Origin of the sequence: Planctellipticum variicoloris, assembly GCF_030622045.1 — a bacterium.
Classification (GTDB): domain Bacteria; phylum Planctomycetota; class Planctomycetia; order Planctomycetales; family Planctomycetaceae; genus Planctellipticum; species Planctellipticum variicoloris.
In genome coordinates this window covers 1-57,671 of record NZ_CP130886.1, presented here as the reverse complement: position 1 = coordinate 57,671, position 57,671 = coordinate 1, and the positions used below count along the sequence as shown (strand labels likewise).

46 protein-coding genes (1 of these 46 running past the window's edge) are annotated in these 57,671 nt (G+C 64.1%); 23 read left to right on the top strand and 23 right to left on the bottom strand.

The features are described from left to right. On the bottom strand, nucleotides 1-35 hold the start of the coding sequence (gene tyrS, locus SH412_RS00230; protein ID WP_336521488.1) for a tyrosine--tRNA ligase. The gene continues 1,189 nt to the left of window position 1, outside the view; only the first 35 of its 1,224 coding nucleotides appear in the window; it begins with the start codon at nucleotides 33-35; its stop codon lies beyond the left edge, outside the window. Between the two features lie 176 nt (nucleotides 36-211). Continuing rightward, nucleotides 212-1,396 (bottom strand): 3-keto-disaccharide hydrolase, encoded by a 1,185-nt coding sequence (locus tag SH412_RS00225; protein ID WP_336521487.1) that lies wholly within the window; start codon nucleotides 1,394-1,396, stop codon nucleotides 212-214. 204 nt (nucleotides 1,397-1,600) lie between these two features. Here SH412_RS00225 and SH412_RS00220 point away from each other — a divergent pair, with 204 nt between their 5' ends. Then, nucleotides 1,601-1,939: a hypothetical protein gene (locus SH412_RS00220; protein ID WP_336521486.1), complete on the top strand. Its 339-nt coding sequence runs from the start codon at nucleotides 1,601-1,603 to the stop codon at nucleotides 1,937-1,939. A gap of 26 nt (nucleotides 1,940-1,965) precedes the next feature. Here the strand turns inward: SH412_RS00220 and SH412_RS00215 are convergent, their stop codons facing one another. The 5 genes from SH412_RS00215 to SH412_RS00195 all read right to left on the bottom strand — a co-directional run bounded on the left by SH412_RS00215 (nucleotide 1,966) and on the right by SH412_RS00195 (nucleotide 7,763). After that, nucleotides 1,966-3,180, bottom strand: coding sequence for an AAA family ATPase (locus SH412_RS00215; protein ID WP_336521485.1), 1,215 nt, complete (start codon nucleotides 3,178-3,180; stop codon nucleotides 1,966-1,968). A gap of 96 nt (nucleotides 3,181-3,276) precedes the next feature. Further along, a complete protein-coding gene (locus tag SH412_RS00210) occupies nucleotides 3,277-5,055 on the bottom strand; it encodes a type II and III secretion system protein family protein (RefSeq protein ID WP_336521484.1) in 1,779 nt (592 codons plus the stop codon). 38 nt (nucleotides 5,056-5,093) lie between these two features. After that, a complete protein-coding gene (gene cpaB / locus SH412_RS00205; protein ID WP_336521483.1) occupies nucleotides 5,094-6,251 on the bottom strand; it encodes a Flp pilus assembly protein CpaB in 1,158 nt (385 codons plus the stop codon). A 300-nt stretch (nucleotides 6,252-6,551) separates the two neighbouring features. Beyond that, on the bottom strand, nucleotides 6,552-7,103 hold the full coding sequence (locus tag SH412_RS00200) for an A24 family peptidase (RefSeq protein WP_336521482.1): 552 nt from the start codon (nucleotides 7,101-7,103) through the stop codon (nucleotides 6,552-6,554). Nucleotides 7,104-7,562: 459 nt separating this feature from the next. Next, nucleotides 7,563-7,763: a Flp family type IVb pilin gene (locus tag SH412_RS00195; RefSeq protein ID WP_336521481.1), complete on the bottom strand. Its 201-nt coding sequence runs from the start codon at nucleotides 7,761-7,763 to the stop codon at nucleotides 7,563-7,565. A gap of 564 nt (nucleotides 7,764-8,327) precedes the next feature. Here SH412_RS00195 and SH412_RS00190 point away from each other — a divergent pair. From SH412_RS00190 to SH412_RS00180, 3 genes are all read left to right on the top strand, one after another. After that, entirely contained in the window at nucleotides 8,328-8,654 is a 327-nt protein-coding gene (locus SH412_RS00190) for an STAS domain-containing protein (RefSeq protein ID WP_336521480.1), read from the top strand. Between the two features lie 262 nt (nucleotides 8,655-8,916). Next, the gene (locus SH412_RS00185; protein WP_336521479.1) at nucleotides 8,917-10,047 is read left to right on the top strand and encodes a serine hydrolase domain-containing protein; all 1,131 of its coding nucleotides are present in this window, start codon (nucleotides 8,917-8,919) and stop codon (nucleotides 10,045-10,047) included. 4 nt (nucleotides 10,048-10,051) lie between these two features. Further along, nucleotides 10,052-11,305 (top strand): SGNH/GDSL hydrolase family protein, encoded by a 1,254-nt coding sequence (locus tag SH412_RS00180; RefSeq protein WP_336521478.1) that lies wholly within the window; start codon nucleotides 10,052-10,054, stop codon nucleotides 11,303-11,305. On the opposite strand, the gene SH412_RS00175 is transcribed toward SH412_RS00180, so the two are convergent. Further along, the gene (locus SH412_RS00175) at nucleotides 11,297-12,724 is read right to left on the bottom strand and encodes a TIGR01777 family oxidoreductase (protein ID WP_336521477.1); all 1,428 of its coding nucleotides are present in this window, start codon (nucleotides 12,722-12,724) and stop codon (nucleotides 11,297-11,299) included. The genes SH412_RS00180 and SH412_RS00175 overlap by 9 nt on opposite strands. A 48-nt stretch (nucleotides 12,725-12,772) precedes the next feature. Then, entirely contained in the window at nucleotides 12,773-13,762 is a 990-nt protein-coding gene (locus SH412_RS00170) for a sigma-70 family RNA polymerase sigma factor (RefSeq protein ID WP_336521476.1), read from the bottom strand. A 328-nt stretch (nucleotides 13,763-14,090) separates the two neighbouring features. Here SH412_RS00170 and SH412_RS00165 point away from each other — a divergent pair, with 328 nt between their 5' ends. The 5 genes from SH412_RS00165 to lepA all read left to right on the top strand — a co-directional run bounded on the left by SH412_RS00165 (nucleotide 14,091) and on the right by lepA (nucleotide 20,451). Continuing rightward, nucleotides 14,091-14,906: a ParA family protein gene (locus SH412_RS00165; protein WP_336521475.1), complete on the top strand. Its 816-nt coding sequence runs from the start codon at nucleotides 14,091-14,093 to the stop codon at nucleotides 14,904-14,906. A gap of 306 nt (nucleotides 14,907-15,212) precedes the next feature. Continuing rightward, nucleotides 15,213-15,374 carry a hypothetical protein gene (locus SH412_RS00160; protein ID WP_336521474.1) on the top strand — a complete coding sequence of 54 codons (162 nt, stop codon included), beginning with the start codon at nucleotides 15,213-15,215 and terminating at the stop codon, nucleotides 15,372-15,374. 41 nt (nucleotides 15,375-15,415) lie between these two features. Further along, nucleotides 15,416-17,182 (top strand): proteasome accessory factor PafA2 family protein, encoded by a 1,767-nt coding sequence (locus tag SH412_RS00155; RefSeq protein ID WP_336521473.1) that lies wholly within the window; start codon nucleotides 15,416-15,418, stop codon nucleotides 17,180-17,182. Nucleotides 17,183-17,256: 74 nt separating this feature from the next. Further along, the gene (locus SH412_RS00150; RefSeq protein WP_336521472.1) at nucleotides 17,257-18,429 is read left to right on the top strand and encodes a DUF763 domain-containing protein; all 1,173 of its coding nucleotides are present in this window, start codon (nucleotides 17,257-17,259) and stop codon (nucleotides 18,427-18,429) included. A gap of 216 nt (nucleotides 18,430-18,645) precedes the next feature. After that, nucleotides 18,646-20,451: a translation elongation factor 4 gene (gene lepA / locus SH412_RS00145; RefSeq protein WP_336521471.1), complete on the top strand. Its 1,806-nt coding sequence runs from the start codon at nucleotides 18,646-18,648 to the stop codon at nucleotides 20,449-20,451. 290 nt (nucleotides 20,452-20,741) lie between these two features. Here the strand turns inward: lepA and SH412_RS00140 are convergent, their stop codons facing one another. Further along, the gene (locus SH412_RS00140; protein ID WP_336521470.1) at nucleotides 20,742-21,902 is read right to left on the bottom strand and encodes an SMP-30/gluconolactonase/LRE family protein; all 1,161 of its coding nucleotides are present in this window, start codon (nucleotides 21,900-21,902) and stop codon (nucleotides 20,742-20,744) included. 252 nt (nucleotides 21,903-22,154) lie between these two features. Here SH412_RS00140 and SH412_RS00135 point away from each other — a divergent pair, with 252 nt between their 5' ends. After that, nucleotides 22,155-23,189, top strand: a complete 1,035-nt coding sequence (locus tag SH412_RS00135; protein ID WP_336521469.1) for an aldo/keto reductase — start codon at nucleotides 22,155-22,157, stop codon at nucleotides 23,187-23,189. 25 nt (nucleotides 23,190-23,214) lie between these two features. Here the strand turns inward: SH412_RS00135 and SH412_RS00130 are convergent, their stop codons facing one another. The 4 genes from SH412_RS00130 to SH412_RS00115 form a co-directional block, all read right to left on the bottom strand. Continuing rightward, on the bottom strand, nucleotides 23,215-24,483 hold the full coding sequence (locus tag SH412_RS00130) for a hypothetical protein (protein WP_336521468.1): 1,269 nt from the start codon (nucleotides 24,481-24,483) through the stop codon (nucleotides 23,215-23,217). 77 nt (nucleotides 24,484-24,560) lie between these two features. Then, nucleotides 24,561-26,051, bottom strand: a complete 1,491-nt coding sequence (locus SH412_RS00125) for a PQQ-like beta-propeller repeat protein (RefSeq protein ID WP_336521467.1) — start codon at nucleotides 26,049-26,051, stop codon at nucleotides 24,561-24,563. A gap of 265 nt (nucleotides 26,052-26,316) precedes the next feature. Next, a complete protein-coding gene (locus tag SH412_RS00120) occupies nucleotides 26,317-27,408 on the bottom strand; it encodes a DUF1559 domain-containing protein (RefSeq protein ID WP_336521466.1) in 1,092 nt (363 codons plus the stop codon). A gap of 307 nt (nucleotides 27,409-27,715) precedes the next feature. Further along, a complete protein-coding gene (locus SH412_RS00115) occupies nucleotides 27,716-28,348 on the bottom strand; it encodes a hypothetical protein (RefSeq protein WP_336521465.1) in 633 nt (210 codons plus the stop codon). Between the two features lie 278 nt (nucleotides 28,349-28,626). Here SH412_RS00115 and SH412_RS00110 point away from each other — a divergent pair, with 278 nt between their 5' ends. Next, a complete protein-coding gene (locus SH412_RS00110) occupies nucleotides 28,627-28,953 on the top strand; it encodes an ArsR/SmtB family transcription factor (protein WP_336521464.1) in 327 nt (108 codons plus the stop codon). A 52-nt stretch (nucleotides 28,954-29,005) separates the two neighbouring features. On the opposite strand, the gene SH412_RS00105 is transcribed toward SH412_RS00110, so the two are convergent. Together SH412_RS00105 and SH412_RS00100 are read right to left on the bottom strand one after the other, a co-directional pair. Next, on the bottom strand, nucleotides 29,006-30,184 hold the full coding sequence (locus SH412_RS00105) for a pilus assembly protein TadG-related protein (protein WP_336521463.1): 1,179 nt from the start codon (nucleotides 30,182-30,184) through the stop codon (nucleotides 29,006-29,008). Nucleotides 30,185-30,257: 73 nt separating this feature from the next. Next, nucleotides 30,258-30,974 carry a hypothetical protein gene (locus tag SH412_RS00100; protein WP_336521462.1) on the bottom strand — a complete coding sequence of 239 codons (717 nt, stop codon included), beginning with the start codon at nucleotides 30,972-30,974 and terminating at the stop codon, nucleotides 30,258-30,260. Nucleotides 30,975-31,527: 553 nt separating this feature from the next. Between SH412_RS00100 and SH412_RS00095 the strand changes: the two genes are divergently transcribed. Next, a complete protein-coding gene (locus SH412_RS00095; RefSeq protein ID WP_336521461.1) occupies nucleotides 31,528-31,992 on the top strand; it encodes a TadE/TadG family type IV pilus assembly protein in 465 nt (154 codons plus the stop codon). Nucleotides 31,993-32,393: 401 nt separating this feature from the next. Then, the gene (locus SH412_RS00090) at nucleotides 32,394-33,182 is read left to right on the top strand and encodes a PEP-CTERM sorting domain-containing protein (RefSeq protein ID WP_336521460.1); all 789 of its coding nucleotides are present in this window, start codon (nucleotides 32,394-32,396) and stop codon (nucleotides 33,180-33,182) included. A gap of 293 nt (nucleotides 33,183-33,475) precedes the next feature. Here the strand turns inward: SH412_RS00090 and SH412_RS00085 are convergent, their stop codons facing one another. The 3 genes from SH412_RS00085 to SH412_RS00075 form a co-directional block, all read right to left on the bottom strand. Beyond that, nucleotides 33,476-35,038 (bottom strand): S8 family serine peptidase, encoded by a 1,563-nt coding sequence (locus SH412_RS00085; protein WP_336521459.1) that lies wholly within the window; start codon nucleotides 35,036-35,038, stop codon nucleotides 33,476-33,478. 334 nt (nucleotides 35,039-35,372) lie between these two features. Beyond that, nucleotides 35,373-37,559, bottom strand: coding sequence for an ABC transporter permease subunit/CPBP intramembrane protease (locus SH412_RS00080; RefSeq protein ID WP_336521458.1), 2,187 nt, complete (start codon nucleotides 37,557-37,559; stop codon nucleotides 35,373-35,375). Next, entirely contained in the window at nucleotides 37,546-38,307 is a 762-nt protein-coding gene (locus tag SH412_RS00075; RefSeq protein ID WP_336521457.1) for an ABC transporter ATP-binding protein, read from the bottom strand. Before SH412_RS00075 ends, SH412_RS00080 begins: the two co-directional genes overlap by 14 nt. Before the next feature lie 307 nt (nucleotides 38,308-38,614). Here SH412_RS00075 and SH412_RS00070 point away from each other — a divergent pair, with 307 nt between their 5' ends. From SH412_RS00070 to SH412_RS00055, 4 genes are all read left to right on the top strand, one after another. Beyond that, nucleotides 38,615-38,986, top strand: coding sequence for a rhodanese-like domain-containing protein (locus SH412_RS00070; protein ID WP_336521456.1), 372 nt, complete (start codon nucleotides 38,615-38,617; stop codon nucleotides 38,984-38,986). Nucleotides 38,987-39,196: 210 nt separating this feature from the next. After that, nucleotides 39,197-41,713, top strand: a complete 2,517-nt coding sequence (gene hrpB / locus SH412_RS00065) for an ATP-dependent helicase HrpB (RefSeq protein WP_336521455.1) — start codon at nucleotides 39,197-39,199, stop codon at nucleotides 41,711-41,713. A gap of 385 nt (nucleotides 41,714-42,098) precedes the next feature. Beyond that, complete coding sequence (locus SH412_RS00060; protein WP_336521454.1) at nucleotides 42,099-42,839, top strand: metal-dependent hydrolase; 741 nt, start codon at nucleotides 42,099-42,101, stop codon at nucleotides 42,837-42,839. 49 nt (nucleotides 42,840-42,888) lie between these two features. Next, a complete protein-coding gene (locus SH412_RS00055) occupies nucleotides 42,889-43,776 on the top strand; it encodes a CvpA family protein (protein ID WP_336521453.1) in 888 nt (295 codons plus the stop codon). A gap of 898 nt (nucleotides 43,777-44,674) precedes the next feature. On the opposite strand, the gene SH412_RS00050 is transcribed toward SH412_RS00055, so the two are convergent. The 3 genes from SH412_RS00050 to SH412_RS00040 form a co-directional block, all read right to left on the bottom strand. Next, nucleotides 44,675-45,748, bottom strand: a complete 1,074-nt coding sequence (locus tag SH412_RS00050) for a Gfo/Idh/MocA family protein (RefSeq protein ID WP_336521452.1) — start codon at nucleotides 45,746-45,748, stop codon at nucleotides 44,675-44,677. Continuing rightward, nucleotides 45,745-46,608, bottom strand: a complete 864-nt coding sequence (gene lpxA, locus SH412_RS00045) for an acyl-ACP--UDP-N-acetylglucosamine O-acyltransferase (protein ID WP_336521451.1) — start codon at nucleotides 46,606-46,608, stop codon at nucleotides 45,745-45,747. Before lpxA ends, SH412_RS00050 begins: the two co-directional genes overlap by 4 nt. Before the next feature lie 334 nt (nucleotides 46,609-46,942). Next, the gene (locus SH412_RS00040; RefSeq protein WP_336521450.1) at nucleotides 46,943-47,440 is read right to left on the bottom strand and encodes a DUF4870 domain-containing protein; all 498 of its coding nucleotides are present in this window, start codon (nucleotides 47,438-47,440) and stop codon (nucleotides 46,943-46,945) included. 416 nt (nucleotides 47,441-47,856) lie between these two features. Between SH412_RS00040 and SH412_RS00035 the strand changes: the two genes are divergently transcribed. The 6 genes from SH412_RS00035 (at nucleotide 47,857) to SH412_RS00010 (ending at nucleotide 56,071) form a co-directional block, all read left to right on the top strand. Further along, nucleotides 47,857-48,714, top strand: a complete 858-nt coding sequence (locus tag SH412_RS00035; protein ID WP_336521449.1) for a TIGR03067 domain-containing protein — start codon at nucleotides 47,857-47,859, stop codon at nucleotides 48,712-48,714. 282 nt (nucleotides 48,715-48,996) lie between these two features. Next, nucleotides 48,997-50,031 (top strand): ligase-associated DNA damage response exonuclease, encoded by a 1,035-nt coding sequence (locus tag SH412_RS00030; protein ID WP_336521448.1) that lies wholly within the window; start codon nucleotides 48,997-48,999, stop codon nucleotides 50,029-50,031. A gap of 192 nt (nucleotides 50,032-50,223) precedes the next feature. Further along, entirely contained in the window at nucleotides 50,224-51,255 is a 1,032-nt protein-coding gene (locus SH412_RS00025; protein ID WP_336521447.1) for an ROK family protein, read from the top strand. A 7-nt stretch (nucleotides 51,256-51,262) separates the two neighbouring features. Further along, nucleotides 51,263-52,843, top strand: a complete 1,581-nt coding sequence (locus tag SH412_RS00020; protein WP_336521446.1) for a Ppx/GppA phosphatase family protein — start codon at nucleotides 51,263-51,265, stop codon at nucleotides 52,841-52,843. A gap of 147 nt (nucleotides 52,844-52,990) precedes the next feature. Next, nucleotides 52,991-55,105, top strand: a complete 2,115-nt coding sequence (gene ppk1, locus SH412_RS00015; protein ID WP_336521445.1) for a polyphosphate kinase 1 — start codon at nucleotides 52,991-52,993, stop codon at nucleotides 55,103-55,105. A 36-nt stretch (nucleotides 55,106-55,141) separates the two neighbouring features. After that, nucleotides 55,142-56,071 carry an alpha/beta hydrolase gene (locus tag SH412_RS00010; protein WP_336521444.1) on the top strand — a complete coding sequence of 310 codons (930 nt, stop codon included), beginning with the start codon at nucleotides 55,142-55,144 and terminating at the stop codon, nucleotides 56,069-56,071. An 88-nt stretch (nucleotides 56,072-56,159) separates the two neighbouring features. On the opposite strand, the gene dnaA is transcribed toward SH412_RS00010, so the two are convergent. Beyond that, nucleotides 56,160-57,671: a chromosomal replication initiator protein DnaA gene (gene dnaA, locus SH412_RS00005; RefSeq protein ID WP_336521443.1), complete on the bottom strand. Its 1,512-nt coding sequence runs from the start codon at nucleotides 57,669-57,671 to the stop codon at nucleotides 56,160-56,162.

The following is a 57,671-nucleotide window of genomic DNA, read 5'->3' as shown; positions in this document are numbered from 1 at the left end:
GCCAGTTGCTCGTCGACAGCCGCAAACGTACTCATCTCGGTCCTGTTCACAAACACTGCGGACTCCCCGCAGTCGATCGAACACCTGTCACGACTCGACCCAAGGCTCCCGGCAGCCTAGCGAAGGACCCGGTATTGCTCAACCGGGTCGCATCCAGGCGGCCGGAACGGTCGCCTGGCGAACAACCCCGCCCGTCAGAGGCGGTCGACGCCTATTTGGTCGGGACCGGGAACTCGGCGGCGGGGCCGATTCGCAGGTTGCGGAACCGGACGACCGTGCTGTGGTTCTGCAGCCCCAGAAAGCCGTCCGTCTTCCGCAGCTTGATCAGCGGATGATCGTTCTCCGTCAGGTTCACGACGGTCAGGCCGTTATGCACGATGCTGTAGTGCTGGCCGCGACAGTTGATCTCCATCGTGTTCCACGCGCCCGGCTGGCGTGAGACGCGCGGGCTCGCCCCGGCGATGTCGTAAACCGATGCCGAATACTGATAATCCTTGAGCTTCGCGTGCTTCTCGGCGAAGTCGTCGAGGACCTGGACCTCGACGCCGGCGGGCGGCAAGGTCTCGTTCTCGCGATGATGGTTGCCGTCTTCAGGAACCCGGACGTAGATGCCGCTGTTCCCCTCGGGCGAAAGCTGGTAGTCGAATCGCAGGTTGAAGTCGCCATAGGAGGCGTCGGAGCGGAGCCAGGGCCCCTTCTGGCCGTTGCAGACGATGCACCCGTCGACGACGCTCCAGCAGTCGGCGGCGGCCCCCCCCACTGCGGTCCAGCCTGCCAGATCCTGCCCGTTGCAGAGCGGTTTGTAGCTCAGTTCTTTGACGGTGATGTTGCGCAGGAGGAACTGCCCCCCCTTGGGAACTTCGATCTGAAAGCCGATGAAGCCGTCGGCCGCCTGCAGTCCGCCGACCGACCAGGCAGGCTGGCCATTGATCTTCAGGGCAACGCGGTCTCCCTCGACGTGAATGTCAAAGGCATTCCAGTCTCCCTTGCGAACCAAGCCAGCGGACTCCGCTCCCTTGAGCTGGGCAAGATTGCCTTCTTTTCCGTCGAGCAGGTTGATCTGGTAGGACGGCTTCGGAAACGGTTTGCCTTCGCCCGCCGAGCGGATGTAGATTCCCGCGTCGTAACCGGCCGGCTGAAGCGACTTCCATTCGACGTGCAGATCGAAGTCGCGGTATTTGTGATGGCTGCGGAGCCAGCCGTCGCCGGCCTTGAGCCGGAGGCAGCCATCGACGACATCGGCTTCGCAGCCGTTCTCGACGACCCAGCCGTCCAGCGAGCGGCCATCGAACAGCGACCGCGGCGCCGTTTCATCGGCCCGCAGAGCCACGGGGATCGCCAATGCGGCGACGATCAAAACAGAGGCAAGGCGCGCGGCACGCGGACACGTCTTCATACTGGCGATTCTCCCGAAAGACTCCCTGTGCGACTTCGTGAAAAACCGCGCAGGGCGGCAACTTCGCGCAGACGCTGTCGGCGAACGAAGCCACACTATAGCAGCGGACAGGACGCGGGACAGCGGCTGACTTGCCGCGACCAGTCTCATTTTGCCGCGCGGGGCCGAGGGCGACGGGTGGATTCGCAAGCCCGGAGAGCGAACATGAGTCAGATCGGCAGCAGCGTGAATCAGGTTCCGCTGGCCGCGCCGGCGGCAGCCATCAGCGGGCAGCTCCGCTCTGCGGAAAGCAATCAGCGCCAGGCCGAAGCCGGCGACCGGAGCTTCCAGATCGACCGGGACAAGCAGCTCGACCAGACGGTCAACGACGTGGGCGATCCCGGCCAGGCCGACGATCGCGACGCCGACGGGCGGATGGCCTGGTCCGGCTCAAGCGGCGGCGCGGGGGAGACGGCAACGGGCGACGAATCCGGCAGGACGCCGCGACCGCGCGCGCCGGACCCGCTGGAGGAACGAGGTCTGCAGCTCGACGTCGAAGCCTGACCGTCCGCACTTCAGCGGCGGGGGGCTTACTTGCTGCCGGCGCTCAAGAAGCCGAACAGCCCCTTGCGACCCTTTTTGGGGTCCGCCTTGGGATCCGACAGCAGCGACTCATCGAGCCGCCCGGCGAGTTGCTGGATGGCGCGCGTCAGCTTGGATCTGGGCGCCTGCATGACGACGGGAACGCCGCTGTTGCGCGACTCGACCATCGCCGAGTATTCGTTCGGGATCTGTGCGAAGATCTCGTGCCCCAGCGTCTCGAAAGCCTTTGTGACGCTGATCTGGTTCTCTTCGAGCCCCAGGCGGTTGATGACGATCCTGACCTTTTCCGTCATCCCCTCGAAACGATGAAAGAACTGCAGCAGCCGGACGGCGTTCCGCAGCGAGGGGAGGTCCAGTTGCGTCACGAGCAGAATCGTATTGGAGGACTCCAGAGCGGCGACGTCCAGATCTCCATAGCTCTTGCCGATGTCGATCACCAGGTGCGAGAACGTGGACTTCAGCAAAGCGATCACGCGCCGCAGCTCGTCGGCGGACATCGGCAGCCGGATGTCCATATCGGCAGGCCGCGGCAGCAGGTACGCGCCGCAATCGTGTTTCGTCAGCGATCGCTTCAGCAGCGAGTAGTCCAGACGGGTGATATTGTCCGCGACGTCCTGAATCGTGTAGTCGGGAATGATGTCGAGCCAGACGTCGGTGTCGCCCAGCGCCAGATCGAGATCGATGATCGAAACGCTGTTCGACGCCCGCTGCGCGAGACAGCATCCGAGATTGATCGCCAGCGAGGTGCAGCCGACCCCGCCGCTCGCCCCGGCCAGCGCAATCACCTGGCTCGCGCGAACCTGTCCGTCGACGCTGGTTTTCCCGGTCAGAAGATGACGCAGTCGGTCCAGGGCCGACAGAAAGTCGTCGATCTTGAGCGGGGCGGCGAGGAACTCTTTCGCCCCGTTCCGCATCGCCTGCAGAATCAGGCTCCCTTCCGTCGAGCTGCTGACGACCAGCACCGAACAGTCCGGGGCGTCGGCATGAATCCGGCCAATCAGCTCGAGCCCCTTGGCCGGATTCGAATCGAGCACGACCAGGGCCAGATCCGGCTGCGCCTGCGCGACGACATCCGGAAAAAACTCGAATCGCTGGCAGTCGGCGACGAGCCAGACGACGTCGAGACCGAGCAGCATCGTCTTCAGCTCGTTGCGGCTGAAGTCGACCGGGTCCACGATCGCAACTCGAATCACATTCGACATGGTCTGCGTCACCTCACCCACCTGGGCGATTCTCTGCGGTCAAGGTGTCCGCTGGCCGACGTCCTCGCCGACCAGCGGACGAATTCTGAGTGCCGCCTAGCGGGCGGCCCCCGTCTGCTGGATCGTACCGGAAAGAGCCCGGTCCGACTCGGTTTCGAACGCGGCCGTCGAGACCCGTCCCGATCGCGTCGAAGCCTGTCGCGGGTTCGTTGGACTCCGTGTGGCAACCGATCGTTCGGGCGCCACCGCGGTCCAGTCACCCGACGGTCGCTTCGACACGCCGCGCGACGACAGCGGAATGATCGGACCGTCGTCCGCGGCGGGAGGGAGCGACCGGTTCGCCTCGGCCGGGGGCACGGCGGCGGGTGCGGCGGCCGGCGCCGGCTGAACCGGAGGAGCTGGCGGCAGACTGAGCTCGGGGCTCGGCGTCGGAGCAAACTGATACTGGACGTCCGGAGCCGGACAGTATTCCATGCCGTCGCCGGAGATCGGCACTTCCATGAGTCCCTGGCCGATGAGCTCGCGATCGGTCGGCGTATCGGTGCTCATGCCCGGCCCGATTGGCGGAACCTGATCGGACGGCATGGCCGCCGTATATTCGGGAGTGATCATGACCAGCAGCTCGGTTTCGGCCTGGTCGTAGCTGACCCGGCGGAAGGCGGCGCCGATTCCAGGCAGCTCGCCGAGAAACGGCACCTTGCTGGTGGTCGACGTGTTCCGCATGTAAATCAGGCCGCCGATGACAAGCGTCTCGCCGAAGTTCATTTCGGCCTGAGTCTCGACGGTCCGCTTGGTCAAGCCGGGCACGGTCGTCCCGTTCATGGTCACCGCGGTCGACAGATCTCGTTCGCTGACTTCCGCGACAATCGTCTGTTTCAGACGCGTCGGGCTGATCACGACGGGAAGTGATTCCAGCGAGACGCCGAACTCCTTCCACGAGATCGTCACGGTTCCCAGGCTCTGCGGAACTGGAATCGGAAACTCGCCGCCGTTGATCAGTCGGGCCGGTTCGCCGCTGCGGGTGACCAGCGTCGTCTCAGCCTGAATTTTCAGCAGCCCCTCCTTCTTCAGCGCCTCCAATAGCCCCTGGAACGTCGCCGAGTTCCCGGCGATGCCGAGCGCCATCGTCGCGTTCCGGAAGCTGCCGCTGGCCAGGTCGGCGCCGACCGGGCCGCCGAACGGCACCGTGATCGCGCTGAGGGAAGCGATGTTGCCCGGCGTGCTGCCGAAGCCCGCCTGCTGCCCCGAGATCGCGAAGTTAAACCCGAACTGGCGGATCTTGGAGCGCTGGCATTCCATCACCTTGACGCGGAGCTGGACTTCCTGCGGCCCGCCGAGCTTCATCTGATTGAGGACGTTCGGATGGTACAGGCGGGCGATGTCCACAATCTGCTGGATCTGCTGCGGTTCGGTCACCCAGCCCCGGAGCAGGACCGCTTCCGGACCGATTTTGGTCACCGTGACGACGGTCTCGGGGAACGATCGCTTGAGAACCGCCTGCAGCAGCCGGGCGTCGCCGGTCACGAACGTCTCGACATTCGAAATCGAGCCGTTCTCATCGGTGACCGACAGGGACGTGACCCCCTGCGTGAGTGCGTGCACCCGAATCAGATTGGAGGACAGCGCCGTAACGGAAACGACCTCCGGATCGAATCCGTCGACGCGCTGAACTTTCGTCCTGAACTGCAGGACTTTCGATGACTTTTCGGGAATCTCGACGTTCATGCGCGACGTGAGAATGGGAATCGCTTCCCCTTCGGCGGTACGAACCGGCTCGAGCTGCTGCGCATGCAGCCGCCCGAGTCCGGGTCCGCAGAAGATTCCCAGCGACATCAGGGCCGCGGCGACGTGACAAAACCAACTGGAGCGGGGCATCCGTGCACCTCTACTGCTGTGACCTTGGGACCGGGAGGTCACTCCGCCCGGATCTTCAGTGGCCCGCCCTCCTGCCGCACGCCAACCATGGCCGGCGCAGGAGTCAACAGACCCTTCATGAAACTTCTTGCGGCTTCAACGCTGGCCGGATCGATCGACGCCTGGCGATCCTCTTTCGAGGCCCCCTCCGTCTCAATCACCGGCAGCTCCACCTCCTGCACCTTCAGATCCGGCCCGCTGTAGATCTCAATCTTCCACATCTTCTTCTGCACCGGCGGCAGCGGCTGGCTGGCAGCACGCATCGCTGCGGAGGCAAACCGGTCCGCCAGATACATCCCGAAACTCGGCTTCTTCGGCCCTTCCTTGCGCGGTTCGACCGGCTCCGACGGCGGAACCTCCTCGACCGGCTTCACCGGTTCCGCCGCAACCTCCGCAACGGCGGGGGCCGGCTCGGGCTCCGTCATCTCTTCCGGTTCGTCAAAAATCGCCTGCGTATTGTTCAGGACGGAATCGTCCGCATCGTGAATCGCCACGTCCGCGTCGTCCAGCTTGCTCCGCAACGCCAGATGCAGCGGCCCCTTGCTCTCCGCGAGCTTCAGCAGATTCGCCTGCTCGGGCGTCACAACCAGCGACACGTTCTTCGCAATCGATTCCGCCTTCTCAATCCTCTCCGAACCCGCCACCGTCCGATCCATCGAATACACTTCGATGTACTTGAGGAACGTCTTCGTCCTCGAAACGGTCCCGACCTTCGGCTTGCTCACCTTATATGTCACCAGCAGGTCCACGCGATCCCCGGCCTTCATCAGCCCGCTGTGCGTCATCGTCGCATTCACCGCAACGGTCACCACGCGCATCCCCACCGGAATGGTGATCGTCGACCCGTAAATTCCCTTCTCCCCGAGCTGCTGCAACGCAATCGGCTGCCCCGCAAACGCCCGCGACTTCAGCGCCCGATCGTCAAATTCCTCCTTGCTCGTCACCGCCCCCGGCGGCACGGCCTCCTTCGGCAGGTTCTGAAACGCGACATTCGATTCGTCCAACCGCACGCCCGGATCGATGTCCGTCCGTGCGACGAGGATGGCGACCTGCTCGCCGTTGTTCTGATTTCCCGAAAGCATGCGCTGCACGCCGAGCATGGCCACCAGGCCGCAGCCGGCTGCAACCGCAAGCAGAATGATTGACTTCGATTTCATGGCGGGACTCTCCGCTGACGCCTGATTTCTCGTGGAATGGTTTTCGCGATGCCAACCCGATTTCGGCGGTGTTCGGCGGTCGAGAATCCAGCCCCGATGAGATTCAGACGAAGCAGGAGACAATCCCGTTCGCAGTCCTCTTCATCGGCCGGAATCCCGTCGACCCTTCAGCCTTTAACGCCTTTGCCGTCAATGCAGGTTGGACTGACCGCACGAATTCGCCCGCCCGAAGGTCGATAAAACCTCGTTCGGACTCTGCTCTGACTCAAGATCCCGAAGACAAGAGACGCGGCCCGCCTCTCAGATCAGCCCGGCATACGCGAAGTACCCGATCGAACCGATGCAGATCGGAATCCCGTACGGCAGCAGAGCCATCCGCGGCTTCCGCTCCGCGGCAATTTCTGCCAGCTTGCGCGGGTTCCGGATCATGACCCACTCGTTCCAGATCATCAGGAACTGGCCGTAGTGATGTCGCCACCGCCCGCTGGCAGCCACCATCACCACCGCCATCACGGCTCCGACCACCACCGACACCACGAACGCGTGCCAGGTAATCGCCGCTCCCAGCCACGCCCCCATGCCGGCCATCAGTTTCACGTCGCCGGCTCCCATCCCCCCCACCGCGTACAGCGGCAGCAGGCAGAGCAGCCCGACGCACATCCCCCAGGCGCTGGCGGACAGCCCGGCCCATCCCCCCGTGGCGATTCCGTAGACCAGGCCCGAGAGAACCATGGGAAACGTAATCCAGTTCGGCACGCGAAGCTGGCGGCCGTCGATCCAGGCGGCGACGATCAGTACGACCGCGACAAACTTGACGTGCCAGTTTTCCAGCAGGAACTGCTGCCATTCCATCGAAGAGACCTTTCGTGACAGTGAGGGGGGACTGAAGGCTGCTCGCGACCGACGACGCCGGTCGCCGAAATCGACTCCACCCGCGGACTCCGCCGCCGATGAAGCCGTCTCCAATTCAAACGAGACGCACAAACCGCCGACTCCGAATCACTTGCGGAGACGGCGGTCGATGCGTCCCTCAAACCGGTGACCGAACTACCGGAGACCGCCGAACAGGTTGACCCCGCAGGCGCCGACCGCCGCCAGCACCCCGAGACATTGTTCGAGATCCATCAGCGACAGCTCGATCCAGAACGGAAACATGGACTTTCCCAATACGGTAAAGCGTCAGACCGGCAGAAAAGAGGGCCGTTCGAACCAGCCACGGAAGCTGACGCGAACGGCCCTGATCGCCGGGGCGCGGACCGCCTGCAGTCGACATCGATCGCCTGCCGCGGTCCGTCCCGTCAGCACTTCGCCTTAGGTGGCAGGAGCAGCGGCGCCGCCACCCTTCAGGGCGTCGTTGACTTCGCCGAACTTGGTGTTGGCGCTGGTGCCGATGTTGCCGATGGCGGTGAGGCAGACGATGATGATCAGGGCGAGCATCACGGCATACTCAACCGCCGTCGGGCCGTCTTCCGAAACCAGGAACTTCTTGACGCTGTTCACAAACTTGGTCATGACAAAACCTCTCTCTGCGTTTTGCACCGGCTAGAGCCTTGCGGGCCTCCAGCTATTTCTCGAGGCGTCAAACGGTCGTAACACTACAGGCCGCCTGCCTCTGCACCCCATAAGTCGTTGCCCCGGAACACGCTGCGTCGCTAGAACGGTGAACGCTCAGGACGGAACCGTTCCGAAGACACGCAAACCTAGGTCACAGCGAGACCGTGTCAAATTGCAGCGATCAGGAAATTTGAGAATTGTGCAGAGACTGCCATGATTTTCTCCCACGACGACGGTCCACGTGAACATCCGCGTCCGCCACTTCACGCGGATTTCCCGTCCGCCTCTGTCGAGAGACTGAAGGAAGTGTCAGAATGTGTCGTGCATGGCCCGGTAGCAGTCCGCCGATCCGTCCCGGACTCGATCGCTGGCGTTACAGACGCTGTATCCTGGTCAAAGCGCATCCTCCGCCGCTCCCTTGCCAAGGCCACGTTTCAGAAATCGACAGCGAGCGGCGAGACCCGCGCGACGTCTCTCTGGCTGCTCGCTATTCCCTGTTCGCTACTCCCTGAAGGGTCCGCCATGAGCGATTCCGCAATGCTCGAGGTCTATGAGGCCGGTGAAATCACCGTGATCGGCTTCGGCGGCCGCGAAATCCTCGACCACCTCAACCTCGCCGACTGCCGCGACCAGATCGTGGCGCTGGTCAAGCAGCACGACTCGCGCGTCATGGCCTTCGACCTGACCGGCGTCAAACTTGTCCCGAGCGGAATGCTCGGCCTGCTCGCCTCGGTCAGCAAACTGGGCGTCGAGGTCCACCTCTACAACGCCTCCAACGACATCCGCGAAATCCTGGAGATCACCCACCTCGATCAGGTGATGCAGATCCATGACGTGCCGGTGGGGTGAGTCGGGCTTCGGGTATCGGGTATCGGGTATCGCAGAGAAGACGGAAGGGCGGCAATCCCCGATTCCGCGGGACCACCGCCGCCGAGTCGACCATCGACGCCTGACCCGTCTCTAAGCCGGCAGCGCTGTGAGAATGCACCCGTCAATGTCTCTGGCGATTCGCGATCAGCGATCAGCGATCAGCCCTCTTCATCTGGCCATTCGCTATTCCCTGTTCGCTACTCGCTCCCCCCTCGCTCCCAGGTCCAGCACGGAGAATTCCATGCCCCCAATGACCATCTCCGATTCCGGCTGGCGCCGCGTCAGCGAGTTTGCGGATCGCCTGATTCTGGAAGATCGCGTTCCGTCGCTGGCCGTCGTCGCCGGCGGACGCCACCGTCCGTGGCGGTCGCATTTCGCCGGTTTGCCGACGGAAGCGGGGACCGCGTCCGTTGGTCCGGACACCATCTTCCTGGTCGCTTCGATCACCAAGCCGCTCGTCGCAATGGCGGCCATGCAGCAGATCGAACGCGGCCGGCTGACGCTCGGGGACCGGATCACTGACTACCTGCCCGAATTCGGCCGGCACGGAAAATACGGCGTCGAAATCCGCCACCTCCTGACTCACACGTCCGGCCTCCCCGACATGCTCCCCGACAACCAGGAATTGCGCCAGCAGAACGCCCCCCTCTCCCGCTTCCTGCAGGGAGTCTGCGAATGCGAGTTGTCCTTTGCCCCCGGTCGCGGCGTGCAGTACCAGAGCATGGGCTTCGTCGTGCTGGCGGAAATTGTCAGCCGCCTCGCCGGCGCACCCTTGCCGGAACTGCTCGCCGAAGAGTTTTTCATTCCGCTGGGCATGTCGGCGACGGCGCTGGGCGGACCGGACGCCTGGTGGACCGGGACGCCGCCAGTGGTCGACCGGATCGCAGAGGTCCGGCTGCCGGAAGCCCAGGTGCATGGCCCCGACTGGAACTGGAACAGCCGCTACTGGCGACAGCTCGGGGCTCCCTGGGGCGGGTTGCTGACCACGGCCGGCGACCTGGCGGCCTACGCCCGCATGCTGCTCAACGGAGGCGTGACTCCGTCCGGCCGACGTCTGCTGTCTCAGGCGTCGCTGGCGGCCGCCACGACGAATCAGCTTGCCTGCATGAAAGATGTCCCCGAAGACGAGCGGCGCTGCCGCCCGTGGGGCCTCGGCTGGCGGCTGCACTGGCCGGCCCACAGCGCCAATTTCGGCGACCTGCTGGGACCGCGAACCTTCGGTCACTGGGGGGCGACCGGGACCGTCCTGTGGATGGATCCCGACGCCGAAGCCTTTGCCGTGATCCTGTCGACGCAGCCTCAGGAACCCGCCGGCGGCCAACTGGCCCGGCTGTCCAACCTGATTGCCGCGTCGTGGCGGCAGGCGGATTGATCCCATGTCTGATCCCTCGCTGCCGTCGGGGAATCGGCGCAGACACTGGTGGCCGAGGGCCGCCAGTGGCGCCCCGCCGGCGAAGACACGATCGCCCGCTCGACGACGATGGTGGATTCCGGCGGTTGCGCTCGGACTTGGACTGCTGCTCGGGCTGTTTGTCGCGGAAATAGCGCTGCGGCTGTTCGGCCTCGACTATCGTTCGCCCTACGTGTTCGACGAACAGATCGGCGCCGGTCTGTTGCCGGGATTCCGGTACACGCAGATCCAGGAGGGCCGGGCGGCGATCCGGATCAACAGCGCCGGGTTCCGTGATCGCGAGCACACGCGGCAGAAACCCGCAGGCGTGTTCCGCATCGCAGTCCTGGGAGACTCCTTCGCCGAGGCGCTGCAGGTCGACGAATCCCGGACATTCTGGTCGGTTCTCGAACGGGAGTTGCAGCGATGCCCCGCATTCACCGGTCAGACGGTCGAAGTCCTGAACTTCGGCGTTTCAGGGCTCGGAACCACGCAGGAACTGGAACTGCTCCGAAACCGTGTCTGGGCATACCAGCCAGATCTCGTGGTGCTCGCATTTCTGCCGGGAAATGACGTCCGCAATAATTCGCCGGCGCTCGAACCCGATCGCCGCAGACCCTTTTACCGCCTGGCCGGCGACCGGCTCGAATTGGACCTGTCATTTCTCGCAGACCCCGAAGTCGTCCGCATGCGGACTTCCACCTCCGTCTGGTTGAAAGACCTGCTCCGGCGGAACTCCCTGCTGATGGCGCTCGTTTATCACGCCCGCCATCGCGAATCGGCAGCCCCTGCCGCCGTGCAGAGCACGGAGGTCGGACTCGACGACCGGGTCTTTGCCCCGCCGCCCGACGACGACTGGCGCACGGCCTGGCAGGTGACCGAGCAGATCCTCTTGCAGATGGCCATCGAAGTTCGGCAACACGACGCCCGACTGGTGATCGCCGTGCTCAACAACGCCGTTCAAGTCGCTCCTGACCCCGCCGTCACGCAGGCTCTGGCCGATCGACTGCATGTCGTCGACCTCGACGAGCCCGATCGACGCCTGCAACAGTTCGGCGAACGAGCCGGAGTACCGGTCCTCCTGCTCACGCCCTCCATGCGCGAGATCGCCCGGCGCGAACAGGTCTTTTTTCACGGCTTCCTGAATACGGCCCTGGGAACCGGGCACTGGAACGAGAGGGGGCATCAGACGGCCGGAGAGATTCTCGCCCGCGAGCTCTGTCCGCCACTCTCACCGTGAACCGACTTCGCGCGTGTGCCTGCCCAGTACGTGCCGCAGCGCTCCGTCCAGGGCCGGATACCGGAACTGGTAGCCGGTCTGTTCCAGCCGGACCGGCATCACGCGGGCGCTCGCCAGCAACAGGTCGTTGGCCATCTCTCCCAGGGCCAGTTTTGCGGCAAAGCTCGGGACCGGGAGAATCGTCGGTCGATGCAGCACGCCCCCCAGTGTCTTCGTGAATTCGTAGTTCGTACACGGGCCGGGAGCAGTGGCATTGACCGGTCCCGCCAGCTCGTCGTGCTGGAGACAGTGGTAAATCGCCCCGACGAGGTCATCGAGCGCAATCCAGCTCCAGTATTGCCGCCCCGATCCGATCACGCCTCCCAGACCGAGCTGAAACGGGAGGAGCATTTTCTGCAGCGCTCCGCCCAGCGGGCTGAGCACCACGCCGATCCGCAGATTGACGACGCGAATTCCCGCGTCGCGCGCCGGCTGGCACGCGGCCTCCCACGCCTCGGAGAGTTCCGGCAGGAAACCCGCTCCGGGACCGGACTCTTCCGTGAGCGGCGATAGACCGCGGTCACCGTAATAGCCGATTGCCGACGCACAAACCAGCACCTTCGGCTTGCGCTGCAGCTTCGCCAGCGTCTCGCAGAGCACCCTTGTCGGGCCGACCCGGCTGTCGCGCAGCCGCTGCTTGACCTCCGGAGTCCACCGCGCCCCGGCGATATTCTCGCCAGCCAGGTGGACGACGGCGTCGATTCCTTCGAGCCGGGCGGCGTCGATCGTCCCGGCCGCCGGATCCCAGGAGATGTCGCTGGCCTGATCGGAACGGCTGCGGACCAGTCGGAAAACATCGTGGCCCTGTGTCGTGAGCAGCGGACTGAGAGATTTGCCGACCAGGCCGGTCGCCCCCGTGACGAGCACTTTCATGGCGGATTTGTCCCGATAGCTGGCCAGAAGCTGCAGATCCCCGGCGGTCACGTCATGGCGGTAGCGAAACGCACGATCGAGTTTCCGGCGGACAAATCGTCCCCCCAGCCATCGCCCAATGTTTCCCAGCGGTAGAACATACTCAATATGGTCGACGAGTTCGCTCCCTGAGGTCTGATCGGGACGGATCCGATGGGTGTGCTCGAACCGCCGGAACGGTCCGCCCGGGAGCTGGACATCCTGAAACTGATGCGGAGGTTGGTAGCCTTGATGCAAGGCGACCCACTCCTTCCGGAACGGTCCAATCCGGACGGCCACTTCAGCGCGGCCCCCATCCCGGATGCCCCCGGTCTGCGAGACGACTTCCACATTCTCCCACGGCGGATTCAGCCGCTGAAAGGCCCCCGGCCGTTCGTGCCACGCGAACAATTCCTCAGTCGACACCGGGACCGCCACAGTCCGTTCGAAGACTTCGGCGTTGTTCCCGGCTGATGCAGAGTGGCTCATGAGAAGTCGATTCCATAGATTTTGAGGGGCGCACCGCGGTGCTGGCGACTAAACGACCGGCTTCGCGAATCGATGGAGGATTTCTTCCGGATCCTCAATTCCAGCCACCCGCTGCTGCAGGGTGCTCAGCGCCTTGATCGCAATCTGACGCACGCGTTCTTTGCTGAGTCCGAACTGCTCGGACAGTTCCGCCAGGCTCTGTCCCTCCGGGTTTCCGTTCAGTCCGAATCGCGCCGCCAGGATCTGCCGTTCCCGCTCCGGCAATTGCGCCAGCATGCGACCGATCAGCGGTTCGCTGTCCGACTTTGGCGAACTTGCGTCGATCAGGTCCGTTCGCGGATCGGCGATCTGCGACAGCGAGATCTCGTCCTCCGTGACATTAAACTCGTGGGCATTCTTCCGCTTCTTCAGCGACCGCAGCATCTGATTCCGCACCGCCCAGGTGGCGTAGGTGCTGAACCGGTTGCCGAGCTGAATGTTGAACAGCTCCACCGCCCGGATCATCGGCAGCAGCCCTTCGCTGATCAGTTCCGAGAGCTGGTCCAGCGAACCGGCGAGTTTGCGGGCCACGGAAACAACCAGTCGCAGATTGGCCTGCACGATGCGATTCCGAAGTTCGTTGGCCTCGGCGAGGTCGGCTTCGATCTGCGCGACTTGCCGAGCCGATGGCCGGCGTGGTTTCAGACTTTGCTGCCCGACGGCGGCTCGAAAACGGAGGAAGTTCATCCGCGTAAAGAGAAATTTCTCTTCCGGACCGGTCAACGGCGACTCCGCTACCAGGCCGGAGACGAATGCAATTCCCGCAACCGGACTGGTGACCCGGCTCGAACCACTGCCTGCGTCGGGCTCCAGTGCCGCGATACGCGTCTCCGCGTCCGGGTGTCGGAACCACTCCTGATCCACATAGGCGATTTTCTGCTGCAGCAGGGTCTCCGCCCGCTGCCGAAGATCGGCCTCAACCGGAGTGTGGCCGACCGGGATCGCCACTAAATGATTGTGACGCTGAATGTTACGCGGAGCGAGGGAGGTTGCGACCATGCTGAACTTCCACACTGACGACAACGGAAGAGGATTTGATCTCCAAGAAAACCGTTCAATTCGATCACAATTAACTGAGAATCGTCGCCACCCGGAGAATTTATCGTAACCCATTTCCTGAAAACACGTTGCGATATTCGATAGGGCGACGATTTCTGAAATCGGCCGACAAGAATCGAGAATGAACTTTCCGGACGAACCTGCCGCAGCCGGTCTTCAAACGATTTCCGATCCGTCCTATACTTCCAATCCGCCGTCAGGCTGTGCTCAGGATGAGCCGTGCGCTGACGGCCAACACGTTCGCTCGGCCCGTCGGAAGGGACTCCGGATGCGCAGCATCGCCGTGATGAATCAGAAGGGTGGCGTCGGTAAGACCACCACCAGCGTCAACCTGGCCGCCGGGCTGGCTCGCGCCGGCCGAAGCGTCTGCCTGATCGATCTCGACCCGCAGGGGCATTCGTCGCTCCATCTGGGTGTCGAAGCCTTCGGCCAGACTCCGACGATTTACGATGTCTTCGCCGGCCGGAAGACGCTCGCCGAAGTTCGTCAACTGGCCCAGGATCGCCTGTGGGTCGCGCCGGCGGACCTCGACCTGGCCGCCACCGAACTCGAACTGGTCGACGCTGCCGACCGCGAAATCGTGCTGCGGAAGGCCCTCGAACAGATGTGCCAGCAGGCGCCGGTCGACTACGTCGTCTTCGACTGTCCCCCGTCGCTGGGCGTGCTGACGGTCAACGCGCTGACGGCCGCGAAAGAAGTCTTTATCCCGCTGCAGCCCCACTTTTTTGCCCTGCAGGGCCTGTCCAAGCTGTTCGAAACGACCGCGCTGGTGAAGCGCCGGCTGAACCGCGAACTTCGCGTGACCGGCATCGTGCTCTGTCTGTACGAGACCGGCACCCGGCTCGCCGCCGACATCACCGACGACCTGATGCGGTTCCTGGACCAGAGCGACCCGCTGGCGCCGTGGAAGCAGGCCCGCATTTTCAACAGCCGCGTCCGCCGGAACATCAAGCTCGCCGAGGCCCCCAGCTTCGGCCAGTCGATCTTCGAATACGCTCCCAAGAGCACGGGCGCGGTCGACTACGAAGCCCTGATCCAGGAAGTCATCGCCTCCGAAGTCGCCCCCTCCGCGGTCGCCGCTTAGGCGGAGCGCGCAGTCAGCCGCTGGTGGTCGAGATGCTGGCGATCCGGACGTCGAGAACGTTCCGCGTCTTAAGCCCCGAAGTGGGCGACGGTCTGTAGCCACGGGTAAAACGAAGTCCGTCCTCAGGCGGACGGAGTGCAACCCGTGGGAGACGACACACTCTTTGGTCGCGGATCCGAAAACAGCCTCTTCCCTCGCTCGGAAGCTCGCGGTAAACTTTCCAGGACGTCAAACGCTGGCGAACCGCCTGGTTTGTCCCGGTGTCAGTTCTTCCGGAAATGCTCATCCTCACCGCAGGAGCGAATCGTGGATCAGAAGCTGATCGCAGAGACCGTGGTCGAGCCAACCGTCGCTTCGCTGGAAGTCGTTCCGGCCATCGAAACGGTCCTGGAAACCATCCGCCTGGACGCCCTGCTCGACGCTCCGCAGTTTCTGGCGGACGCCGTCAACCAGCTCGGCGGTGAGTAGCCGACATCTCGACTGTTCCGGGTGACAGGAGACGTGCTCAGGTGCTCGACCGCCTGATCGGTCTCGAAACCGAGTACCTGATCCGCTTTCAATCGGACGACGCCTCCCGGCCCTCCGATCGGGATTTGTTCGACCAACTCCTGGACCAGCTCGACAGCCAGATTCCGACTGCGGCCGCCGAAGGCAGCGCAACCGGCAAAGTCGGGGTCTTTCTCGCCAACGGCGGCGCCGTGTGGTTCGAAACCCGTCGGCCTGCATCGGGGATCGGCCTGGTCGAAGGGAGCACCCCGGAGTGCCGGAGCCCGAGGGCGCTGTTGGCGCAGCAGCGGGCGATGGATCGGCTGCTCGCGGAAAGCGCCCGGCGCGTCTCCCCCGATCGCTTCTTCCTGCTGAAGAATTGTCGCGACAGCCGCGGCACCGCCTACGGCGCCCAGGAAAACTACGAAGCGACCCTCGCGACCGGCTGGCGACTCACGCTCTGGCGAATCGGCGCCGGCTGCCTGATCGCGTTCCATGCGGTCCTGCTGCTGGCGCTGGTCGTTCCCCTGTTTCTGGTGCTGATGGCGTTCAACGGCCTGATCCTGGCCCCGCTGATTCTCTGGGCGTGCCAAGTTTCCGGGCGGCCTGCCAGCCGGGAACTGAAAATGGCCCTCTACGGTCGGGGCTGGTTCACCAAAGGGGACGCCGATTCGTATCTGCCCCCCTGGATCGAGCCGCCGATCGAGTCCCTGATGCGACTGCTGCTGGTTCCCAGCAGCCTGTTCTGCTCGCTGCTGGTGATGTTGATGCCGCTGCACCAGACACAGCGCCGCCTGCTGCCGTTCCTGCTGACGCGAACCATCTGGGCCGGAGCCGGGTGGATTGATCGACAGGGCCAGTTTCAGATCGCGGAGAAAGCGACCTCCCGGACGCGCGTCCTGTTCCACATGCTGCTGGACCATGATCGGCCGATTTTCGGGTTGGGGCAGTTCCTCAAACCGTCGCTGATGGCGCTGTTTCACCGTCCGTCGATTCAACAGTTATTTCACGACCGCCAGCGGATTCAGGTCTCGATCGGCGATTCGAACCTGTGCGAGGAGGCGGAATATCTGCGCATCGGCGCCACCGCGCTGGTGCTGGACGCGATTGAAGCCGGGGCGATTACAACCCCCCCGTCGCCGCGCTGGGCGCTGCGGACGCTGGGCCGGATCTCGCGCGATTCGAATCTGACGAACGCGTATCCGCTCTGGCGCGGGCGGTCGATGACCGCCGTGCAGATCCAGCGGTGGTACCTCAACGCCTGCCGCCGGTACGTCCACGAACACGAGCAGGTTTCGGACGAAGTCTGGGATCTGTTGTCCCGCTGGTCGGCAGTGCTGGATGACCTGGAAGACAATCGCGAAGCGCTCGTGGGCCGGGTGGACTGGATCACCAAGCAGATGCTGCTCGAACGGGCGGGTGCCGACCTGCCCGCCGAGTCCCGCAAAAAGATCGACCTCCGCTATCACGAGTTGTCTCCCGAAGGGTACTGGTCGCAGCTCGCCGCGGCGGGCCTGGCGACCGGCGTCGTGGCCGACGAGGAAATTCAGTACGCGATGCACTGGCCCCCGGCGGGAACACGGGCGATGGAACGGGGGCGGATGATTCGCGAGTTCTACCGGGGCGACGAAGCCATCGTGGTGAGCTGGGGCTCGATCAAAATCGGTTCCGGGCCGAATGCTCGGGTGATCCCGCTTTCCCCGGAGTCTGATGGCGCCGATTCGCGGCCGACGCCCGCCTCCGTCGACTCGGAGGTCGACGATGAAGATGTCTCCGCCGAGTCCGAATAGCCGACTGATTCCTGGCGGAGCGGTCGGCAGGACCGGTCTTCCGCTGCAAACGCCCGCGGTTTAGAGTTTCCGGCATGCATCGCCGACTCGCCCATCTTCCGCTGCATTCCGGCAAGGCCCCCGCCTATCTGTTTCAGCGGATGACCAAACTCGCCGGGGCGATCACCATGGCCGTCGTGGACCGCTACGGCCCGGACGAAATGCTCTGCCGGCTCTCAGATCCCTGGTGGTTCCAGGCCTTCGGCTGCGTGCTCGGTTTCGACTGGCACAGTTCGGGAGTCACCACCGTTACGTGCGGCGCTCTCAAGGAGGCCGCGAAGGTCTACGGCGACGATCTGGGGCTGTTCGTGGCGGGCGGCAAGGGGAACACCAGCCGGCAGACGCCGCGCGAGATCGCCGAGACGGCCGATCGAAAGTCCCTCTCCACCGGCGACCGGCTGATCTACGCCTCGAAGATGAGCGCCAAAGTCGATTCCGCCGCCGTGCAGGATGGCTACCAACTGTATCACCACTGCCTGTTTTTCACGCCCGCCGGGCAATGGTGCGTGGTCCAGCAGGGGATGAACGACGCAGCGAAAACGGCCCGGCGGTACCACTGGCTCGGTTCGATCCTGGAAGACTTCGTCTGTGAACCGCACGCGGGGATCGACGATCTGCAGACGCCACAAGTGCGGCCGCCGGCTTCGAGGCAAAAGGTCTTCAACTTCGTGGCGGGGGAAGGCCAGAGCAATCGGCAGTCGACGGCGGAGCTGCTCAAGGAGTCGCCCGAATGGATCGTCGCCCAGTGGAAACAGGCGACCTCCGGACCGACCTTGTTCGCACCGCAGCACCATCGCGTCCTGAAGTCGGACATCAACCCGGATCGGCTGCGAAAGCTGGTTCGCACCGCCCACGAGGCCCAGCCGCAGGGCTTCGAGCAACTGCTGGGGACGCCCGGCATCGGCCCGGCGGCAGTCCGCAGCCTGGCTCTGCTGGCGGAGATTATTTTCGATGCCCCGGTGTCTCATCGGGATCCGACGGAAGCACCGCCGATGGCCGGCGGTGAACCCCAACCGCCGGTCGCGGACGGCCGCCGCTGGGCGGACTATTCCTATGCTCACGGCGGCAAAGACGGCACCCCCTTTCCGGTCGACCGGGAGACGTACGACCGGAACATCGAGTTCCTGCACGATGCAGTCCGGGCGGCCCGGCTCGGGGATCACGAAAAGATCGAGGCTCTCGGCCGGCTCCGCGGAGCATCGCAATAACAGAACAACTCGTTTCCCAGTATGCGGTTGCGAATTCCTCCGCCGCCACTGGCGGGAAGGTCTGGCCGTCGCGACGTCTATTTCGGCCGCTGGCCGGACACGTTAGAATTCCCCCATCCCCGACGCGATCGGACGGCGAAGCGGGGAAAGTCCGCGCACAGTCCCAGCCATCCTCATCTCCGGGCAGCGGTCCGGGGACACGCCACAGAATTCCCCATGTTTGATCAGCGCTTCATTCGCAACTTCTCGATCGTGGCCCACATCGATCACGGTAAGAGCACGCTTTCAGATCAGTTGCTCCTCAAGAGCGGCGCAATCACCGAACGCGAATTCCGCGACCAGGTCCTTGACGATCTGCAGGTCGAACGCCAGCGGGGGATCACCGTCAAGGCGCGGGCGGTCGCGATTAACTACACCTACAACGGCCAGCAGTACGAGATCAATTTCATCGATACGCCGGGCCACGTCGACTTCCACTACGAAGTCTCCCGCAGCCTGGCAGCGTGCGAAGGGGCCCTGCTTCTGGTCGACGCCTTCCAGGGGGTGCAGGCCCAGACGGTCGCCAACGCCTACGCCGCGATCAACGCCAACCTGGAAGTGATCCCCGTCGTCAACAAGGTCGACCTGCCGATCACCCGCATCCCGGAAGTGCTCGATGAGATCGAGTCGGTCGTCGGGCTCGACACCACCGACTGCCTGATGACCAGCGGCAAGTCCGGCATCGGCATCGAAGAGTGCTTCAAGGCGATCATCGAACGGATTCCCGCGCCGAAAGGCGATCCCAAGGCGCCGCTCCGGGCGCTGATTTTCGACAGCAAGTACGACACCTATCGCGGCGTCATCACGTACATCCGGGTCATGGAAGGGACGCTCAGCAAGGGCCAGAAGATCTACTTCATGAAGGCCGCCACGGCCCACGACGTCCTCGAAGTCGGCCAGTTCCGACCCGACATGGCCCCCTGCGAAGACCTCGGCCCCGGGCAGGTGGGGTACTTCATTTCGGGAGTGAAGGAGCTGGGCAGCGTGCACGTCGGCGACACCGTGACCGACTTCCACAACCGCGCCACCCAGGCGCTCCCCGGCTACGAGATTCCGCAGCAGATGGTGTTCTGCGGCATGTACCCGATCGATGCGACCGACTTCGAGAAGCTCCGCGACGAGCTCAACAAAATGTGTCTCAACGACGCCAGCTTCTCGTTCCAGCCCGACACCAGCGACGCCCTCGGCTTCGGCTTCCGCTGCGGCTTCCTCGGCATGCTGCACATGGAGATCATCCAGCAGCGGCTCGAACAGGAAGCCGACGTCGACCTGATTCAGACCGCGCCGAACGTCACCTACGAGGTCCTGCTCCGCAGCGGCGAAGTCGTCGTCATTAACAACCCGCAGGAAGTTCCCGATCCGGGCCAGGTCGAAGAGTTCCGCGAACCGATCGCCCGGGTGCAGTTCATTCTGCAGTCCGAACGGATCGGCTCCATCATGCAGCTCTGCGCCGACCGTCGCGGGACGTATCTCAACACCGAGTACCTCGGCCCCAAGCGGGCGCAGCTCACCTACGAACTGCCGCTCGCCGAGATCGTCTTCGACATGTACGACCGGCTCAAGAGCATCACGCAGGGCTACGGCACGATGAACTACGAAGTCATCGGCTTCAAAGCCGCCGACCTCGTGAAGATGGATATCCTCGTCAAAGCCGAACGGGTCGACGCCCTGGCCTGCATCGTCCACCGCTCCGTGGCCGAGCGCCGCGGCCGGGCCGTCTGCAAAAAGCTCAAGGAAGAAATCACCCGGCACCAGTTCGAGATCCCGATCCAGGCGGCCCTCGGCGCCCGCGTGATCGCCCGCGAAACGATCTCCGCCCTCCGCAAAGACGTCACCGCCAAATGCTACGGCGGCGACATCTCCCGCAAGCGCAAGCTGCTGGAAAAGCAGAAGGAAGGCAAGAAGCGCATGAAACAATTCGGCGCCGTCGAAATCCCCCAGAAGGCCTTCATGGCCGTCCTCGTCGTCGGCGACGACGCCTGACGTGGACTCACGCATCGGGCCGGACCGCAAACTACGACGCGTTCTGCAATCGACTTGCCAATTCGTCCCTGCGCAGAGTTCCATCCAGCAACCCGGGAATCGCCGACGTCGCTCGCTTCGCTCGCACCGGAGCCGCCTTGGCGATTTCGCTGCATGCCCGCCCCGGCGCAACACAGCGATCGCTGACCCGCTCCGCGCTCAACATACAAAGACCCTGCCGGCGCTGTTGCGCCGGCAGGGCCTTTCACTCGCAAACACGTTCCAGCAGGCGGGAGCCTGCCCAGCGGCTATCAGGTGATGTGTGCGCCGCGGGTCTCGACGTAGACCGCATACAGCGACGTGCTGCCGGTCATGAACAGCCGGTTGCGGCGCGTCCCCCCGAAGCAGACGTTGCTGCAGATCTCCGGCAGCAGAATCTGCCCGATCCGGACCCCTTCCGTCGGCTCGAACACGTGGACGCCGTCGTACCCGGCCCCCACCCAGCCGGCGCTGGCCCAGATGTTGCCGTCGACGTCGCAGCGGATCCCGTCCGCGAGCCCGGCTTTCTCCTGCATTCCGTCGGGACCCTGACCGATGCTGACGGCCAGCTTCATCGACGCAAACTCGCGCCCCTTCGTCAGCTTCTTCTCGTCGACGACGTCCCAGACCTTGATGTTTTTCGGCGCGTCCGCGTAGTGCGAAGCCCCGGTGTCGGCGACGTACAGCTTCTTGTAGTCGGGCGAGAAGCACAGGCCGTTTGGCTTGTAGATCTCGTCGGTGACCTTTTCCAGCTTCAGCGTCTTCCCGTCGATTCGATAGACCGCTTCCTTCTGGTACGGCTGCGTCGACATGTTCGGAGCCTTGTTCCCCTCGTAATTCATCAGGCTCCCGTACCCCGGATCGGTGAACCAGATGTCGCCGTTCGGGTGGACCACCGCGTCGTTCGGAGCATTGAGCGGCTTGCCGTCGTGCTGATCGGCCAGCACGGTCACGCTGCCGTCGTATTCGTAGCGGACCACCCGGCGGTTGCCGTGCTCGCACGAGATCTGCCGGCCGTGGAAATCGAACGTGTTCCCGTTGCTGTTTCCCGCCGGATTGCGGAACGTCGTGACGTGACCGTCTTCTTCGAGCCAGCGGAGCTGAACGTTGTTCGGGATGTCGCTCCAGAGCAGATAACGACCCACGCCATTCCACGCCGGGCCTTCCGCCCACAGCATCTGGTCGCTGTGATACAGCCGCTGAATCGGCGAATTGCCGAGAGCGTACTTTTTGAAGCGCGGATCGAGGGCGACGAGGTCGGGATCGGGATAGCGAACCGGCGCAGCGCCGGGACCGTAGTCGCGGGCGAATGCCGCGGAGGCCGTCAGACCCAGCGCCCCGGCCGCCGCGGCCAGAAAGCTTCTGCGCGGAACGGCGGAGGCCGTTGATTCTGCGGCGGGGAAATGGTCCGATGCAACAGGCTGCTCTGTCATGCTGACTCCTCGATGTCACTGGCGCATAGTTCTCCGAAGCGGCCTCGCAGCGAGACATCGCCCCGTCCGGGCAGCGTAGCACGCCCGCCGGGACGACGAAACCGCCCGCTTTCGCGAACTTCAGGCATCCTTGGAGAGCCGAGTTGACGATCCGCCGAACCGCGCCTACCGTTGTGGGCAGGTGCGAATCCCGGCTCAGGGGCGTCGTGGCGGGGATGGAGTTCACCGGCGAGTGGCAATCGAGGCAGGATCATGGAATATCGACAGCTTGGCGGCTCGGGTTTTTCGGTGCCGGCGCTGACGCTCGGAACGGGAACATTCGGCGGCTCGACGGAACTCTTCAAGGCGTGGGGCGCGACCGATGTCGCCGAAGCGACCCGGCTCATCGATATCTGCCTCGAAGCCGGCCTGACGATGTTCGACTCCGCGGACATCTACTCCAGGGGACTCGCCGAAGAAATTCTCGGCCAGGCGATCAAAGGCCGACGCGACAAGGTCCTGATCTCGACCAAAGCCACCTTCCGCAGCGGCGAAGGCCCCAACGACGTCGGCTCGTCGCGCTTCCATCTGACCCGCGCCGTCGACGGCTGCCTGCAGCGACTCGGCACGGACTACATCGATCTCTTTCAGCTCCACGGCTTCGACGCAAAGACTCCGATCGAAGAGACGCTCTCGACGCTGGACGGGCTGGTGAAATCGGGCAAGATCCGCTACATCGGCTGTTCCAACTTCTCCGGCTGGCACCTGATGAAGTCACTGGCGATTTCCGAAAAGTACGGCTGGTCGCGTTACGTCGCCCATCAGGCCTACTACTCGCTCGTCGGCCGCGACTACGAACAGGAGCTGATGCCGCTGGGACTGGACCAGAAGGTCGGCGCAGTCGTCTGGAGCCCGCTGGGCTGGGGCCGGTTGACGGGCAAGATCCGCCGGGGTCAGCCGCTGCCGGAATCGAGCCGGCTGCAATCGAAAGTGGCCGTCGATGTTGGCCCCCCGATCCCGGACGAACTCCTCTACAATGTGGTCGATGCGCTTGAGGCTGTCGCCGTCGAGACCGAGAAAACGGTCCCGCAGATCGCGCTGAACTGGCTGCTGCAGCGGCCGACGGTGGCCACGGTCATCATCGGCGCCCGCAACGAGGAGCAGCTCCGCCAGAATCTGGGGGCCGTCGGCTGGAATCTCACGCCCGATCAGGTCGCAAAGCTCGATGCGGCGAGCGCCACCACGCCCGCCTATCCGTACTGGCATCAGCGCGGCTTCGGCGAGCGGAATCCGCCTGCGGTCGGTTAGAGACGGCAATGCGTCCGCAGTTCGACTACGGCCGCACGGCCTCGCTCCAGCCTGGAACGGTCTCGCTCAAAATCTCGCTGACAGCCCGACGTTCTTTGGCCGTGAACAGGGGATCGTCGGTCGCAGACTGGTCGTTGTTCAGCGCAGCGCGGAGCCGACGGAAGACCGCTTGCCGCAGCGGCTCCGGCAGGCCCGCGAAGGCGTCGGACTGGATCAGATAGCTGCACGGAAAGCGGAACATTCGCCGGGCGAGGTCGAACTCGCGGAGCGACCGTCCCCGACTGTCCCGCCGGCCGCGTGCGGCGAATTCCGCGGCAAACTCCGACGTACCCCGAATCGACGCTGTCAGACTCGCTTCCCCCTCGAACAACAGCATCTTCGCAACCAGCTCCGCCGACTTGTCGATCCGCTGCTGTAGCTCGGCCTCGGTGACGGTCGCACCCCGGTCCTGTTCGTAGAGTGCAGACCGGACTTCAAAACCGGCCTGGGTCAGCACGTTGTAAGTCGCCGTCTGGTGCTCCAGAACCATCAGCGCGACCAGATCGCTGTGCGGCGACAGGTACTGCCCGACATCGAATCGGCCCGAGAGATCGGTGACGTTCTGACCCGCTGCGTTGTCGATTTGCCTGGGCTTCTTGTTATCCGGCAGCGTGAAATTTCCCAGGTGCCGCTGGTCGCCATGAGTCCCCGTGACGTACCAGCCGCCCCAGCGCTGAGCGAGGGGACTGGCGTGCGTCGTCACGAAACTCCCGGCGCTGATCACGGGATGACCGTCCGGGTCGGGATGGACCGAACGGACCAGCACGCCGGGGACGTTGCGAGTCCGTGCCGCGCCGTGACAGGTCAGGCAGTTGTTCGTCCGTCGCTGAAACGAGGCCGGCTTCCCGGCATCCTGCGAGACCGTATAGAATACCATTCCCAGCCGGCGATCGGAGACGGCGATCTCGAGCAAACCTCCCTGCACGTATCCCAGATGGACGTCGTCGCTGAAGTAGATCGCCCGCGGAGTGCGCGGCCCGATCTTGTCGTCCTGCAGACTCGTGCGGGCGAACGTCAGGACCTGCGACGAAACCGGAATCTCCAGCGCTGCCAGCACGGCTCGCAAGTATCCCTGCGGTCCGCGGTGCTCCAGCGTCACTTCTCTGGAACCCAGCCGCTGCTGCAGCCGCGACACCCGGTTTTCCGGCGTCGCCTCGCTGTAGTTGATCGGTTCCTCTTCGTAGTTCACTCCCGCATTCGCCACGGAGAGCAGGCACACTCCCAGCAGGGCGACCGGAACACGGATCAGACTCATCGGGGAAGATCCTTCGAGGGGCCGGCGACTGCCCCGCCGTGGAATATGGATCGCACGGCGGGGCCAGCCGGTTCGGTTCAGGGTCTGGCGGACGCATTGCGGAGGCAGTAGACGAATTCGCCCGTGCGGATGATCAGACTGCCGTTGACGATTGCGACGCCGTATTGCACGGGATCGGCGAATCGGTTTTCACCCTGCACCCGATTGCGTTCCCGCTCCTCAGCCGTCATGGCAGGTCGTTGACCGCCAGCCTCGCGACCAGGCTGTCCCGACGATTCTGCCCCCGCGGGAGAGCCGCCTTCTGCGCGGTTCCCCGACGGACGTCCGCCGCCGGTTCGGCCTTCAGCGCCTTCCTCGCGACCGGCGGCCCGATTGCGGGCCACGGCCTCATTGCCGGCTTCCTCGGCGTTCCAGAGCTGGTTCTCCGCCAGGACCTCGAACTCCTGGCCGACTGCCAACACGGTCGTCAGTCCATCCTTGCCGAAGATGTAGAGCCGGTCGCCGATTCCGACCGGCGTCGCCCAGCACCCCTGCCCGATCCGTTTGGCGTAGTGTTTCTCGCCCGTCTGAGCGTCGTAGCAGAAGATGACCCCCGCCCGGTTCACCCAGTAGGCCAACCCCCGGTAGACCGTCGGCGAATTGAACGCCGGCATCGCTTCTTCCGTCCGCCACACGACCTTCGCCTGAAACCCGTCGCCGTCAGGCTCGATCGCGACAATGCCGTTCGTCTGGCGCGCTTCCGCCTCATTCTCGTTGTGCATCCCGGGGCTGGCGGCGATCACGAACCGGCCGTCGCCGATCGCCAGCGGGGTCGCGGAGCGGTTCCCCCCGATGTTCTCGGTCACCGTCCAGAGCTGCTTCCCCGTCGCCGGCTCGTAGCCGTCCAGCGAACCGGCCGAGCTGCAGACGATCTGCTGCGAATCGCCGACCGGCACGAGGGCCGGCGACGAGTAACTGGTCCGGCTGTCGCGATCGGTCTTCCAGCGCGTCTCGCCGGTCCGTTTGTCGACCGCCAGCAGGTAAGACGGACCTTCATGATCGATCAGCAGCACCAGCGAATCGCCCGCCTGGAGCGGCGACGCCGCCAGTCCGATGGTCGATTCGAACGGTCCGTAGTCTTCCGTCAGCGATCGCTGCCAGAGAACTTCACCGTCGTGAGACAGCGCGACGAGATTCCCCGTCTCGAAGAAGGCATACACACCGTGTTCGTCGACAATCGGCGTGGGGGCCGAACGGCTCTGAAAGTAGTTGCTGCGGACCGGCTGCGACGACTCGAACGTCTGCTGCCAGGCGATCGCGCCGTCAGCCAGTTGCAGCGCCACGATCTGGCAGCGCTCCTTCATCGTGCCGTCGATCGACGTCACATAGATCGTGTCGCCCAGGATCACCGGGCTCGACTGCCCCTTGCCGGGCAGTTTCGTTTTCCAGGCGATGTTTTCATCCGGCGACCACTTGGCCGGGATCGAGGCGGGGTCGACCGTGCTGGCGCCCTGTCCGAGAAACGCAGGCCACGACTCGGGCGCGGCCGCCAGAGCGGCGGCGAGAATCCACGAAACGGCGAATTGCATGCTGGACATTCCTTGGTCGATGATGAATGAACTTCGGGGACTCGGGCGGCTGGCGTCGTACATCTCGCAGCCGCGTCCGTAGCATTCGCGTCCGCCGGTGGAAGCTGTCGGAAGGACGTTGTCGCAGTCAGAGCGACGAAGCAGATTCCCAGGGCCAGCAGATCGAGCTGAAGCTCGACCTGCAGTCGCCGGAACCAGGCTGAACGCGACAGCGAGCTGGAAACCATGAGCGAGTCTCCTGGCTAGAGGGAACGGCAGACGAACATCAGAACTCGCCGATCGTCTCCCCGCCGGCGCGAGTCCCGACGGCGCGCCAGATCGGCAGATCGACGTTCTCGCTGACGAAGCGGACCGCGCCGTCGCACATCAGCGTGTGGACGCCCCCGACGTGATAGCTGCGCGCGGCGAAAATCCCGTTGCCGCACGTCCCCATGTCCGGCACGTCGCTGTTCGGATTGTGGTAGTGGTGGTACGCGGTCCAGTACTCGCGCCCATGCATCCAGCCGGCCCCCCGCTGCCCCGCCCAGCCGCGGCTGATCGCGACCGTCGCCGCTTCAAAGTCGGCCGGGTTGTTCGGCGGCCGATAACCGTTCGCCAGCCCCGGCGTCGCCGGTGGAACCGTGCTCGACGTCCAGACGCACGACACGTTGATGTAACTGCGACGACGTTCCATGTCGTTCGTCGGCGCGGACACCGTCTGAACGGGGAAACCAAAGATCGACTCCGAGAAGGCCGCGGTGTTGCTCATCCCGTCGGCGATGTGGGCAAACCGCACCTTGGAGTTCGTCCAGACGAGGCCATCCGTCGGCGCGCGACCGTCATAGTTGGTCCCGACCGCCGTCCCCTGATTGATGTGGTAATTGGTTCCGGCATACGTAAACGTCGCGCCGGTCGCACCCCCGGTGGTTCCGGATTTGACTTCGAACGTCGCCGGCCCTGGATCGCTGGGGCACAGGAACACCGACAGGGGAGTCTTGACCAGGTTGACCTGCGGAGGATTGACGTCGCCGGGGCAGCAGCCGATCTGCGGTTTCAGACTGAAGTCGATCAGATTGTGCAGGGACGCCTGGTCCATGTACGGGAGCAACTGCGCCTGCACCGAATACGAACCGGAGTTCGCGGACCCGTAGGAATAGAAGCTGGGGATCGTCGCATGAGTACTCTCGTAGTTGTGCAGGGCCAGGCCGATCTGCTTGAGATTGTTCTTGCACTGCGTCCGCCGGGCCGCTTCGCGCGCCTGTTGAACGGCGGGGAGCAGCAGTGCAATCAGGATGGCGATGATCGCAATGACCACCAGCAGTTCGATCAGCGTGAATCCGTGCCGTGCACGGACCGCAGGGAGTTGTGTTCGAGGCATCTTGGAAGTTCCTGCGAGCAATGTCTGGGCGCACCTTCGGTCGCCGACTGCGCGCACGACGAGCGCAACGGTTCGAACCGGGGCGGAAGTGGAGTCAGGGGCAGCGGCCGACAATCCGCAAAGCGTCAACGATCGACGTGCGGCGAATGTTGGCACGCTCACGACAGGAACGAAGACCCTGCGTTGTGGACACCAAGCCCGGGGTCCTGTGTGAGCGTGCGAGCAGACGCCGCAGGAGATCGCTCGCACCGGCTGCGCAAAACACCCTCGATGGGGCCGTCATCGCAGACCGGGGAGCAGCGCGGAATCAGACCGCAGAGAACAGCGAAGCCGCAACGCGTGGCGGCGGCACCGGCGGTCGAACGGCGATCGAAACCACCACGTCCGAACCCGCGTGTTCCCAGGCGCCGGGCAACAGCCCGGGCCCCGAGATCTCAGGGGGACAGAATGGCGTGCACCAGGGTAAGGCATTCCAGAACCAGGAGCTCCCCTGGCACTCCTGCATCAGGGCAATCACGACGACCTGTGTCGTCGAATCTCCCTTGGAAGTCGGCCTCGACTTTGCACTCTTTCCGGCGAGCGACAGCGGGCGGTCCGCCTTGCGGCACTTCTCGCACCCGCCCGTGGCAGCCAGCTTCCGCGGCTGCTCGCTGCGCGCGGCGGCAATCACAAACTCCGGGACGTTGACCCCTTGCGACTTCGCCCAGGCGACTTTCTGCGCGTTGGTAAAGCAACAGCACTTCTTCCAGCACTGCTCCGCCGACCGACAGCCGCACGGCCGGTTCTGGCAGGGAAATGGCTGCGAACGATCTTTACCGCCGGTCGGGATTGAAAACACCGGCAGCGGAACGAGCGACGCGCAGACCCCCAGAAGCATCGCCAGACCAGTCAGTCGGCGTGCCCAGAATCGCTCGCTTCGAAAATGCCGGGTGAAATCCATCTGTTTCCGCTCCGAATGCCTCGGAGACTGCAGAGATTCTCGACCGGCTTGATGTCCACGCCCCTAAACTACGGCCGACTTCCGCGCGATGCAATCCTGGTCCGACCTTCGACGTCGACTTCCCCAGTTGTGGGAATCGCCCGTCCATCCGGCAGGTCTTCCCCCGCCGCTCGGGACGGCCCGGCGGAATTGCCGGACCGCGTCGGCGGGACTATCATCGCCGCTGCTGCAAATCTGTCCCGTTTTGCGAACCCGTCGTTCCCACGCAGGCTTCCGTCGTGGATCAAGATACCTTCCAGGCGCAGTCCTGCGCCGACCAGCTCAAGGCTCTCAGCGAACCGCTGCGGCTGCGGATCGTCGATGTCCTCCGCCACGGCGAAATGACCGTCGGCGATATCGCCGAGTTTCTCGAAGCCGAGGTCGTCACCGTCTCGCACCACCTCGGCATCCTGAAGCACGCCCACCTCGTGACCGTCCGCCGGGAAGGCCGCTTCATGGTCTACAGCCTGCGGAAGGATCTGCTGGAACAGGCCTCCGGACGCGCGAAGCAGTTCCTCAATCTCGGCTGCTGCCGGATCGAAGTTCCCGAGACGAAGCCCGAATAGAGCATCGTCGACGGTGCGATTCCGAGAGCATGATCTGGCGGCGCGTCGTGGTTTACTTCACCAGCCGCGGCGGCGTGAAGTAACTGTCGACGGCGATCGGCGCGTTGCCCGGAATGACCGCGTGGCTGACGAACGGACACGGCTGCACGATGACTCGTTTGTTACTGCCCGTTAACTGCACGTAGAGAATGCGGATGGGAACAAACTTCACGATCGTGTACGTCGCGTTGTTCCCTGGGCCGGAGACTGCCGTGAACAGCGGAATCAGTCGCGGCTGCCCCTTGATCGCCTCCAGATCCGCCTTGATGCCGGCGCTGATGCCGGTGTCGCCGTTGATGTAGAGCGGTCCGTTGTCGGTCGTCAGCTTGCCGCCGAAGTACGACAAGTCCGTTTCGTTGAGTCCATGCAGAATCTGGCGTTTCAGATCCGCGGTACTGTTGTTGGGGTCGCCGAGGTCCACCGTACCCCGATTGCCGGGCGGAAGGGAGTTGACGCCGTATGGATACAGATCGATCTCCTTGACGCCATCCGAACCGGAGGAAATCGCTTTTGTCGTCGTATTGAACGCGTAAATGTCGCTGCCGATTCCCGCCATCAGGTTGTTCCAACTCCCCAGATCGAGCGCAATCGGCAGCACATCGGCGGTCAGTCCGCTGCCGGGCTTGAGCTGGATCCCGACGCCGACCCGCAGCGCGGCATAGGCAGTCTCGTTCAGATTCGAATACTTGTAGCCGATGACCGGCGCGAACAGCAGCGGCAGCGGGCCGCTTCCCTTGGACCCGGCGCCATCGCGGCGGACGGTCACCTTGACCAGATTGTAGGGCGTGGCGTCCCACCTCTTTTCCCACGTGCCGGAAGCGGCATTCCAGTCGTACTGACCAAACTGCATGTCGGTCGCGGTCTGAATCGTCGTGCTGTTCTGGTCCCCGTTGGGATTCTTGTCGGCAACGTATGTGGCAGCCGTCCGCCCGAACGCCGCCGCCGTCGACGGCGTCAGCTTTGGGCCAAAACCAAGGCCGTCCCCCAGTTCGATCGCCGCAGCCAGCGCGGAACCATCCACTGCCGATTGCAGTTGCGTCTTTGTCCGCGAGACGTATCCCAGATCGACGGCGAACGCCACCAGGGCAAAGAGGAACGTGATCAGCAGCGCGGTCAGAACCACGATGTTTCCGGACCGGCGGGACCGGGCGCGCGACGCGTTGCGTGGCGAACCGGGGATCATTCGACGCATGGCACATCTCCCGTCGAGAGATTGAAGCAAGGGTTGCGCGGAACGCCGCGATGCGGCATTTCGCTGGCCGAAACTACGGCGTTTCCTCGACCACGGGAATCGTGGCCTCGGCACTCGTGGCGTCGTACTGATGCACGACGCGTTCCGTCGAATCGGTCGCAACCAGTTTCCCGAGCGAGTAGTAGCGAATCTGCTTGATCTTGAAGGTCTTGACCCGATGCGAACCGAACGAGACTTTCGACTCGGTGGCCGAGAAATCGGGGCGGTAACCCGAGAGCGTGGTTGCGGTCGTCGGAACCGAGAGCCGATACTGGCCGTAGTCGCCGAACGTCCCCCACGTCTGGCTCGTTCCGTTCCGGACCGAGTAGTAGAGCGTCCCGTCACGGAGCGTCATTCGCATCGTGTAAGTAATCTCTTCCGCCGGGATCGCCAGCGTCCCGCGGTCGATGGTGCGGGTCGTTGCGACACAGGTGTCCGGCCCCGTCCACCGCTGCAACTGCAGCCCTCCGCTCAGATACTCCGGCTGAGTGCAGTGATTCAGCTCAAAGATCGCGTGTTCGCCTTCAGTCGTGCCGAACGGCGAAATCACGTTGAGAATCTGCGGACTGTCATTCTCCACATCCGGCTCGCCCAGCAGGAGAGACCAGTCTTCTTCGATCCGGTCCACCTCGGTCGGCACGGCGACGTCCGTCGACCAGCCGGACTGCGTGGCGATGGCGACCAGGACGAGCGACAGCATCGTCAAGCGGTGTCGAGTCAGGCTCCGCGAAGCATCCGGAACTCTGAGCATATTGGCCTCTCCCTCGAATATCCTCTGGCGGAATCCAGCTCCGCAATGATCTTCCCGGAAGCGACCGCACGGCGACGCCTCCTCTTCCTCATGACAGTCCACTGGCGCGAGCTGGCCCGCTCGCGGTGCTGAAGGATCGAGGGAATGATCCAAGGGGAGCCGCAATTCCTGCGGCCAGCTTCCAGTCGACACTGTCCCGCGCAAGACTAGGTCGCAGTTCGCGTCCGTCAAACAGACGCCAATTCTTTTTCGCGAAATAGCGTGGCCCCAGATCGGATGATCCGCGGGATGTGGACAAGCCGCCCGCAATAACCGCTACGGACGGTACTGTCACTCACCGCAGCAGACCTGTTCGCAGCACTGATCGCCACGGCCGATCCTCTGCAACCGGAACTTCCGGATTCACGATTTCGACGGATTATGGACTCCCAGTTTGACGCACGACTCTCGCGACTTAAGGTGACTTAGACGGCGGGTCTGCGCGCGTCGCGAACTCGTCAATAGGAGCGGGCCGCTCGACTCTCCGCCAGCAATCGCCAGCACTGGAAAGGCCATGCGGACTATGAAACATTTGCCACCCCGCCCTCCCATCCAGGGTCGCCCGCGCGAAGGCGCCGCGATGGTCGAAATGGCCGTGGTGCTGCCGGTGTTCGTCCTGCTGCTGATGGGCGTCATCGAGTTCGGCCGCGGCATGATGGTCTCGAACATGGTCGTTAACGCCGCACGCGAAGCGACGCGCATGGCGGTCCTGACCGGTTCGACCAACACCGAAGTCACCTCCGGCGTCACGTCCTTCTTGCAGCAGAGTCTGAGCGTCTCGCCGGGCGACGTCACGACGACGATCACGATCACGCCGGCGACCGGCAACCCGGATCCGAACAACAGCCTGGCGTCATCGAACAGCCGGGACCTGATCACGGTCACCGTCCAGGTCCCCTTCAGCAAAGTCTCGCTGCTGCCGCCCAGCTACATGAAGAACACGCTCATCAAGGGCCAGAGCGCCATGCGTCACGAGTAACGGGGGCTCTCTTTCAGACACCGCGTCATTCGACGTCCCGGCATCGGCCTCGCGCTGGTTCCGGGACGTTTCGTTTCTGCATGCACCGCTCGCGGCAACGGGATGTCGTCCGCGCCAAGTCCAGTCAGCGATGCGACTTCTGAGACAAAAGACGCGAAATCTGAATTGTTCACTCCCGCGTCCATGCGATTTCTTGGCATTCGCCGACGGGGTGCCTAGGGATTTGTACGGTTTATGCCGTTTTCCGGAATTCTTACGCTTGCGAAAGGCTTTCGCGGCCGGCACGATCTCAAATCAGACAACCGGTCTTCGCACGGTTGTCGAACGGGAAGGGATGTCCGGTCAGCGGGCTAGGAGCGGGCCAGGATGAGTTGCATTTGCGGGGCAAAGGGACAGAGGAAATGAGACGGGCCATTGGGGGATTGATTGCGATGCTATTCATCGCGATCGGCGGCGAGGCGCGTGCGACAATCGTTTTCGAATACAACGGCGGGTCGGGCAACCACTACAACCTGATAGGTAACGGATCAAGCCCACTGATCTCTGACGGGCCGGTCGTTGAAGGTTACGTGAACATGATGAACCCGAATGTGAACGCAGTTGTCGACATCGGAAGCGTCGATGCCACTCTAAGCCTGAAGATTGAAGGTGGGCAGGCGATGATTACCGAGATCAGCTCTCAGGGGGGAGGACCAAATCAGATGTTCTTCAGCAGCGTGTATTTTATGCCCCACGCCGCGAATGACCGGAGCCCAGATTACGTCCCGATGTTCTCGTTCAGCGATCTTGAATTTGAGCTCGGATTCAATCCTTCGACCGGCCCGGATGGGTCCAAGATCAAGATCACCGTCAATTACGGTGCGACAGGCGTTGCGACGTTCGAGAAACCGCAGCCGTTCGAACAGCCGGCACGATTTCGCATCATTGGCAATGCCGGCGAGCAGATTACGAAAGTCACTGTTGAATCACTCATCCCAGGAATAACGCCCGGAACATTCGTCACTGGTAAGTACCTTTCAGAAATCAAGCAGATTCGTTTGGGAGGCGTTAACACCACCGATTCAACGATCGATGACCAAGGCGACATCGTCCCCGAACCGACTTCCCTTGCCCTTGCCGGTTTCGCCGGGATCGGGATGGCGGTCAGCGCCCTGCGTCGCCGTCGTCAGGCAAAAACGCAAGTCGCGTAGCTGGACTCGCGAACGCATTTCAACTTCGGAGCGGGCGGCCATCTCGGCAGCCCGCTTGCATTGATGGATGTCTCGCATCGACGCCTGGATTCGATCGTCACGGACGCTGCCGGCGGCCCGTGATCGCTCGGGCGCCGCGGATTGATCACGCGATCGTGACACGAGGCGTCGCAGTCCATGCCCGGACCGCCGGCGCCGCGATGATCCTGACGAGTGCCAGCAACGAAACAGCGGCAGCAGTCATTCCCGACTGCTGCCGCCGTGCTGGTCAGCTCAATTGCGAAGTCGACCGATTACTTCTTCTGGTACGAATTCGCCGGCGAGCTCTGATCCCACTGGTAACCCGATTTCGTCACATTGCTGACGGTCGTCGTCCAAGTTCCCTTCGGGGCCTTCGAGATCTTGTAAACCACCTGCCCCTTGGTGTTGGTCGTCGCCGTGCCGCCGTACGTCGTCGCCACCGTGCTGCACTTGATCGCGGCCGACACCACAGCTCCCGTGACGGCTGTCCCGTTCTGGTCGACGATCGTCACGGTCACCTGCAGATCGGCTTTCTTGGCGCCCACCGCGGCATAGGCAATTGACTTGACCTTCATACCAATAATCGCGGGCGGCGGAGTCGGCGCAGGTGCTGGGGCCGGAGCGGGGGCACTGGGGGCGGTCAGACCGACTGTGGCCACGCCGTAATCCACCTGCACCCGGCCCGATCCGTACCACGTGTCCGAACCGGCCGTTCCCAGGTCCAGGGCCGAAGCCTTCAGCATGTCCCAAATGTACTCATTCGTCGCCGAAGCGCCGTACTGGCCGCGACCGGCTTCCAGCAGCACGGCCGCCGCCCCCACGGCGTGCGGGCACGCCATGGATGTCCCCGAGTAGTACCCATATCGCCCACCCGGCAGCGTCGAGTAGATGCTCGAACCCGGCGCCGCCAGCTCCACCGCCGGCCCCGTGCACGAGAACGACGACCGCACGTCGCCGCTGGTCGTCGCCCCCACCGCCAGCACCGAGGCGTACCGGGCCGGATAAATCACGTTGTCTTCCGTCCCGGCGGACGTGCCATAGTTCCCGGCAGCGGCGATGTTCAGGATCCCCGCGTTGTGGGCGTTAATAAACGCCGTCTCGACGATGCTGCCGGGATTCGCACTGCTCCCGTAGCTGTTATTCGTAATGTCGATCGGCACGCTGTTCTTCACGCACCAGTCGAGCGCGGCAATCATGTTGCTGTACGAGCCGCTTCCCGTGGCATCGAGAACTTTCAGCGCATACAGATTGACCGACGGGGCCACCCCCACCACGCCCGCGTCGTTGTCCGCCGCCGCAATCGTGCCGGCGCAGTGCGTCCCGTGCCCGTTGTCGTCCATCGGGTCGCTGTCGTTATTCACGAAGTCATACCCGCCGCGGTAATTCGGCTTGAGATCGGCGTGGTTGTAATCCACGCCGGAATCGATCACCGCCACATTGATCCCGAGGCCCTTGTAGGCGGGGTTGCTCGTGTGGGCGATTCCCGCGCCGATTTTCTTGACGCCCCAGACCGCATCCAGCTCGGCGTCGACCGCCTCGATCAGTCCGTCCGGCTCGATGATCGCCACGTCCTTGTGCTTGGCGAGCGCTTCGGCCGCCTTCATCGGCAACTCCACCGCAAACGCCGGCACGATCTGGTACGTGCGACGAACGGTTCCGCCGTTCGCCTTGACCAGATTCTGCTCGGCCTGGCCGGGGACCTTGCGGAAGGCGATCAGGACATCCACCTTCCCGGGGGCGGCACTCTCGGCCGGCGCCGCCGGGACGAGGATCGAGCCGGCAACCAGACCGGTCAACAGGGCGCAGCGCAAGAACCGTGTGTTGCAAAACGGCATCAGGGGGCCTTTCCTGGATCGAGGTCTGCCGAGTCTTCGGAGACCTGAGACGAAGGGATGACAACGAGAAAAAGAGAAACAGAAGCCGTGAAACTGGCCCGAAGTTCACGACATCGAGAGACGGCCGCCGGGGAATGGCGGTCCGAGACGCAGCGTCTTCTACCTTATCGGCGGACGGCGTCAAACAAAGAATGGGGGCTTTGCGCAAAAAATGCGGTGACGATGCGCCGCCGCAACGTCCCCCAGCTTGACAGACGCTCCAAAGCGTGGACATCTGCCGCGAACTGCCAGCACGACAGTCGCGACAGTTTTCCAGTCCGCCACTGAGCGCCGTTCAGGACGGAGGCGTTTCACGATCCCGCGTTGAACCGACCCGAATCGCGATCAGCAAGGCGCCCGCAACCGTCAGCACCGCCGCGCCGATCAGCCACCCCGCCGGCAGATGTTGCCGGCCCTCCACATCCAGCCCCCAGCGGGTGATCCACTTCGGCGCATCCGACAGCGACAGCAGCAGGCCGTTGTGCAACACGTGCAGCAGGATTCCCGGCAGGACGCTCCCGGTCCGCCAGCGCACGACCCCCAGGATGAGTCCCAGAAAACAGGTCGGAAAGAAACGCTCCCACAGCACCGAGTCCCGCACCACCACGTGCAGCACGCCAAACAGCGTCCCCGTGATCACGATCGTCCCCACCGCCCGGCAGCGCGTCGCAATCGCGGCGTACAGCCAGCCGCGGAAGAACAGTTCCTCGCAGACCGCCGGAACCAGCGCCAGCGCCACCAGCCGGCCCCACAACGGCACCGCCTTCAGGAACGCCGCAATCCGTTCCGAAAAGCCTTCCAGCATCTCCAACCGGTCCGCAGGCAGCAGCCAGATCTCCAGCTCATACGCCCACGGCCACAGCGAGACCCCCAGCAGAGCCGCACCCGCAAACCCCGTCCAGCGCACCGGCGCCAGCGAAAACGCCTTTGTCTGCGGAATCCGCGTCCAGAACGCGAACGCGGCCGGCCACAGCGCAAACAGCAGGATCGTCACCGTGCTCGTGCCGACCAGCATCAGCGGCGGGGCATGCTCAAACCACCGGGCCGGCAGGCCGCCGAGCAGAATGAACGCAGGGAACAGCACCACCAGCGAAAACAGCCCCTGCAGCCAGGTCGGACCGGCTGCGACGTGCTCCGGCCGGCGGAGCCAGTCTTTCCAGGTCCCCTCGCTGGCGTAGAGCATCGCGTCGGTCCCGAAAACCCGCGCCGCCCAGGCCAGGGCCCCCGCCGTGTAGAGCGCCGTCGACAGAATCGCCGTCGCCGCCAGGGCCGGGTTCGCCCGGCCGTCGAGCAGATCGCGGGCGAGGACCACAATGTTGATCAGCGGCGTGACCGCCAGCGCGGCCGTGAACTCCAGCCCAGGCAGCAGGCTGAAGACCCCCGGCGCCAGGGACAGCAGCATCAGCGGAATCAGGTACGCCTGGGCCTCTTTGAAGCTGCGGGCGAAGCTGGTCAGGATCAGCAGCACCGCCGAGAAGAACCCGGCGAACAGCACCAGCAGTCCGAAGAGCTGCACGAAGACGATTGGCTGATATCCGCCGTCCCCGAGCAGAAGTTTATCGAGGCCGATCGAGTACAGCGTGCCGATCATGGCCACGGAGTTGGCGATCGCCGTCAGAATCGCAACGGTCAGCACCGCGACATACTTGCCCAGCAGCAGTTCGTAGCGGGGGACTGGGGCCGAGATCAGCGCTTCGAGCGTCCCGCGTTCCCGCTCGCCCGCCGTCAGGTCGATCGCCGGATAGACCGCGCCGGTGACTGTCATCAGAATCAGGATCAGCGGGGCAAGCGCCGCCAGGGAGATCGCCGGCCCCGATTCCCCGGCAATCGTCCGTCGCGACAGTTCGAGCGGCAGAAAGACCTGCGGAGCGTACTCTCTCAGGACAGTCCGGGCATAGGCGTCGTTGACCGCGAGCAGTCGTTCCTCGACATACTCGCGCGCCTCGCGCGAATTCTGCCAGCCGGCGACCGCGATCAGCTCGCACTGGACGGCCCCCGCCTTGCCGGCGTCTCCATCGGCCGGGACGACCTTCACTCCCAGTTCCGCCATCCGCTCGCGGAGTTGCTCCTCCACGTCGAGCCGCTGCTCGGAGCCCTCAGGCGTCAGGAAGCGGAGCTTCGGACGGTCGACGGGCTTGGCTGCGTCCGGCGTTTCCGTCGGAGAGGCGACCTCGCCCCGTCGCCGCTTGAGGATTTGGTCTCCGTCCCGGAAACGACCTTCAAACAGTTGGGCGGCATGCGTGGTTTCGAAGACGACGGTGTGCTCCACCCGGACGCCCGGATCGATCTGCGAGAACATCACCTTCTGGAACGACACGCCGAGCAGCGGATACACGAGCAACGGCATCAGCAGCAGCGTCAGCAGCGTCCGGCGATCCCGGAGGATCTCGCGCAGCTCCTTCGCCGCCAGCCGCATCCAGCGCGGCGTCCATCGTGCGGCGGCCGGAGCAAGTCGGCGCATCTCCGGCTCAGGCGACTCCATGCGCGGCTCCCTCGGTCCGGGGAGCGTTCAAGAGATCGAGGAACATTTCGTAGAGCGTCGGCCGCCCCGTCGCCGCCTGCAGCTCGGCCAGCGTCCCTTCGTAACGCAGCACGCCGCGGTTGAGCAGCCCCATGCGGTCGCAGACCAGCGCGGCTTCTTCCAGGCGATGCGTGCTGACGATGACCGCCCGCCCCTCAGCCCGCAGCCGGGCGATGTACTCGAAGACCACGTGAGTCCCCACGACATCGAGACCGCGCGTCGGTTCGTCCAGCAGCATCACCGGCGGATCGTGAACCAGCGCCCGCGCCAGCGTAATCCGCTGCTTCTGCCCGGTGCTCAGCGTCGAACACCGCTGGTCCAGAAACCGCCGGAAATCGAGCAGATCGGCGAGCCGTTCGATCCGCTCGGTCACGACCTCCGGCGGAACGTCGTAGAGATCCGCGAAGAACCGCAAAGTCTCGCGGGCGGTGAGCATCGGGTAGAGCCCGGCGCTCGCCGACACCAGACCGATACTCCGTTTGACCGCTTCGGGGGCTTCCGTGACCCGATGCCCGCCGACAATGGCCTCGCCGGAGGTGGGTTCGAGCAGCCCGAGAATCATCCGCAGGGTCGTCGTCTTGCCTGCGCCATTGGGCCCCAGCAGTCCGTAGACCTCTCCCGCCTGGACCGTGAACGACAGACCATCGACCGCGGTCAGCGTCCGGCCTCCCGCGGAAAACTCGCGTCTCAATTGCGAAACGACGATCATGAAACGCCCGACTGGCGGCGGAGTAGCTCGCGATCAGATTCGTGCCGCAAGTCTAGCCCGAGAGTCGGAAATCGGCCAGTCGGCGCAACGCGCTACCAGATCCGCGCTCCGCACCGTAATCTGGAGCTCCTGGAACGATCCTCGTTCCCAGGCTCCGCCTGGGAACGCCTCTTTGGACGCTCTGCGTCCTCTTCATCGCCCGTTCACGTGCAGCAGACGAGGCAGAGCCTCGGAAGAGGGCGTTCCCAGGCGGAGCCTGGGAACGAGTCGAATTCATCCGCGACCACAACCACAGGAACCGCCCGGCATGGCCAAGCACTCCCCCCGCTTTCTCAACCTGGTCGATTCGGTCCGCGTCAATGTCCGCGAATGCACGGTTCAGGACGTCAAATCGCGCCAGGAAGCAGGCGATACCTTCGTGCTGCTCGACGTTCGCGAAGACCACGAATGGCAGGCCGGCCACCTCCCCGGCGCCGAGCACCTCGGCAAAGGAATCATCGAACGCGATATCGAGGAACGTTTCCCGGACGTGGATGCCGAGCTGATCCTCTACTGCGGCGGCGGCTTCCGCTCCGCCCTCGCCGCCGAAACCCTCCAGAAAATGGGCTACACCAACGTCATCTCGATGGACGGCGGCTTCCGCGGCTGGAAAGACGCCGGCTACCCGATCGTCAAGTAGGGCCGGGCGCCCGCCTGCAGTGTTTGATCCTCGTTCCCAGGCTCCGCCTGGGAACGCCTCTTTGGACGCTCTGCGTCCTCTTCTTCATCGCGTATTCTTCGCGTACAGCAGACGAGGCAGAGCCTCGACAGAGGGGGTTCCCAGGCGGAGCCTGGGAACCAGTAAAACGCCGCCATCATTCTCTTTCCCTTGGCACTCAGCACTCAGCCCTTGGCTCTTGCCCCCCTCCCCATCGACGCCGTCCTTCCGGAACTGACCGCCGCGGTCGGCCGCAGTGCCGCCACGGTTCTGCAGGCGCCGACCGGGGCCGGCAAGACCACCCGCGTGCCGCCGGCCCTGCTCACCGACAGCGGCCAGGTCGTCCTGCTGCAACCCCGCCGCGTCGCCGCCCGCGCCGCCGCCCGGCGGATGGCGCAGGAACTGAACTGCCGCGTCGGCGATCTCGTCGGCTACCAGGTCCGCTTCGACTCGCAGGTCACGGCGAAGACCCGCATCGTCGTGATGACTGAAGGCATCCTCGTCCGTCGCCTGCTCGACGATCCCTTCCTCGAAGGAGTCTCGACGGTCCTCTTCGACGAATTTCACGAACGGCATCTCGATACCGATCTGGCGCTCGGCATGATCCGCCGCGTGCAGCAGACCGTCCGGCCTGATCTTCGCGTCGTCGTGATGTCCGCCACGCTCGATCCCGAACCGATCGCCGCCTTCTTCGGCGGGGCCGAAATCGTCCGCTGCACGGTCCCGCGGTTTCCGGTCGAGATCGACTACCGCTCGCCCCCCGACGTCCGGAATCTCTCCGCCATCGCCGCCGCAGGCGTCGCCGAACTGCTCGATCGCGTGGCCGGCGATCTGCTCGTCTTCCTGCCCGGCGTCGGGGAAATCCGCCAGACTCAGGAAGCCCTCTCCCATCTCGTCGAACAGCATCGGCTCGAACTGCTGCCCCTCTACGGCGAACTCTCCGCCGAGGAACAAGACCGCGTATTCGCCCCTTCCGAACGTCGCCGCGTGATCCTGGCCACGAACATCGCCGAAACGTCGCTCACGATTCCGGGGATCGCCGGCGTCGTCGATACCGGCGTCGCCCGCCAGCTTCAATACGACGCCGACCTGGGTTTGAACCGCCTCGAACTCCGACCCATCTCGAAAGCCTCCGCCGACCAGCGGGCCGGGCGGGCCGGACGACTCGGCCCCGGCGTCTGTCTGCGGATGTGGTCGGAAGCCTCTCAGCGCGTTCGGCCCGATCACGAAACGCCCGAAATCCGCCGGACCGACCTCGCGGGCGTCGTGCTGCAACTCCTGAGCTGGGGCGAAGCCGACGTCCGCGCCTTCCCCTGGTTCGAAGCCCCCGCCGAGTCCGCCGTCGAACGGGCCGAACAGCTATTGACGCTGCTGGATGCCATCGACGGAACGGAAATCACCGAACTCGGCCAGCAGCTCGTGAAGCTGCCGGTCCATCCCCGTCTGGCTCGATTGCTGTTCGAAGGGGCGCGGGGGGGAGCTTCCCACAAAGCCGCTCTCATCGCGGCGCTCCTCTCGGAACGGGAACCGTTCCGCCGCGAAGAACGCCGGCGGACCGCGAAGCATCAGTCACCGTCCGATCTGCTCGACCAGGCCGACGCCCTCGAACAGTTCGCCCGCTCGGGGCGGACCGATGCGGAGGCGGGCACGATCGCCCCCGGCGCCGCCCGCTTCGTTCTCGACTCCGCCCGCCAGCTCGAACGACTGACTCGCGATTCCGACAGCGGCAGTTCAAAGCCCTCGGACGTCTCCGCGACGGAATCGCTCCTGCGCGCAATTCTCGCCGCCTTCCCGGACCGACTGGCGAAACGTCGCGAACCCGGCGGTCGTAAGGCCCTGATGGTCGGCGGCCGGGGGGTGATCCTTTCGGAATCCTCCGCCGTGCGGGACTGCGAGCTCTTCGTCTGCGTCGATCTCGACTCCTCCTCGGGCGAGGCCTTCGTCCGACGGGCGTCCGCCGTCGAACGGAGCTGGCTGCCGGCCGAGCATCTGACAACCCGCGTCGACGTCGAGTTCGAACCGACGACCGAACGGCTGCAGGCCCGTCGGCGGGTCTACTGGCTCGATCTCGTCCTCGAAGAGACGCCGACAGCGCTTCCCGAAGGAGACGCAACCGCCCAGACTCTCGCGGCGGCGGCCCTCAGGGCCTGGGACCGCGTCTTTCCCGCCGATGACCCCGCGGTGACGCAGTTGCTGGCCCGCCTGCGCTGTCTGCGCGAGTGGCTGCCCGATGCCGATCTCCCCGCGTGGACCGAATCGGAACTGCAGAGCCTGCTGCCGGAACTGGCGTACGGTTGCCGGTCGTTCGCCGAGTTGCGCCAGGCCCGCTGGCTCGACGTTCTGCAATCCCGCCTCACCGGTCCGCAACGGCAGCTTCTAGACCGCGAAGCCCCCGAACGGCTGACGGTCCCGAGCGGCAGCCGCGTGGCCCTCACCTACGAACCGGGCCGGCCGCCCGTCCTTGCCGTCAGGATCCAGGAGATCTTCGGCTGGCTGACGACTCCCCGCATCGCAGGCGGCCGGATTCCGGTGCTGCTCCACCTGCTCGCCCCGAACCACCGCCCGCAGCAGATCACCGACGACCTGTCGTCATTCTGGAAAAATGCGTATCCGATTGTCCGCGGCGAGCTCCGTCGCCGGTATCCGAAACACGCCTGGCCGGACGATCCGTACGCGGCGCAGGCGGAACGCCGGCCGCAGCGGAAGTGAGCGAGCAGGGAATAGCGAAAAGCGAATAGCCAGAGTTTGGTCCGTGGTCAGTAGTCAGTCGCGGGAGATGTGTCCACACGAAGTCATCTTCTCTGGCTCTCGACTCCTTTCGACATTCCGCCTTCGACATTCGACATTTCCGCTCCTTCCGTTCTCCGCGTCCTCCTCGCCTCCGCGGTGAATCCACTTCCTTCTTCCTTTTGGCGTCTCTGCGTTCCGTTTTGCGCATTGGCGTGAAATCTTCTGTCTGCTTCTTCCTCTTCGCCTCCGCGTGAAATCTTCTCTTGTCACCTTCACGTTGACCAATTTGCACTCCCCAGCTATGGTCCGCGCTTTGCTACGGGAAGGATCCCGTGGATTTTTCGTGCGCGCTTCGAGCGGTCCCATGGCCGGGTTTCATACGCATATCGCCGTCAGCAGCGTTGTCGGGGCCAGTTACGGCTGGCTCGGGATGACGCAACTGCAGCTCCCGCCGGAGTCTGCCGCCGTCGCCGGCGGACTGTGCGCCATCGCGGGGATTCTGCCGGACGTCGACAGCGACTCCGGAATTCCCGCCCGCGAAACCATCAGCTTCGCCGCCGCCGTGGCCCCGATGCTGCTGCTGCATCGGCTGATCCGGACCGGCTGGACTTCCGAACAAATTTTTCTCGTCGGCGTACCGACCTATCTCTTTATTCGCTTTGGCCTCGGCGGACTCCTCAAGCGTTTCACGGTCCATCGCGGCATGTTTCACAGCATTCCCGCAATCCTCATCGCCGGCATGGTTGCCTTCCTGCTGTTGGATCACGTCAACCCGACTGTGCGGTACTTCAAGGCGGCCGCCGTCAGTCTGGGGTATTTCACGCATCTATTGCTCGATGAAATCTGGAGCGTCAACGTCTCCGGCGTCGTGCCCAAGTTGAAAAAGTCTTTCGGTTCGGCGCTCAAGGTGTTTTCGGGGGACGGTAACGCCAATTCCGCCTGTTTCGGCATTCTGATCCTCGTCTCAGTCGGCGTCCTGCGGGATGTCGCCATTCACACGCCGCCGGGCACGCCAACTGCAACACAATCGCCCCGTTCGCCCGCCCCTGCAGCCCCGGAGAAACTGACCCGGGATCTGCCGGAACTGGAAGGCCGGCCGTACTGAAGACGGTGGAAGGCCCGCGGGCAGTCCTGCGACGGAGCAAAGGAACGTCATGACAATTTACGATGTCATCATGCTGGTGCTGGTGCTGTATGCGTCCGTCACCGGCTGGTCCCGCGGCATGGCCTGGCAGGTCGCTCCGATTGCGTCGCTGGTGTTGGGTTACGTCTTCGCCATGCCGCTGTCGATCAGCGTCGCCCCCTGGTTTGGGCAGCCGCCCCTGAATCGCCTGTTCGCGCTGATCACGATGTACTGCGTCATCTCGCTGGCGGTTTATCTGCTGGTCCGGTCGATCCGGGAATCGTTGGAGAAGTTGAAGCTGGAAGAGTTCGACCGCCACCTCGGTTTCGTCCTCGGCGCCGTGAAGGGAGTCCTCTTCACGATCGCCTTGACGCTGGGGCTGGTCACCTTCTTCCCGTCGATCCGTCCGACGATTCTGCAGTCCGAGAGCAGCACCATCGCCGCCCGGATCCTGCACACGATCTACCCCATCCTGCCAACCGCCGCCCACGACGTGATCGATCCCTATTTGAAGAACCTTCCCGAGACCGAGGGCTATCTCGCCGGGGGCAACGTCGAACCAGCGAATCCGAAGGACAAGACGACGACCGACAAGCAGCCCCTGGATACGATCCGCGATCTGGGCGGGGCGGCCACCGACTACCTGTTCGGCGACCGGACGCCGGCGCCGACCAGTCCGCCCACGACGACGCAGCCGCTGCCAAGAACCTCGACGCGACCGCTCAGTTCCGACATTCCGCAGATCATCCAGGACGGCGAATTCCTCCCTCCCCCCGAGCTGCCGCCACGGCGTTCGAGCACCCGGACATCGAGCAACTCGACTCCGCCGAAAGCCACCACACCCGCCTCCTCAGACGACGACCTCTTTCCGCCATTGCCGCCTCCCCGGACATCCGCGGGGCAAAGAGATCGGTACTGAAAGGGCGGAAAGCGGAAAGCTCAATGCGGAGAGCCAGAGGGGAAGAGCGCTGATCGCGTATCGCTTGTCGCGGATTGCCGGAGAGGATCGGCTGAGGACGGTGCCGAACGTGTCGGCGCGCGAGGGCGCTGTGGCGGGACTCTTTGAGTTCGCTGCGCACTGAGAATTGATTGCCGGCCCGGACGGAGCGGGGATCGGCTTTCGCCTGCTCCCGCTCCGTCTTTCGGCTGGCCTGACTGGCTTTGGGGCTGGCTTTCGCCCGCCTTGCGGCCTGCACTCGATCAGGTTGGCCGATCGCGTTGTGCACGCGACCGACCGACACGGCGCCGAGGACTTGCGCAGGATCTCCGCGCAGTCCAGCCTTCCTCACGGAAGGCCAGTCACAGGGCCTGATCGGACCCTCTGCCGGGGGATCAGCTTGCAAGCGCCGGCAGTTTCCCGCCGGTTAGGTACCATTTGCCGTCAACCACCCGACAAGAGAACACGCTGACACTGGTTCCGGCGGCATGCAAGGGCAATTCGGCCAAAAAATCAGAAATGCGGAAGAATTCTTGCGGAGAGAAGAAATGTCGAATGACGAAAGCGGAATTTCGAAAGGAAGAAGTCGAGAGACGAGAGCCAGAAACGAGGCAGCTCGCTGCGAAATCTCGTCTGGCGATCCGCGACAAGCGATTCGCGATCAGCCCACTTCGTCTTCTGACGATTCGCTTTGAGGCTTTGAGGCGATGCCCAGAGCTTACGCCGCTGGGCTACTGTGATTTGCCCCTGACGGGGCTCAGGAGCTGGATGCGCGTAGGGCCGGGCGCGGCCTGGCCGAATTTGTCCGGTGATCAGCGATTCGCGATCAGCCCACTTCTTCCGGCTTTCCGCTTTAAGCTTTCTGCTTTCCGCGAGCCCGTCAGCCCGCCTTGCGCTGCGGCATCGCGACGGCCTGCTGCGGCGAGGCGACGCCCACATGCGTGGCGTCCCAGCGGTGTCCGGCGAGACTCTTCTGCACTGCCGTGGCGACCTGCAGGGCCGCCAGCGCCTGCCGACCGTCGATGGGGGGAGCCGTCTTCGTGACGACGGCGTGAACGAAACTCTGCAGCTCGGCGGTCAGCGCATCGCTCGCCGGAACTGCGGTCGTCTCGACCTGAATGAACCGCCCGAACACGTCTTTCTTGAGCTGCTCAATATCCGCACCCGGCTGACGGGACAGTTCCAGCGGCGACGGACCGTGCACCAGGGCCGGCGAGGGAACGTAGCGCGAGACTTCCCGCTTGTTGAGATCGACCGTGACGCAACCGCTTGCCGACCAGACCTGCAGCGAGCGGGAGACCACCGGGCTGACCCGGCTGGCGGTCAGATCCGCGATCGCCCCGTTCTCGAACACCAGACGTGCCTGGACGGCGTCTTCGTGGCCCCCCATCACCCCCGCGCCGAACGCCGAGGCGCTCTGCAGCGGACTGCGGACCAGCGAGAGGACGAGATCGATATCGTGAATCATCAGATCGAGCGTGACGCCGATGTCGGTCGAGCGAAACGTGTAGGGACTGGTTCGTTCCGCCCGGATGTATCTGGCCCCGGCCAGCCACGGCGCCGCCGCGACGAATGCCGGGTTGAACCGCTCGATATGTCCGACCTGCAGGGCAATGCCCATCCGTTCGGCGAGTTCGACCAGTTCGGTCCCGGACGCGTCGTGATCGGCCAGCGGCTTTTCCACCAGGACCGGAATCCCCCGTTCCAGGAAGTAGCCGCCGACTTCGCGATGCGCCACCGTCGGCACGACGACCGAGACGGCGTCGACTTCGCCCGCCAGCTCCCGGTAGTCTGCAACCCAGCGGCAGCCGCACTGACCGGCGACGGCCTGGCCCCGTTCGGCGTGGCTGTCCGCGACGGCCACCAGATTCACGCCCGCCATCCCGCCGAGAATCCGCGCATGGTGCCGTCCGAGTGCTCCGACGCCCACCACCGCCATCCGCAGATCGCTCATGCCGCACTCCGTTGGGCAGTGCCGTGGGATTCGGCCTGCGGTTCTTTGACGACTCGAATCGCCTCGCGGGCGCGGCCGTTCTTGCCGCGGGCGGAGGCTTCGACAAAACTCAGCAGATGATCGAGCTCGGCGGGGAGATTGCCGCATAGTTCGACTTCGAACTGCCCGCGGACCTCGGTGACCTTGCGATGTTCGCGGAAGAGCAGCTTGAAGGCTTGCCGGACAAGCTGAATTGTCGCGTCGCAGATGCCGCGACGACGCATGCCGACCAGATTGATCGTGATAATTTCGGGGTTATCGCTGCCGGCCGCCAGCATGTAGGGGGGCAGATCGGTGGGGCAGCGGCAGCCGCCGCTGAGAAACGCGCCGGTGCCGATGGTCGCGAAGTGATGCACGACCGAGTTCCCCGACACGATGGCAAAATCGTGGACGTGGGCATGGCCCCCCAGCAGGGAGCCGTTGCAGAGGATCACGTGATTCTGGACGTGGCAGTTGTGGGCCACGTGGGCGTTGGCCATCAGGAAACAGCGGTTTCCGATGCGGGTGACGCCGTCTTCCTTGTCGGCGCCGCGGTTGACCGTGACCCCTTCGCGGAAAATGTTGTCGTCGCCGATCTCGACCCGCGTGGGGGAACCGGTATACCCGATGTCCTGGGGATCTCCGCCGATGGCGGCCCCCGCGAAGAACCGGTTGCGGGCGCCGATCGTCGTGTGCCCGATGATGGAGACGTGGCTGTCGAGCCGGCAGCCGTCGCCGAGCGCGACGTGCGGTCCGACGATGCAGAACGGGCCGATGTCGACATTTTCGCCGAGCAGGGCGCGATCGTCGACCTGAGCGAACTCCGAGATGTTGCAGGGCATCGGCCGACTTCCTTGTCGTGACGCTCTAAAGCGGGTGCGCCGGCGATCCCAGCCGGTTCGGCCCCGATCCGTCAACGAACTTGAATATGGCGGAGTTTAGAGAAGATCGCCCGGCAGTGGAATCGCGCTTTTCGCGGGAAATTCAAGATCTCGCGCAGAGACGCCAGGAAGAGAAATGCCGAATGTCGAAGGCGGAATGTCGAAAGGAAGTCGAGAGACCAGAGACGAGAGCCAGAAAAGAGACGCCAGACAGCGATAAATCTTCCTCTGGCGATCAGCGATCCGCGATAAGCCCTCTTCTTCCGGCTATTCGCTATTCCCTACTCGCTATTCCCTATTCAAAAAACGTAATCGACAGCGGGTATTTCCAGGCTTCGCCGTTGTTGGCTTTCAGGCCGCCGATGATCGGGAAGACGACCATTGCGATCAGGAGCGCAATCAGGAACGGGATGCCGACGAACACAATGCTCAGGATTGCGAAGATGACGAGGTAGATGAAGGAAGAAATCATCCAGTTCACGACGATCTTGCCGTGTTCGTCGATCCCGGGCAGGCTCCCTTTCATGAGCTGCCAGATCAGAATGGGAGCGGCGAGACCCAGTACGGGCAGGGCGGTGTAACCCAGCAATTGCGACAGATGCACGAGCATGGCCCAGGTGCGCGTCCGCTGCTCGGCGACTTCGCCGTCCAGGGCGGAACCACCTGTCCATCCGCTGAAAGCCGACCCGACCGGGTGAATCAGCTTGTTCTTGGCGTCGGCGAACTCGCGGTCCGACAGAGCGACCGAACGGTGCAGTTCCTCCAGTTTCGCAATCTCGTCGGCAATGCTCATGGCGTTCCTTTCCGGCGCGGATTTTCCCCGTCGAGATGGTAACGCGGGTCGGAGTCGGACGGATCATCAGGAAATCGCGAGAGTTTCTCGCGGAGATGCAGAGCAAGTGGAGTCTGCAGAGGAAGGCGGGCAGATGGAAGATTTCGCGCACACGGCCGTGGCGGACTGAGCCGCGGGTGGTTCTGGTTAACCCGAAAATTTTCGAGGGTCGCCAGATGCGCGTCCAGTTCGTCGTCGTCGACGTTCCCGCCTCGATGGGGCGAATTTCGATGGGTTCGGTGGAAGCACCGTCGTGCTGGCAACTTCTGCGCGTCACCCGTAGCCTGTCGGACGTCGTGATATGTCGATGTCACTTGTGCGGCGTACGCTCGCGGTGGCAGATTCAGGATGCTCTCGAAAAGAATGGAGTCGGAACAATGAGACGTTTGCTGACTGGCGGTCTGCTGAGCGCGCTGGCCCTTGTTTCAGTGGCCGCTGCACAGAACGAGAATCCCGAAATTCGGCAGCTCGAAGGGCACTGGGAAGTCGTCGAGTTGGCCGAGAACGGACATGTCATTCCCCGGGAGCAGATTCCCGAGTGGCTCCCGTCGGGCGGCAAGGTCGAAATCGCCGACAACGCGATCATCTTCAAGTCGCACCTGGACGGGAAGAAGCACGCGAAGGTGTTTACCGTCGACGCCACGCAGTATCCAAAGCAGATCGACATCGTTACCCCTGAGAAGCAGGAAGCGACCGGCATTTATCGCTTTGACGAGGGACGGCTCGTCGTCTGCCTGGCCGAAGCGGGAGACATGCAGCGTCCGACGGAGTTTTCCGCGAAGGAAGGAACGCACCGGATGCTGATGGTGCTGAAACGGACGGCGGCGCCGGCGGCGGGCGAGAAGTTCGTCTCGGCGAAGCCGGAGACGACGACGGGCGAGGGCGTCGCCGCCCGCGTGATCACGGATGCCGAGCTGACGAAGATGCTGCCGGGGGTCTGGAAGTATCGGGACGACGCCGGGGCGCTGGTGACGACGATTCACGGCAACGGGACGTGGTCTTCGATCCGCGAGTCGGAGCAGTTGCGGCTGTTCCAGCGGGTGTTCGTGCGGACGCCGATTTCGAGCGGCACGTGGAGCGTGAAGAACGGGACGCTGACGTTTCTGTGCACGGCGTCGATCTATCCGGAGCGGGTGAATCACGCGTTGCCGTTTACGATCCGGTCGATCTCGGCGAACGATTTTATTTTCGTCGACTACATGGGTCGGCTGGGGAAAGCGGCGCGGGTGCTGTAGGGTGCAGACCATGCAGTGATGTTCGGGGAGGCGGTTGTGCTCGCGGTGCATTCCGCTCTCCGGCATACGTTCCGGCGGAAGCAGTCTCCCGTCACTGACGTTCCGGAGTTGTTGTCGCCCGATCATCCTGTGTGGCGGCTGGGATTGTCTGTGGAGTCTTTGCTTGAGCTGGTGTGATTGCGGCGTTTGTGGAGAGCGCCCCCGGTCATTGACCGGGGGCTAAGAGGGGGGATTGGCGCGTGGACTGGACTGTCCGGGCTGCGTCTTGAAGAATAGGACGGAATGTCGACCTCCCGTCCGCTCTTGATCCGGATGACGTCCGCCGGGCTGTATTGCGAGGCGGGGGGCTTTCATATTGATCCCTCTTCCCCCGTCGCCAAGGCGGTGATTACGCATGCGCATGCGGATCATGCGGTGCGGGGGAGCAAGCAGTATCTGACGGCCGTCTCCGGGCGTGCGATTCTCGCCGGGCGGATGGGAGCGAAGGCGGCGATTACGGCGCTGGAGTTCGGTCAACCGATCGTCCTCAACGGCGTGCGGGTGTCGCTGCATCCGGCGGGGCACATTCTCGGTTCGGCTCAGATCCGGGTCGAGTACCAGGGAGAAGTCTGGGTCGCTTCCGGGGATTATAAGGTCGAGCCCGACCCGACGTGTGAAGCCTTTGAACCGGTCCGCTGCGACACGTTTATTACGGAATCGACGTTCGCCCATCCGCGGTTTGCCTGGCCGGAGCAGAGTGCGGCCTTCGCCGAGTTGGAAACGTGGTGGCGGAGCAACCAGGAACGGGGAGTGGCGAGCTTTGTCTACGCGTACGCCCTGGGAAAAGCGCAGCGCGTGCTGGCGGGGCTGAATCCGGAGATCGGGCCGCTGTTCTGTCATCCGAACGTCGAGGAATGCAGCCTGCATTACCGCCGGGCCGGACGGCCTGTGCCGGCGATGACGGGCGACGCCGGGACGATTGATCCCGCCGACTGGGGGCGTTCGCTGATCGTGCTGCCGCCTGGCGCCCGCTTCAAGCAGGGGTTTCCGTATCGCGGTCATTATGAAACGTCGTTCGCGTCGGGCTGGATGCTGCTGCCGAACGGGCCGAAGTCCCGGCGAGTCGGCCGGGGGTTTGTGCTGTCGGACCACGCGGACCGGCAGCAGATTCTGACGGCGATCGCCGAGACCGGGGCGGAACGGGTCTTCGTGATGCACGGCTACATCGATTCGCTGGTCGAGGAGCTGCGGCAGCGCGGGCTGGATGCTCACCCGTTGAGATCCGCCCGCTGTACTGCTCCGCCCGACCCGGAGAGCGACGCCTGGACGATGGATTGACGACCGCGGGACGCCGGAACCGAGCGGTCGCGGAACCGATCTGAAGATCTGGATGCGTTTCAGGTTGCGGGAATCTGTCGGAGCCGATTTGCGACGGATTTTCGGTCCCGGCGACGATCTGGTATCGTGTCGGACGTCAGAAGTCGTCGCGCCCGCAGGACGCGGGCTCTCGCGAACCGAAGGATACATGGCATGAGTGACGAAGCAGACGGACGCTTCTGGCTGGGGTTTGACCTCGGCGGCACAAAGATGCAGTCGGTCCTCTTCAATGATCGCTTCGAACCGATTGTCCGACGGAAGAAGAAGACCCGGGGCCACGAAGGGGCCGACTCCGGCGTGGAGCGGATCATCGGGATCATCGAGAAGGTGCTCGAGGAGGGAAAGATCACGGCCGCCAGGCTCGGCGGCATCGGCGTGGGCTGCCCGGGGCCGCTGGACCTGGATGAAGGGGTGATCGTCGAAGCCCCGAATCTCGGGTGGAAGAAAGTTCCGCTCCGGGAGATTCTGGAGAAGAAATTCGGCTGTCCGGCGACGATCTGCAACGACGTGGACGCCGGGGTGTACGGCGAGTACCGGTTCGGGGCGGGGGTCAAGGGGCGGACCGTGCTGGGGGTCTTCCCGGGGACCGGGATCGGCGGGGGGCTGGTTTACGAGGGGCACATCTTCCGGGGGAAGAAATCTTCGTGCCTGGAGATCGGCCATATGCCAGTCGTTCCCTACGGCGCGCTGTGCGGCTGCGGACGGCGGGGGTGTCTGGAGACGGTCGCCAGCCGGCTGGCGATGTCGGCGGAGATCGCCAAGGCGGCTTACCGCGGTCAGGCCCCGCACCTGCTGCGCGTGGCGGGGACGGATCTGGCCAACATCCGCAGCGGCGTGCTCGCGGAAGTGATCGACGCAGGGGACAAGATCGTCGAGGAGATCGTCCGCGACGGTGCGCGCTACCTCGGGGACGCGATCGCGGGGGTGGTGAACCTGCTGGCGCCGGACGTGATCATTCTGGGGGGCGGCCTGGTCGAAGCTCTCCCGAAGCTGTTCACGGAAGAGGTCGAAAAGTCGCTGAAGCGGCATATTATGCCGGCGTACGAAGGGACGTACGAACTGCGCGTGGCCAAGCTGGGCGATGACGCCGGGGCGATGGGCGCGGCCGCCTGGGCTGAGCAGTCGGTCATCAGCGCTCCGCCGACGGCCATTCCCGCACAGTCCGTTTCCGCAGAAAGGACATGACAGGTCCATGTCGCCGGAGTTGACCGAATCCCGCAGTCGTCCGGCTTCCGCTGCGCAGCCTGCGGCGGTGATCGACATCGGAACGACATCGATCCGCATGGCCATCGCGGAGATCGGCGAAGCCGGCGACGTCCGCCCGCTGACGACGCTGACGCAGGCCGTGAACCTGGGACGGGACACGTTCACCAAGGGGGTGATCGAGAAGAGTACGATCGAAGACTGCGTCCGCGTGCTGCGCAGCTATAAGCGAGTGCTGGCCGAGTATCGGATCGAACGTCCCGAGCAGCTTCGCGCCGTGGCGACGAGCGCCGTGCGGGAGGCCCAGAACCGGCTGGCGTTCCTGGATCGGATCTACACGGCGACCGGGATCACGGTCAGCCCGATCGATGAATCGGAAGTCAGCCGGATTACGTACCTCGGCGTGCAGCCGCTGATCAAACTCGATCCGGAGCTGGCCCAGCAGCGGACGGTCATCACGGAAGTCGGGGGAGGGAGCACCGAGCTGCTGCTGGTGCACAATGCCGACGTCCATTTCTCGCACACGTACCGGCTGGGCTCTTTCCGCCTGCGCGAGCAGCTCGAAGTTTTTCACGCGCCGCAGTCGACCAGCCGCCACATCATGGAAACCCAGATCCGGCGGGTCGTCGACCAGATCCTCCAGCAGGTTCCTTCGGAGAACGTCCAGCAGCTTGTGGCGCTGGGGGGCGACGTCCGGTTTGCGGCCCGCCAGCTCTTTCCCGACTGGAACTCCGCGGAGCTGACCCGCCTGCCGCTGGACCGTCTGGAGAAGCTGACCGACACCGTTCTGTCGTACAACGAGGACAAGCTGGTTCACAAGTATCACATTCCGTTCCCCGACGCGTGGACGCTGGGCCCGGCGCTGCTGGCGTACGTGCAGCTTGCGCGGGCCTTCGAGCTGAACCAGATCATCGCCTGCCAGATCAATCTCCGGGACGGCCTGCTGCAGGAGCTGGCGACGCGGGGGGCGTGGAACGAGGACTTCAACAACCAGGTGATGCGTTCGTCGCTCGAACTGGGCCGCAAGTTCGATATCGACGTCGACCATGCCCGGCATGTCGCCAAGCTGTGCAAGATCCTGTTTCAAGGACTGCGCGAGGAGCATCAGCTTTCGCCCCGGTACGAACTGCTGCTGCAGGTCGCCGCGCTGCTGCACGAGATCGGGATGTATATCAGCACGGGGAGTTATCACAAGCACACGATGTATCTGATCATCAACAGCGAACTGTTCGGCTTGTCGAAGGCCGACGAGACGCTGGTAGGACTGACGGCCCGGTATCATCGACGGGCCTCCCCCAAGCCGACGCACACGATTTACACGGCGCTCGACCGGGACCAGCGGATCGCGGTGGCGAAGATGGCGGCGATGCTCCGCCTGGCCGACGCGCTCGATGCCTCCCACAGCCAGCGGTTCCACGAGCTGCGGTTCTCGCGGGAAGGGGGCCGGCTGGTGATTTCGGTGCCGCAGGTCGAGGACTTGTCGCTGGAACAGCTTGCACTCAAGCAGACGGGGACCCTGTTTGAGGAAACGTACGGCATGCCGGTGCTGCTCCGGAAAATGAGAAGCTAAGGCGGGGGGCCATACAAGCTCCAAATTCCAAACACCAAATCACAAACAGACAAACAAAACGGCCGGTGGAACCGGCCCTGCGCAGATGAGAAGCTGACGCAGAAGTCGCGAATCGCAGAAACCAACCCCGGACAATCCATCGAAACCATGTCTGCCGAACCTCGTTTTTTCAATCGCGAACTGAGCTGGCTCGAATTTAATCAGCGTGTGCTGGACGAGGCTCGCAACGCGGCCAATCCGCTCCTCGAACGGCTCAAGTTCCTGGCGATCACCGCCTCGAACCTGGACGAGTTCGCCAGCGTCCGGGTGGGCGGACTGAAGCTGCTCTGCGAACGAGGTGCGTCGCGTCCCGATCCGTCGGGGATGACTCCCGAGCAGCAGCTCGCCGCGGTCTGCGCCCGCATGCACGCGTTCATCGTGGAGCAGTATCGCTGTCTGCTCGACGAGCTCGAACCGGCGCTCACCGAGGCGGGAATCCGCAGATTGCGCCCGGCGGATCTCAGCGATCGCCAGCGCAAGATCGCCGAGCTGGTGTTCGAGCAGGAAGTTTTTCCGATCCTCACGCCCATCGCCGTGCCGACGGTCGCGGATTTCCCCCCGCTGATCAACCAGACGTTCAACGTCTGCGTCCGCCTGGCTCCCGCGCCGGAGACTGCGGAGCCCCGCTTTGCCGTGATCCCCTTCGGCCGGCAGCGGAAACGGTTCATCACCGTCCCGGTCGAGCAGGGTTACGGCTACTGTCCGCTGGAAGACCTGGTCGGCATGTCCGTGCAGAGGTTTTTTCCGGGGGAGACGATCGAGGAGTGCATCTCGTTCCGGATCACGCGGAATGCGGATCTGGAGCTGCGTGAAGAGCTGACGTCGGACATCCTCGAAGAGATGAAGGAGGTGCTCGCGGCGCGCAAAGAGAGCGAATGCGTCCGGCTGGAGATATCGGATGCTGCCTCGGAGGCTGTCCGCGAATTCCTGCAGACCGCGCTGGAGCTGGACGACGACTCCGTCTATGCGATTCCCGGGCCGCTGGATCTCGCCGCCTTCATGCGCCTGACCGATTCTCAGGGATTCGATCACCTCAAGTTCGAACCGTGGCCGCCGATTCCGAGTCCGCAGCTCGATCCCGCCGAGAGTCTGTTTGCCGCCATCGCACGGCGGGATGTCCTGCTCTATCACCCGTACGAGTCGTTCGAGCCGATTGTGCGTCTGCTGGAAGAGGCGGCCGACGATCCCGAGGTGCTGGCGATCAAGCAGACGCTGTACCGCACCAGTCCGCGCAGTCCGATCATTGCGGCCCTCAAGCGGGCGGCCCAGAACGGTAAGTACGTGACGGCGCTGGTGGAGTTGAAAGCCCGCTTCGACGAAGCCCGCAACATCGAGTGGGCGACGGATCTGGAGCGATCCGACGTTCAGGTGATTTATGGCGTCAAGGGGCTGAAGACCCACGCCAAAATCTGCATCATCGTCCGCCGGGAACCGACCGGCATCCAGCGGTATGTTCACTTTGGCACGGGCAACTACAACGAGATCACGTCCCGCTTCTATACCGACGCGAGCCTGATGACGTGCGACGAAGAGCTGGGGGCCGATGCGACGACGTTCTTCAACGCCATCACGGGCTATTCGCAGCCCCAGCGGTTCCGCAAGCTCGAAGCGGCTCCGCTGGGCATGCGCGACAAGCTGCTGGAGATGATCGAAGCGGAAATCATCCGCAAGAAGCACGGCCAGCGGGCGTTGATCATGGCGAAATTCAATGCGCTCTCGGACGAGAAAATGATCGAGGCGCTGTACGCGGCTTCGAATGAGGGGGTCAAGATCCGCCTCAACATTCGCGGCGTCTGCTGTCTCCGTCCCGGCGTCCCGGGTCTCAGCGAGAATATCACGGTCACCAGCGTGGTCGACCGCTTTCTGGAACACAGTCGGATCGTGTACTTCCACCACGGCGGGGATCAGCGGCTGTTTATTTCCAGCGCCGACTGGATGTCTCGCAATCTCGACCGGCGGGTGGAGTTGCTGGTTCCCGTCGAGCAGCCCCAGGCCCGCGACCGGCTCCTGGCCGTTCTGAAGACGAGCCTGCAGGATGACGTGAAGGCCCGCCGACTGCTCCCGGACGGCCGATACGAATCGGTTTCCCGGAATCCGCGGAGCGAGCCCGTCCGCAGTCAGGAGGCGTTGTATCGACGATACAGGGACGCCGCCGAGGATCGAGCCCGCCCCGAGTTCACGATGTTTGAGCCCCACCGCGCCCCCGGTCAGGACGACGACTGACCCGTTAACTTCCCACCGTTTTTGCAAAGTGACGCCATGCCTCTGCACCCGCAGGCTGCGGCTTTTCTGGCCATCTGGAACCGCGTCAACACGTCCCCGCTGGAAACGACGCCCGTCGAAGTCACCCGGAAGTCGCTGATGGCGGGGATCGGTCCACTGAAGGACTGCCCGGAGCTGGCGAGGGTTGAGACCCTCTCCATTGCCGGACAGGACGGCGCGCTGCGAATCCGCATCTATCAGCCGCATGGCGGTACGCCGCAGCCGGTCTGCCTCTACTTTCATGGCGGCGGCTGGGTGTTGAACAGCATTGATACGCACGACGATCTCGCCCGCCGACTGGCCGCCGCCGGGGAGTGCAGCGTCATTTCGGTCGATTACCGCCTGGCGCCCGAGCACAAGTACCCCGCCGCGGTGGAGGATGCCTGGTCGGCCCTGGAGTGGACCGTTCGACAGGGCGGAGAATACGGCATCGACGCCAGTCGGATCGCCGTCTGCGGCGACAGCGCGGGCGCCAACCTGGCGGCGGCGCTGTGCCTGCTGGCCCGCGACCGCCGGGGGCCGGCGATCAAGGCTCAGATTCTCGCCTATCCGATCACCGATTGCGACTTCGACCGCTTCAGTTACCAGACGAACGCCGAGGGGTATTTTCTGACCCGCAGCCAGATGCAGTGGTTCTGGGAGCAGTACGTAGCGACTCCGCAGCAGATGCGGGAGCCGTATGCGTCGCCGCTGCTGGCGGACTCGCTGGCCGGGCTGCCGCCTGCGGTGGTGCTGACGGCGGAATACGATCCGCTGCGGGACGAAGGGGAGGCGTATGCGACGGCGCTGGCGGCGGCGGGCATCCCTGCCACGCTCGTCCGCTATCCGGGGATGATTCATGGCTTCCTGAAACGCGTCGAATCGTTTGATGACGCCCGGTCAGCCATTCAGCTCATCGGCAAGGAGCTCCGCTCCAGACTCGCCTGACAAGCCGCTGATCGCGAATCGCTGATCGCGAATCGCCAGAGAAATCCGTGGCAGCGGGACTTCAGGACCCGGACCACGCGATGCCACTTCATCCTGCCAGCAACTGCTGTTCGAGGACGCTCAGAACTTCGCTGACAGACCACTCCTGGGCGGCGATTCTGAGCGTCGCCTGCTCTTCGAGCCACTGCTGGACCTTGCGTTCGGCGGACATCACGGTGCTGTGATTCCGTCCGCCGAAGTGCTGGCCGATTTCGCTGTAGGCCGATTGCGTCAGCCGTCGGGCGAGGTACATCGCCAGCATGCGCGGATGACTGACGGTCCGCGCCCGGCAGGCCGACTTGAGGTCCTTGGGCTTGACGCCGAACAGGCCGCAGATGACTCGTTCGACATCCGCCAGCCGGATGATCCGCATGCAGTCCCGTTCGAGATCGGCCAGCACCTGCCGGGCGGCGGTCTGAGTCACGCGCCGGCCAGTCATCGAGTAGTAGGTCTGCAGGCAGTTGAGCGCCCCTTCAAGTTCCCGGACGTTGGTGGGGAACCGCTGAGCGACGTAGGAGAGCGCCTCCGGGGCGTATTCTCCTTCCATGCGTTTCGCCTTGGCGGCGACGATTTTCTCCCGAGTGGCAAGATCGGGGGAGTCGAGGCGGCAGACCAGTCCCGAGAGGAACCGGGAGACGAGGTCGTCACCCAGCTTGGTCAGCAGCCGGGGATGCCGGTTGCTGGTGACGACGACCTGGCGGCCGTGATCGTTCAGCTCGGCGAACGTGTGCAGGAACTCTTCCTGGAAAACCCGCTTGGACTCGAAGAAATCGACGTCATCGACCAGCAGGACGTCGACCGTGCGGAACCGCTGACGAAACGCGGGGAGCGTATGGTCGCGGAGGGCTTGCGTGAAGTAGTTGGAAAACGCCTCCGCGGTGATCAGAACCACGTTGAGCCCCGGCTGCACCTTGCGGAGCTGCTTGCAGATCCCCTCGATCAGGTGCGTCTTGCCGGTTCCGCAGGCCCCGCACAGCACGAGCGGATTGAACCGGACCGGTTGAGCAGTGGCGATCTGCCGGGCGGCCGTGAGGGCCAGCTCGGCCCCCGGACTGGCGATGAAGTCGTTCAATTCCGCCAGCCGCCGGCTTTTCACGCCGTGGGCATGTCCCGGCGCGGTCTGCGACTCGGCGGTCGCTCGCCCATTCCGGCCGGACGTCCGGTCGCTCGGCTTTGCCGCAGAGGCTTCCAGGGCCGCGGTCGTCTTCCGCGTCAGTCCGGCGATGGCGACCGGGCCGACCTGCGCCGACCGGGATTCACCGGTTCCCAGCGACAGGCTGGCATCGACCTCGAAGGCGACGTGGGCCGAGGGGCCGAGGACGGTCCGGGCCGCCTCGACCATCACCGAGCGGAACTGCTTCTGCATCCAGTTGAGCAGAAACGGGCTCCCGACTCCGACGGTCAATTGATCATCTTCAACCCTTAAGCGAATTTTGCCGTCGCACCACATCGCGTAGCGCTTGGCCCCGAGCTGACTCTGCAGCTCTGCGTGGATTAACTCGATCAGCGGCGAATCAGAACTGGCGCGCCCTCGCGCCGGCGGCGTCATGCCGGGCTGCAT

What these genes read in the sequence shown, in the direction of transcription:
- ppk1 (WP_336521445.1), top strand. Translation starts at nt 52,991, where the DNA reads ATGTCTGCCGAACCTCGTTTTTTCAATCGCGAACTGAGCTGGCTCGAA.
- SH412_RS00085 (WP_336521459.1), bottom strand. Translation starts at nt 35,038, where the DNA reads ATGCCGTTTTGCAACACACGGTTCTTGCGCTGCGCCCTGTTGACCGGT.
- SH412_RS00115 (WP_336521465.1), bottom strand. Translation starts at nt 28,348, where the DNA reads ATGGATTTCACCCGGCATTTTCGAAGCGAGCGATTCTGGGCACGCCGA.
- SH412_RS00200 (WP_336521482.1), bottom strand. Translation starts at nt 7,103, where the DNA reads ATGGAATGGCAGCAGTTCCTGCTGGAAAACTGGCACGTCAAGTTTGTC.
- SH412_RS00215 (WP_336521485.1), bottom strand. Translation starts at nt 3,180, where the DNA reads ATGTCGAATGTGATTCGAGTTGCGATCGTGGACCCGGTCGACTTCAGC.
- lpxA (WP_336521451.1), bottom strand. Translation starts at nt 46,608, where the DNA reads ATGCCCTGCAACATCTCGGAGTTCGCTCAGGTCGACGATCGCGCCCTG.
- SH412_RS00060 (WP_336521454.1), top strand. Translation starts at nt 42,099, where the DNA reads ATGGCCGGGTTTCATACGCATATCGCCGTCAGCAGCGTTGTCGGGGCC.
- SH412_RS00080 (WP_336521458.1), bottom strand. Translation starts at nt 37,559, where the DNA reads ATGGAGTCGCCTGAGCCGGAGATGCGCCGACTTGCTCCGGCCGCCGCA.
- SH412_RS00165 (WP_336521475.1), top strand. Translation starts at nt 14,091, where the DNA reads ATGCGCAGCATCGCCGTGATGAATCAGAAGGGTGGCGTCGGTAAGACC.
- SH412_RS00185 (WP_336521479.1), top strand. Translation starts at nt 8,917, where the DNA reads ATGCCCCCAATGACCATCTCCGATTCCGGCTGGCGCCGCGTCAGCGAG.
- SH412_RS00025 (WP_336521447.1), top strand. Translation starts at nt 50,224, where the DNA reads ATGAGTGACGAAGCAGACGGACGCTTCTGGCTGGGGTTTGACCTCGGC.
- SH412_RS00170 (WP_336521476.1), bottom strand. Translation starts at nt 13,762, where the DNA reads ATGGTCGCAACCTCCCTCGCTCCGCGTAACATTCAGCGTCACAATCAT.
- SH412_RS00125 (WP_336521467.1), bottom strand. Translation starts at nt 26,051, where the DNA reads ATGCAATTCGCCGTTTCGTGGATTCTCGCCGCCGCTCTGGCGGCCGCG.
- SH412_RS00050 (WP_336521452.1), bottom strand. Translation starts at nt 45,748, where the DNA reads ATGAGCGATCTGCGGATGGCGGTGGTGGGCGTCGGAGCACTCGGACGG.
- SH412_RS00100 (WP_336521462.1), bottom strand. Translation starts at nt 30,974, where the DNA reads ATGCTCAGAGTTCCGGATGCTTCGCGGAGCCTGACTCGACACCGCTTG.
- lepA (WP_336521471.1), top strand. Translation starts at nt 18,646, where the DNA reads ATGTTTGATCAGCGCTTCATTCGCAACTTCTCGATCGTGGCCCACATC.
- SH412_RS00210 (WP_336521484.1), bottom strand. Translation starts at nt 5,055, where the DNA reads ATGCCCCGCTCCAGTTGGTTTTGTCACGTCGCCGCGGCCCTGATGTCG.
- SH412_RS00095 (WP_336521461.1), top strand. Translation starts at nt 31,528, where the DNA reads ATGCGGACTATGAAACATTTGCCACCCCGCCCTCCCATCCAGGGTCGC.
- SH412_RS00225 (WP_336521487.1), bottom strand. Translation starts at nt 1,396, where the DNA reads ATGAAGACGTGTCCGCGTGCCGCGCGCCTTGCCTCTGTTTTGATCGTC.
- SH412_RS00105 (WP_336521463.1), bottom strand. Translation starts at nt 30,184, where the DNA reads ATGCGTCGAATGATCCCCGGTTCGCCACGCAACGCGTCGCGCGCCCGG.
- SH412_RS00130 (WP_336521468.1), bottom strand. Translation starts at nt 24,483, where the DNA reads ATGAGTCTGATCCGTGTTCCGGTCGCCCTGCTGGGAGTGTGCCTGCTC.
- cpaB (WP_336521483.1), bottom strand. Translation starts at nt 6,251, where the DNA reads ATGAAATCGAAGTCAATCATTCTGCTTGCGGTTGCAGCCGGCTGCGGC.
- SH412_RS00010 (WP_336521444.1), top strand. Translation starts at nt 55,142, where the DNA reads ATGCCTCTGCACCCGCAGGCTGCGGCTTTTCTGGCCATCTGGAACCGC.
- SH412_RS00075 (WP_336521457.1), bottom strand. Translation starts at nt 38,307, where the DNA reads ATGATCGTCGTTTCGCAATTGAGACGCGAGTTTTCCGCGGGAGGCCGG.
- SH412_RS00055 (WP_336521453.1), top strand. Translation starts at nt 42,889, where the DNA reads ATGACAATTTACGATGTCATCATGCTGGTGCTGGTGCTGTATGCGTCC.
- SH412_RS00035 (WP_336521449.1), top strand. Translation starts at nt 47,857, where the DNA reads ATGAGACGTTTGCTGACTGGCGGTCTGCTGAGCGCGCTGGCCCTTGTT.
- SH412_RS00140 (WP_336521470.1), bottom strand. Translation starts at nt 21,902, where the DNA reads ATGACAGAGCAGCCTGTTGCATCGGACCATTTCCCCGCCGCAGAATCA.
- SH412_RS00135 (WP_336521469.1), top strand. Translation starts at nt 22,155, where the DNA reads ATGGAATATCGACAGCTTGGCGGCTCGGGTTTTTCGGTGCCGGCGCTG.
- SH412_RS00070 (WP_336521456.1), top strand. Translation starts at nt 38,615, where the DNA reads ATGGCCAAGCACTCCCCCCGCTTTCTCAACCTGGTCGATTCGGTCCGC.
- SH412_RS00090 (WP_336521460.1), top strand. Translation starts at nt 32,394, where the DNA reads ATGAGACGGGCCATTGGGGGATTGATTGCGATGCTATTCATCGCGATC.
- SH412_RS00195 (WP_336521481.1), bottom strand. Translation starts at nt 7,763, where the DNA reads ATGACCAAGTTTGTGAACAGCGTCAAGAAGTTCCTGGTTTCGGAAGAC.
- SH412_RS00030 (WP_336521448.1), top strand. Translation starts at nt 48,997, where the DNA reads ATGTCGACCTCCCGTCCGCTCTTGATCCGGATGACGTCCGCCGGGCTG.
- SH412_RS00120 (WP_336521466.1), bottom strand. Translation starts at nt 27,408, where the DNA reads ATGCCTCGAACACAACTCCCTGCGGTCCGTGCACGGCACGGATTCACG.
- SH412_RS00175 (WP_336521477.1), bottom strand. Translation starts at nt 12,724, where the DNA reads ATGAGCCACTCTGCATCAGCCGGGAACAACGCCGAAGTCTTCGAACGG.
- SH412_RS00220 (WP_336521486.1), top strand. Translation starts at nt 1,601, where the DNA reads ATGAGTCAGATCGGCAGCAGCGTGAATCAGGTTCCGCTGGCCGCGCCG.
- SH412_RS00020 (WP_336521446.1), top strand. Translation starts at nt 51,263, where the DNA reads ATGTCGCCGGAGTTGACCGAATCCCGCAGTCGTCCGGCTTCCGCTGCG.
- SH412_RS00190 (WP_336521480.1), top strand. Translation starts at nt 8,328, where the DNA reads ATGAGCGATTCCGCAATGCTCGAGGTCTATGAGGCCGGTGAAATCACC.
- SH412_RS00180 (WP_336521478.1), top strand. Translation starts at nt 10,052, where the DNA reads ATGTCTGATCCCTCGCTGCCGTCGGGGAATCGGCGCAGACACTGGTGG.
- SH412_RS00150 (WP_336521472.1), top strand. Translation starts at nt 17,257, where the DNA reads ATGCATCGCCGACTCGCCCATCTTCCGCTGCATTCCGGCAAGGCCCCC.
- dnaA (WP_336521443.1), bottom strand. Translation starts at nt 57,671, where the DNA reads ATGCAGCCCGGCATGACGCCGCCGGCGCGAGGGCGCGCCAGTTCTGAT.
- SH412_RS00040 (WP_336521450.1), bottom strand. Translation starts at nt 47,440, where the DNA reads ATGAGCATTGCCGACGAGATTGCGAAACTGGAGGAACTGCACCGTTCG.